41 protein-coding genes and 3 pseudogenes (1 of these 44 only partly in view) are annotated in these 42913 nt (G+C 60.5%); 28 read left to right on the top strand and 16 right to left on the bottom strand.

Features of this window, described 5'->3' with window-relative positions; all coding sequences use genetic code 11:
• Positions 1–113: 113 nt before the first annotated feature.
• On the bottom strand, positions 114–1256 hold the full coding sequence (locus AC13QO_RS16935) for a helix-turn-helix domain-containing protein (RefSeq protein ID WP_285195158.1): 1143 nt from the start codon (positions 1254–1256) through the stop codon (positions 114–116).
• 598 nt (positions 1257–1854) lie between these two features.
• On the opposite strand from AC13QO_RS16935, the gene AC13QO_RS16930 reads away from it, so the two are divergent.
• The 3 genes from AC13QO_RS16930 to AC13QO_RS16920 all read left to right on the top strand — a co-directional run bounded on the left by AC13QO_RS16930 (position 1855) and on the right by AC13QO_RS16920 (position 5683).
• Positions 1855–2055 carry a hypothetical protein gene (locus AC13QO_RS16930; protein ID WP_221156573.1) on the top strand — a complete coding sequence of 67 codons (201 nt, stop codon included), beginning with the start codon at positions 1855–1857 and terminating at the stop codon, positions 2053–2055.
• Between the two features lie 419 nt (positions 2056–2474).
• Complete coding sequence (locus AC13QO_RS16925) at positions 2475–3707, top strand: HlyD family secretion protein (protein WP_285195156.1); 1233 nt, start codon at positions 2475–2477, stop codon at positions 3705–3707.
• On the top strand, positions 3689–5683 hold the full coding sequence (locus tag AC13QO_RS16920) for a glycosyltransferase family 2 protein (RefSeq protein ID WP_488541306.1): 1995 nt from the start codon (positions 3689–3691) through the stop codon (positions 5681–5683). Before AC13QO_RS16925 ends, AC13QO_RS16920 begins: the two co-directional genes overlap by 19 nt.
• Before the next feature lie 75 nt (positions 5684–5758).
• On the opposite strand, the gene AC13QO_RS16915 is transcribed toward AC13QO_RS16920, so the two are convergent.
• Complete coding sequence (locus tag AC13QO_RS16915; protein WP_064695708.1) at positions 5759–5983, bottom strand: hypothetical protein; 225 nt, start codon at positions 5981–5983, stop codon at positions 5759–5761.
• Between the two features lie 254 nt (positions 5984–6237).
• Complete coding sequence (locus AC13QO_RS16910; protein WP_488541305.1) at positions 6238–7047, bottom strand: pirin family protein; 810 nt, start codon at positions 7045–7047, stop codon at positions 6238–6240.
• Positions 7048–7163: 116 nt separating this feature from the next.
• Between AC13QO_RS16910 and AC13QO_RS16905 the strand changes: the two genes are divergently transcribed.
• Complete coding sequence (locus AC13QO_RS16905; protein WP_488541304.1) at positions 7164–7649, top strand: DMT family transporter; 486 nt, start codon at positions 7164–7166, stop codon at positions 7647–7649.
• Positions 7646–8086 carry a DMT family transporter gene (locus tag AC13QO_RS16900; protein ID WP_097601390.1) on the top strand — a complete coding sequence of 147 codons (441 nt, stop codon included), beginning with the start codon at positions 7646–7648 and terminating at the stop codon, positions 8084–8086. Before AC13QO_RS16905 ends, AC13QO_RS16900 begins: the two co-directional genes overlap by 4 nt.
• A 57-nt stretch (positions 8087–8143) precedes the next feature.
• Here the strand turns inward: AC13QO_RS16900 and yghX are convergent, their stop codons facing one another.
• A complete protein-coding gene (gene yghX, locus AC13QO_RS16895) occupies positions 8144–9031 on the bottom strand; it encodes a YghX family hydrolase (RefSeq protein WP_488541303.1) in 888 nt (295 codons plus the stop codon).
• A gap of 304 nt (positions 9032–9335) precedes the next feature.
• Between yghX and AC13QO_RS16890 the strand changes: the two genes are divergently transcribed.
• The 6 genes and pseudogenes from AC13QO_RS16890 to AC13QO_RS16865 form a co-directional block, all read left to right on the top strand.
• The gene (locus tag AC13QO_RS16890; RefSeq protein ID WP_085781163.1) at positions 9336–10493 is read left to right on the top strand and encodes a Gfo/Idh/MocA family protein; all 1158 of its coding nucleotides are present in this window, start codon (positions 9336–9338) and stop codon (positions 10491–10493) included.
• Positions 10494–10506: 13 nt separating this feature from the next.
• Entirely contained in the window at positions 10507–11391 is an 885-nt protein-coding gene (locus AC13QO_RS16885) for a carbohydrate ABC transporter permease (protein WP_011428222.1), read from the top strand.
• Positions 11388–12245, top strand: coding sequence for a carbohydrate ABC transporter permease (locus AC13QO_RS16880; RefSeq protein WP_488541302.1), 858 nt, complete (start codon positions 11388–11390; stop codon positions 12243–12245). The genes AC13QO_RS16885 and AC13QO_RS16880 overlap by 4 nt, the downstream gene beginning before the upstream one ends.
• A 74-nt stretch (positions 12246–12319) precedes the next feature.
• Positions 12320–13525, top strand: a complete 1206-nt coding sequence (locus AC13QO_RS16875; protein WP_221145228.1) for an ABC transporter substrate-binding protein — start codon at positions 12320–12322, stop codon at positions 13523–13525.
• Positions 13526–13620: 95 nt separating this feature from the next.
• The gene (locus AC13QO_RS16870; protein WP_085781166.1) at positions 13621–14754 is read left to right on the top strand and encodes an ABC transporter ATP-binding protein; all 1134 of its coding nucleotides are present in this window, start codon (positions 13621–13623) and stop codon (positions 14752–14754) included.
• Positions 14755–14844: 90 nt separating this feature from the next.
• Positions 14845–15172 (top strand): annotated as a pseudogene (locus tag AC13QO_RS16865) (aminoglycoside phosphotransferase); the annotation flags it as partial.
• Positions 15173–15181: 9 nt separating this feature from the next.
• On the opposite strand, the gene AC13QO_RS16860 reads toward AC13QO_RS16865, so the two are convergent.
• Positions 15182–15766 carry a helix-turn-helix domain-containing protein gene (locus AC13QO_RS16860; protein WP_488541301.1) on the bottom strand — a complete coding sequence of 195 codons (585 nt, stop codon included), beginning with the start codon at positions 15764–15766 and terminating at the stop codon, positions 15182–15184.
• A 159-nt stretch (positions 15767–15925) separates the two neighbouring features.
• On the opposite strand from AC13QO_RS16860, the gene AC13QO_RS16855 reads away from it, so the two are divergent.
• The 6 genes and pseudogenes from AC13QO_RS16855 to AC13QO_RS16830 all read left to right on the top strand — a co-directional run bounded on the left by AC13QO_RS16855 (position 15926) and on the right by AC13QO_RS16830 (position 18048).
• Positions 15926–16411 carry a fasciclin domain-containing protein gene (locus AC13QO_RS16855; RefSeq protein WP_488541300.1) on the top strand — a complete coding sequence of 162 codons (486 nt, stop codon included), beginning with the start codon at positions 15926–15928 and terminating at the stop codon, positions 16409–16411.
• A 27-nt stretch (positions 16412–16438) separates the two neighbouring features.
• Positions 16439–16663: a DUF378 domain-containing protein gene (locus AC13QO_RS16850; RefSeq protein WP_488541299.1), complete on the top strand. Its 225-nt coding sequence runs from the start codon at positions 16439–16441 to the stop codon at positions 16661–16663.
• A 60-nt stretch (positions 16664–16723) separates the two neighbouring features.
• Positions 16724–17212, top strand: a complete 489-nt coding sequence (locus AC13QO_RS16845; protein ID WP_488541307.1) for a TspO/MBR family protein — start codon at positions 16724–16726, stop codon at positions 17210–17212.
• Positions 17209–17718, top strand: a complete 510-nt coding sequence (locus AC13QO_RS16840; protein ID WP_085781170.1) for a hypothetical protein — start codon at positions 17209–17211, stop codon at positions 17716–17718. The genes AC13QO_RS16845 and AC13QO_RS16840 overlap by 4 nt, the downstream gene beginning before the upstream one ends.
• Positions 17719–17731: 13 nt before the next feature.
• A pseudogene (locus AC13QO_RS16835) lies at positions 17732–17851 on the top strand (ABC transporter ATP-binding protein); the annotation flags it as partial.
• Positions 17852–17859: 8 nt separating this feature from the next.
• Positions 17860–18048, top strand: a complete 189-nt coding sequence (locus tag AC13QO_RS16830) for a hypothetical protein (RefSeq protein WP_488541298.1) — start codon at positions 17860–17862, stop codon at positions 18046–18048.
• 349 nt (positions 18049–18397) lie between these two features.
• On the opposite strand, the gene AC13QO_RS16825 is transcribed toward AC13QO_RS16830, so the two are convergent.
• From AC13QO_RS16825 to AC13QO_RS16815, 3 genes are read right to left on the bottom strand one after another with little or no spacing between them, the layout of a single operon-like run.
• Complete coding sequence (locus AC13QO_RS16825) at positions 18398–19498, bottom strand: D-TA family PLP-dependent enzyme (RefSeq protein WP_488541297.1); 1101 nt, start codon at positions 19496–19498, stop codon at positions 18398–18400.
• Complete coding sequence (locus tag AC13QO_RS16820; RefSeq protein ID WP_488541296.1) at positions 19499–20974, bottom strand: M81 family metallopeptidase; 1476 nt, start codon at positions 20972–20974, stop codon at positions 19499–19501.
• Positions 20975–21003: 29 nt separating this feature from the next.
• Positions 21004–21486 (bottom strand): hypothetical protein, encoded by a 483-nt coding sequence (locus tag AC13QO_RS16815; RefSeq protein WP_488541295.1) that lies wholly within the window; start codon positions 21484–21486, stop codon positions 21004–21006.
• Between the two features lie 111 nt (positions 21487–21597).
• On the opposite strand from AC13QO_RS16815, the gene AC13QO_RS16810 reads away from it, so the two are divergent.
• From AC13QO_RS16810 to AC13QO_RS16790, 5 genes are all read left to right on the top strand, one after another.
• Positions 21598–21987, top strand: coding sequence for a RidA family protein (locus AC13QO_RS16810; protein WP_085781174.1), 390 nt, complete (start codon positions 21598–21600; stop codon positions 21985–21987).
• A 23-nt stretch (positions 21988–22010) separates the two neighbouring features.
• On the top strand, positions 22011–22874 hold the full coding sequence (locus tag AC13QO_RS16805; RefSeq protein WP_085781175.1) for a MurR/RpiR family transcriptional regulator: 864 nt from the start codon (positions 22011–22013) through the stop codon (positions 22872–22874).
• 25 nt (positions 22875–22899) lie between these two features.
• Complete coding sequence (locus AC13QO_RS16800; protein ID WP_085781176.1) at positions 22900–23676, top strand: SDR family oxidoreductase; 777 nt, start codon at positions 22900–22902, stop codon at positions 23674–23676.
• Between the two features lie 100 nt (positions 23677–23776).
• A complete protein-coding gene (locus tag AC13QO_RS16795; protein ID WP_488541294.1) occupies positions 23777–25000 on the top strand; it encodes an MFS transporter in 1224 nt (407 codons plus the stop codon).
• Between the two features lie 74 nt (positions 25001–25074).
• A complete protein-coding gene (locus AC13QO_RS16790) occupies positions 25075–26277 on the top strand; it encodes an ROK family protein (protein WP_488541293.1) in 1203 nt (400 codons plus the stop codon).
• Positions 26278–26282: 5 nt separating this feature from the next.
• Here AC13QO_RS16790 and AC13QO_RS16785 read toward each other — a convergent pair whose 3' ends face one another.
• Positions 26283–27197, bottom strand: coding sequence for a DMT family transporter (locus tag AC13QO_RS16785; protein WP_488541292.1), 915 nt, complete (start codon positions 27195–27197; stop codon positions 26283–26285).
• Between the two features lie 152 nt (positions 27198–27349).
• Here AC13QO_RS16785 and AC13QO_RS16780 point away from each other — a divergent pair, with 152 nt between their 5' ends.
• Complete coding sequence (locus AC13QO_RS16780) at positions 27350–28213, top strand: helix-turn-helix domain-containing protein (protein WP_488541291.1); 864 nt, start codon at positions 27350–27352, stop codon at positions 28211–28213.
• A 9-nt stretch (positions 28214–28222) separates the two neighbouring features.
• On the opposite strand, the gene AC13QO_RS16775 is transcribed toward AC13QO_RS16780, so the two are convergent.
• On the bottom strand, positions 28223–30244 hold the full coding sequence (locus AC13QO_RS16775) for a beta-N-acetylhexosaminidase (protein ID WP_488541290.1): 2022 nt from the start codon (positions 30242–30244) through the stop codon (positions 28223–28225).
• Between the two features lie 381 nt (positions 30245–30625).
• On the opposite strand from AC13QO_RS16775, the gene AC13QO_RS16770 reads away from it, so the two are divergent.
• Together AC13QO_RS16770 and AC13QO_RS16765 are read left to right on the top strand one after the other, a co-directional pair.
• Positions 30626–31534: a flagellin N-terminal helical domain-containing protein gene (locus AC13QO_RS16770; RefSeq protein ID WP_488541289.1), complete on the top strand. Its 909-nt coding sequence runs from the start codon at positions 30626–30628 to the stop codon at positions 31532–31534.
• A gap of 236 nt (positions 31535–31770) precedes the next feature.
• Positions 31771–33311, top strand: a pseudogene (locus AC13QO_RS16765) (DHA2 family efflux MFS transporter permease subunit).
• A gap of 14 nt (positions 33312–33325) precedes the next feature.
• On the opposite strand, the gene AC13QO_RS16760 reads toward AC13QO_RS16765, so the two are convergent.
• Positions 33326–33736, bottom strand: coding sequence for a hypothetical protein (locus AC13QO_RS16760; protein ID WP_085781181.1), 411 nt, complete (start codon positions 33734–33736; stop codon positions 33326–33328).
• 357 nt (positions 33737–34093) lie between these two features.
• Here AC13QO_RS16760 and AC13QO_RS16755 point away from each other — a divergent pair, with 357 nt between their 5' ends.
• Positions 34094–34582, top strand: coding sequence for a cupin (locus AC13QO_RS16755; RefSeq protein WP_488541288.1), 489 nt, complete (start codon positions 34094–34096; stop codon positions 34580–34582).
• 200 nt (positions 34583–34782) lie between these two features.
• Positions 34783–38064, top strand: coding sequence for a GH36-type glycosyl hydrolase domain-containing protein (locus tag AC13QO_RS16750; protein ID WP_488541287.1), 3282 nt, complete (start codon positions 34783–34785; stop codon positions 38062–38064).
• A 4-nt stretch (positions 38065–38068) separates the two neighbouring features.
• Here the strand turns inward: AC13QO_RS16750 and AC13QO_RS16745 are convergent, their stop codons facing one another.
• The 5 genes from AC13QO_RS16745 to AC13QO_RS16725 all read right to left on the bottom strand — a co-directional run bounded on the left by AC13QO_RS16745 (position 38069) and on the right by AC13QO_RS16725 (position 42365).
• Entirely contained in the window at positions 38069–38815 is a 747-nt protein-coding gene (locus AC13QO_RS16745) for a FadR/GntR family transcriptional regulator (RefSeq protein WP_488541286.1), read from the bottom strand.
• A gap of 126 nt (positions 38816–38941) precedes the next feature.
• Complete coding sequence (gene kduD / locus AC13QO_RS16740) at positions 38942–39706, bottom strand: 2-dehydro-3-deoxy-D-gluconate 5-dehydrogenase KduD (RefSeq protein ID WP_281064616.1); 765 nt, start codon at positions 39704–39706, stop codon at positions 38942–38944.
• Positions 39703–40539: a 5-dehydro-4-deoxy-D-glucuronate isomerase gene (gene kduI / locus AC13QO_RS16735; protein WP_085781185.1), complete on the bottom strand. Its 837-nt coding sequence runs from the start codon at positions 40537–40539 to the stop codon at positions 39703–39705. The genes kduD and kduI overlap by 4 nt, the downstream gene beginning before the upstream one ends.
• Positions 40540–41080: 541 nt before the next feature.
• The gene (locus AC13QO_RS16730; protein WP_085781186.1) at positions 41081–41227 is read right to left on the bottom strand and encodes a DUF1127 domain-containing protein; all 147 of its coding nucleotides are present in this window, start codon (positions 41225–41227) and stop codon (positions 41081–41083) included.
• Positions 41228–41390: 163 nt separating this feature from the next.
• Positions 41391–42365 (bottom strand): 3'-5' exonuclease, encoded by a 975-nt coding sequence (locus AC13QO_RS16725; RefSeq protein WP_085781187.1) that lies wholly within the window; start codon positions 42363–42365, stop codon positions 41391–41393.
• A gap of 137 nt (positions 42366–42502) precedes the next feature.
• On the opposite strand from AC13QO_RS16725, the gene AC13QO_RS16720 reads away from it, so the two are divergent.
• A protein-coding gene (locus AC13QO_RS16720; protein WP_488541285.1) for a flavin monoamine oxidase family protein crosses the window boundary here: on the top strand, positions 42503–42913 show its beginning. 858 nt of this gene lie beyond the right edge of the window; 411 of the gene's 1269 nt are visible here — the first part of the coding sequence; its start codon is at positions 42503–42505; its stop codon lies beyond the right edge, outside the window.

Here is a 42913-nt window from a genome sequence, read left to right as displayed (position 1 = left end):
CATTCCAACTCGAATCTGGCGTAATCGATCTTATGGAACTTGAAAGCGTTGAGTAAAGGCCGCTGCGTAATTGCTTGAAAAGTAGCAGCAATGCGGCTTTTATTTCTTCCACATCAACGTGCGAGCGTCAGCCAGTCGCCGATCGTTGTCCCGACACGTCGCATGGAACGTGTTGCTGGGATGGCCGGGTGCTCGGTTGCTATGGTCTTTCGGACTTCACGCGGGCTGAGCCCGAATTCATGGCTGAACGCGCGCGTGAAATTGGCTGCAACGTCGAAGCCGGCGGCCTCGGCAATCTCCGAGATCGGTCTGTTGTCGGTCGGATTGGTAAGATCCGCATAGGCCTGCAGCAAGCGACGTTTGCGAATGTAAGTGAAGACGCCCCCGCTCGTTTCGAACAATCGGTAGAGCCGGGTCCGCGAGATCCCCAGCGCTCGGCACATGACCTCAGGCGTCAAGCTATCTGAATGAAGATTGAGGTGAATATAGCGATGCGCCCGCTCCATCAGCCCCATATTGGTCTGTTCCTGGCCGCGGTCCGAACTTGTGGAGGATGCAGCGCATGCAACGACCATATCGCCGATCGTCCGTATGATCCGCGGCACCTCCTCCACCGTCAAGCTGCTCAGGTTCTTTTCCAGGCCGTTAATATAGCTGACCAGCAATTCAGCCAGGCTACCGGAGAAGGCGGTGTTGTTGGCGCTCTGCAGAAGAGTCGCATCACCGGTCAACAGTTCATAGGGCAGGAAGACGAGCACAGCGACTGAATCGGTCATCCGCCCGCGGTACGGATAACCAAGAGACCTGAAAAATATCTCACCCGGGCCCGTTTCGGTTACATGCCGATCGGCTTCGGTCCAGGCCCGGCCGCTGCGCAGTATGCCGACGTTCCAGTGATCGATCGGGCTCGATCGCAGCATCGCCTGATCGCGAATATAGCTGCACGCCTGCGCGCGCTGCTGAACGATGAGGATATCGCCGAGGTGCCAACCGGTCTGTTCCGCGAGGAAACCATCACCCTCTGATTTTCCATCCGGCAGATGTACATCCATAAGGGGCGCCACATGTGATCGCCAAGCCTGGAACTGTTCTTTCTGTGGCAGTTCGTGCGTCGAAAATCGCAGGGGCACCAAGGCCGATGGAATGTCCACCCGATGTTCTTTCTGGGAAGAAGGTTCGCGCGGCCAGCGCCGCCGCTCCAGGTGCGCCGGCCATTCCCGTCCCGCAGCCGGGTCATCTCCAGACTCCGCAACCATCCAATTCCTCCAGCGCATTAGCCGATCCGGGCTGTTGAAACTGAAGCAAACAACCGCCATCCGAGATCCGAATTGGCTAAAGCTCTACGTGCATAAGCTACTTATCATATTCCTCTGCGAGCAGAAATGGACGGACCGATAATTTTCTGGATGCTGCGATAACGACAATTGTGTCGCGTTCATATATCTAAATAAGCAATGGTTAATTCCGAAGGAAGTTCGGAAATTCCAAATACTTAGCTGCCGGTGCGATAGCCCCGACAACACAAAACGACACTTGTTCAAAACAAAAAACGCAAACATGGGAGGATAAGTCGTGAACTATCGAAGAAGTAGTCGTGCTCGCCTTGCGCAAGCAATGGCTTTCAACAGGAATCAATCCAAGGGTGAGCCAGGAAAATTGTATTGCCAGTCGTTCAGACTAATACGAGGCGCTCCTGAGGCCGATATTGGCCAATAGTGGCGCGCGAGGGGTTGCGCGCAGCCGAGGCCATACATGTCGATGCGTAATGGCTCGAGGTCTGTACGCAACCCCTATCATATCCAACCACTGTCGAATTTTTTTGACGCTGCCCTTCATGTGGCAGAGGAGGCTAAGATGACTACCGCATGTGATGAGAACGTTATCCAATTGAAGCCAATTTCGACCTGCAGACGAGAAGTCGAAGTCGCAATGGTGGAAATGCTCGTCAGTTTGCAGAAACGTGGATGGTCGGCCGCGGAATTGGCATTGACGCTCGCCGATGCCTCGGAAGATCTCGTCATGCTGATCGCGACCAAAGAACTTCGGCCGCATTAGAGCCGTTCCGGGCAAGGTGAGAAGCGGTTTCCCCAATAAAGCGCGAAGCGCTTTTGCCGGGAACTGCGTAGATAAAAAAGTTGGAGCGGTTCTGCGCTTTCGTGAAAAGCCAAACCGCTCCGCTATTTCTGTCTCAATGAGATGGCGGCCTCACCAGGCGCGGTAATTTCCATCATCCCCTATCCCTACGTTCTACCCATTACCCCCCAGTTCAGTCGCCGCGCCGGGCTTGACCACAGGCCGGCGCCACGCCTGCGTCGGTGGCATTTCGTTCAGAGCCGAACTGTTTCTGTCGCAGGTTTACGACCATCACTTGTCTATAAATTTCCATGCGCTAAAGTATGCAAGAATGAGTTGCATCCATCCGTGTCAGCGCGAGAGCGACGAATGGCTGCAGAGCGATACCTTCGGATGCCAACATGATCTGGAACCATCGCATCACACGCATCGTCGTCGGCCTATTGCTGCTGGCACTGGTGACCGTCGTCTCATTGCCGACGATTACCGGCTTTACCAGCCTTGATGGCACGGTCAATGCCCGGTTTGCTGTCGTTAATGCCCCAATCGACGGCACGATTGCGGAAGAACCCCTCAAGGTCGGCAGCCCGGTCAAAGCGGGACAATCCCTCGCAGAAATCAGAAATACACGCGTCAATCGCGCAATTCTCGCCTCGCTCGAGGCAGATCGGAACACGGCGCTCGACCGCGTCGCGGCACTTAAAAAGGAACGGGAGGAGCTCTCCGCCCTTCGCGAGGAATTGTCTGCAAGATTGGAGGTCTACAGGCAGACAACTATTGCCAATCTCGAACGCGAAGTCGAAATCCTGCGGAAAAAGGTCGAAGTGTCGCAGGCCCAGGATCTTGTCGCACAGGTCGACCTGAACCGCCGGATGGAGCTCGAGTCAAAAGGTATTCTTACGCAGAAGCTGGTCGAAGTCGCGCGAGCCGCCGGAGCTGCGACCGGCGGCGAGGTCGAAATCAGCAATCTGACTGTCGATCAACTGGAACAAAGGCTCAATGCGGTCCGCCAGGGTATCTTTGTTTTCGGCGACGGGCAGAATGACGTGCCTTATTCGCGGCAGCGCGAGGACGAGGTTGTCGTTCGCATCAACGACTTGAATTCGCGCATAGCGGAGAATGAGACACGAGCGACAGAAGTTCAAAAACAGCTCGTCAAAGAGGCAAACCGCGTTAGCAGCCTTGAATCCGCAACGGCAATAGCGCCTTTCGATGGCGTTGTTTGGACCAGAAGTATCGTCAACGGTTCCAACGTCGTGCTGAACGACGAGCTGATGCGCCTTCTCGACTGTCGGGAGCTGTTTGTGGATATTCTTGTTCCCGAGGTCAACTATGACGAAATCTATCCCGGACTTGTCGCTCAGGTGCGCTTGTTCGGCCGCAGCGATGTCTTCAATGGTACGGTCATCTCCGTCAGAGGCAGTTCGGCTTCGGTTGAGGCCGATTCCTTTGCCGCCAGCTTGCCGCCGTCGACACAGCGCAATGCCCGCATTCGGGTTCGCCTCGATCCATCCTTCATGAACGATGACTTTGCGAACTCCTGCCAGGTGGGGCGCACAGTCCAGGTACGGTTTTCCAAGCACGGCATCGACCTGTCCAACTGGGTAAAAAGCCTGTGGTTCAGTATCTTGTAGCGCTGGTTCCGACCTTTTTTGTTTTGGCCTTCTTTTTCCTCGGGCCGTTCAATTGGTCGCGGCATCACACCTGGACACGAGCGGTGACCTGCGCGTTTGTCGCAGCATTCGCATTGCGATACATGTTCTGGCGCTTGACCGAGACGGTGCTTCCCTATCCCAGCGACGGTGCGAGTTTCTACTGGGTGTGGATCCTCTTCTTCGTCGAGATTCTGGCGTGCGTCGAAGTTATCCTTTTTCTTGTATTGATGAGCCGCTATGTCGACCGGAGCGCGGAAGCGGACAGGCTGGGTCGTGTTTTCTTCGCGCGCGATAAGCGTGAGCTGCCTACTGTCGACGTTTTCATTCCGACCTATAACGAGCCGCTCGACGTGCTCGAGCGAACCATCATCGGCGCCCGCGCGCTGGATTATCCTGCCGACAAATTGACGGTTTATGTGCTTGACGATCAACGCCGGGATTGGCTGAAGGCCTATTGCGAGGAGAAGAACGTCATCCACGTCACGCGCGGCGACAACGCGCACGCCAAAGCCGGCAATATGAACAATGGGCTGAAGGTCAGCTCGGGCGAATTCATTGCGATCTTCGACGCCGATTTTGTTCCCTATCGACATTTCCTTCGTCGGACGCTGCCGTTCTTTTCCGATGAAAGCATCGGCATCGTCCAGACACCCCAACATTTCTTCAATGTCGATCCGGTCCAATCGAACTTGGGCCTGGAGAATATCTGGCCGGACGAGCAGCGCTTGTTTTTCGACGAGATCGCGCCCAGCCGAGACGCCTGGGACGTCAGTTTCTGCTGCGGGTCATGCTCGATTGCCCGCCGCAAGGCCGTCGACGCAATAGGCGGTTTTCCGACGGAGTCGATCACAGAAGACCTGCTGACCACTCTTTCGATGCTCAACAAAGGCTACAAGACCCGCTACCTGAACGAGCGGCTGTCGATGGGACTGGCCGCCGAGAACCTGACCGGTTATTTTGTCCAGCGCGAACGCTGGTGTCAGGGGGGTATTCAAACCCTTTACCTGTATAATGGCCCGCTGCGCGGCCCGGGATTGACGCTCTTTCAACGGATCATGTTCCTGCCGGCGTCATGGCTGGTGCAGTATCTGGTCCGCTTCACGATATTGCTCGTCCCCATCGTCTATCTCTGGTTTGGCCTGGTCCCGCTCTATTTCACTGATATAGCCGCGTATGTGTCTCATCAGGTGCCGCTGCTGGCGGCTTATTTTCTGCTCATGCTGTGGATCACGCCGACGCGCTATCTGCCTGTGGTTTCCAGCGCCGTCGGGACCTTTGCGACATTCCGCATGCTGCCGACCGTGGTCTCCAGCCTGGTGAGACCATTCGGCAAGCCTTTCAGGGTGACGCCAAAGGGCAGTGGCAACGAGGCGAACCAGTTCGACCGCTACAGCTTCGCCTGGATCGCAAGCATGATCACGATCACCGTGGTTGGCCTGCTGGTCAACGTCGTACCAGAAACATCGCATGTACAAGGCCAGTTTTCGCCGGTCGCGGCCTGGTGGTCAGGGATCAATATCGTCGTCCTGCTCATCGCGTCACTTATCTGCTTTGAGAAACCTCGGCGCCTGTTCCATGCGTTTAAGCTCGATGAACCCGCTATCGTCGACGATGTCCCCGGTCAAGTCGTCAGTCTGGCACTGGACAAGGCGGTCGTTGCAGTCCCCACCATGGCCCGGTTGCAGTCCAAGTCGGTGATGCTGAAACTCTCCGGCTTCGCCCCGATCAAAGCCGAGCTCGGTCAGGTCACTCAACGGCGAAGAAGCGTAAGTCGCGGCGGCGACAAGCAAGCCTATTACCTGCACCTTTATTTCGAACTCAGCGGCTCTGCCCGCGACAGCATGATTGTAAAACTCTACACCGGCCGATATTCGCGGGACATTCGCGACATCGACAAGGTTGCCGTCTCTCTTAATCTGTTGTTGCGCTCATTCGGGCGGACGCGCACGTTGTAGCCCGGCTCGGAAGCGAAGTTGTCGCGTCTTCGACGAAGTTGTCCCGCCATGGCCGGAGTCGTCACTCTTCGCCAACTACTGGCCAGATCGTTCGTCGAGGATGGACAGCGCGTCCTGCAGTCTGAGCGCCGCCAGCGCTTCCGTTGCCTCGTCCGGAGACCATCCTGCTTCGAGCGCCGCAGAGAGAACCAGCGATTCCGTTTGCAGTTCGAGCTTCTCATACAGCGGCTCGATGGCTTCGCGTGCGGTGACGACGTGCTGATCGGGCGGAGTAATGGGCGTCGCGGCAACCGTAGGCATGATGCTCCTCCTTTTAAACGCTAAGGTTCGAAACCCAATTGCAGGCATGCTTGTTCCGTTCACAATCGCATTTTTAGCCGGATCACGGCTGACGGAAACTATCCGCAGCTCTGGACGATCTTAATTTCGCCCGTCCTCGGCATCTCTGGGCTCTCAGCGAAATCTTCGCTGGATGTGAACGAACGGACAGGCTACCGCACAATTGCCGAAAGCGGAAGCGACTTGCGGTAATCACTATTGCCGCAGAAGCGCGCCTAGTGAAGTCGCCACCTCTGCCGAAATTTCCTCCATTTCAGAAGCGCCCTGATGACAAGGGCCGACGGTATGTCCTTATGGTCGCCGACGGTCCCCTGCTTGGCGACCGGTGCGTTTGCATAGATGAGAAACGCGATCAGCGTGGCTGGATCCTTGGCTTCAAGGTCGAGCCAGTCATCGGACAGATGCAGCCCCTGCTCGCCCTGCCTGAAGGTTTGACCATCAACGGCGATTGAGCCACGGAAGACATAGAAGTAGAGATCCCGGCCATGTTTCCGCGGGAATTCCGCCCGCGCGCCCGCTTCCAGTCGGATGTCGAAGATGTCGACGGCGCTACGGACATAAAACGGCGTGCCTTCCCCTTCCGGGCCGACGAGGTGTCGCCAGACATTCGCCGCGACCATAGGGATCGCGCCGTATTGAATTTTCGGCACCAGATCGGCCGCACGCGGACGAATGACGATCTGTAGCATTCGCAGCGGCGGATCGGTCACCATCGTCTCCTCCGAGTGCCAGAAGCCTTTCCCGGCATTCATCACCATCAGATGATGGCGGTCGATCAGCAGCCAGCCTGTGGCCCGATCCTGGTGACGCATCACGCCGTCAGGCACCCAGGAGACGATCTCGTCGTTTCTGTGCTCGTGCATCGCGATCAGCCGGCCAGGGACCAGGATGGATTCGACGATCATAGCGAGAGGGCCGTGGCCATGGTCCGTCGGCTTCGGCTTCAACCATCCCGGCATATTGATGTGCGCGACAAAACCGCCAGCATCCCGCACCAGAAATGTCCGTTCGCCTTTGAGCAGCATCGCGTCCTCCATGCCTGTCAGGCTATGACGACACGTCTTGCTGAGGATGCCGATGAATGGCCTTAGTGGCAATTTGAAAAACATCCGCCGCAATCGATTCGCTGACGGGATCTCCAATGACCATCGAAGCCGCACGAAATCCGCATCCGATCTACTTTGCTGGCGCTTTCGCCACGGGTGGGCTCCTGACTTTCATGGTGCACCTCAATGGCGAGCTGGCACGGTACGGAAATCCGCTGTTTTCTTCCTGGACCGCTCACGGCACAGGCATCATCGCCGCGGTCATTCTTCTCCTGCTCATCCACGGGCGACGCAGGCCAAAGCCGGAACAGAGCTTGCGCGCGCCTCTATGGGCTTATTTCGGCGGTATCTCCGGCGCGGCAACGGTCATGCTGACCTCGACCGCGGTCAGCTCACCGCTCGGGCTCTCCGGCACCCTGGCTCTGGGCCTGGCAGGCCAGGTCGTCTTCAGCGTCGCGGCGGACAGTTGGGGACTGTTCGGCATGCGCAAGCGGTATCCCGACGCACGAGGCATCACTGCGCTCGGCCTCGTCGTTGCGGGGGCGGCGCTCATCATATTGTTCGGGCGAGGTGCGGCGTGACGCTCTTCATTCTGCTTGCTTGTCTCGGCGGCGTGCTCGTCGGCCTCAGCCGTCAGCTCAATGGGCGGTTGAGCATCTCGACGACGCCGCTGATCGCATCCTTTTGGAATCACGCCGTCGGATTTGCCGTCCTCACCTGCCTCGGGCTCTTCGTCGGGGGCCTGCTTCCCGCGGGCGCCGCCGAGGCGCCCTGGTACGCCTATCTAGGCGGTCCGATCGGCGTTGTCTTCGTGGCGGCCGGCAGTTGGGCGATTGCGCGGATCGGCGCCGTCAATTCGGCTCTGCTGATCATCGGCGGGCAGATGGTAACGGGGGTGGCATTTGATTATGTCAGCGGGGTCCCGGGATCATTCTGGGCGAACGCCGGCGGGATTGTTCTCATCGTCGGCGGAATGATGCTCAGTCGGGGACGGCGCAAGGTCGACCGTTCGCAATAGCGGGACACGAGGCCATGCGGCGGGGATGGCTCCCCGCAGCCTCACGCCACTGCATTTTCAGGCAAGGTATTTCGTGAACCAGTCGACCGTTCGCTGCCAGGCGAGCTTGGCTGCCGCCTCGTCGTAGCGCGGCGTGGTGTCATTATGAAAGCCGTGATTGACGTCGGGGTAGATATAGGCCTCGTAGGTTTTTCCCGCCGCTTTCAGCGCGGCTTCGTAGGCCGGCCAGCCTTCGTTGATCCCCTTGTCCAGCCCGGCATAGTGGAGAAGCAATGGCGCCTTGATCTTCGGCACGTCCTCGGCGCTCGGCTGCCGGCCATAGAAGGGCACGGCTGCGGCCAGTTCGGGATAGGCGACCGCCGCAGCGTTGGCGACGCCGCCGCCATAGCAGAAGCCTGTTATGCCGACCTTTCCGCTGGTGAGATCACCCTTCATCAGGAATTCGACCGCCGCGAAAAAGTCGTTCATCAGCTTTTCCGGATCGACTTTCTGCTGGAGCTCCCGCCCCTTCTCGTCATTGCCGGGATAACCGCCGACCGATGTCAGCCCATCCGGCGCCAGGGCAATGAAGCCGGCCTTTGCCACGCGCCGCGCCACATCCTCGATATAGGGGTTCAGGCCTCTATTCTCGTGAACGACGACCACGCCCGCAACCTTGCCGTCGGCCTTTGCGGGTCGCACGAGATAGCCGCGGACATCGCCGTTTCCTTTGGGAGAGGGATAGGTGATGTATTCGGCCGATATATCGGGATCGGTAGACTCGACCTGGGTCGCCAGCGCGTAGTTCGGGCTGAGCGACGCAAGAATGGCGGCTGCCGTCACCCCACCGACCGCAAACTTGGCGGCCCGGTCGAGAAACTCGCGCTTGGTGATTTTTCCATGCGCATAATAATCGTAAAGTTCGAGCAGTTCCTGCGGAAAGTCCTTGGCTGTCATGCGGGTCATGATGGCTCCTCCTTCGGGGTATCGCCCATCCTACACACCCGGGCTAGCTACTCTTTTCAACATTTCGCGATTTTTGCGTGAGCTTGCCGGGTCCGCAACAATGACGTCAGCATTCCTGCTTTGAAGATGGCTCTTCCACCGGTTGCCTCCGCATTTTGGCGGTGGCAGCGCTTTAACGATCCTCGCCCGCGAATTATGAAAATCAATTTCATACTCGCGTCTTGCGCCCCGTTTTCTATTGACGCCCTTTGTTTTTTGTCCCAACTTAAAGAAAATAAATTACTTAATCGGGAACTTGATCGGCATGAAAGTGGGCATCATCGGGCTCGGATTCCGGCTCGGCTATCTCGGCTACGTCTTCAAAGCGATCGATAGCAGTTTCGATATCGTCGGCTATGTCGACCCCGATCCTGCCGGCCTTCCCGGTTTGACGGAAAAGGGCATTTCCGCCGGCAAGGCCTACGGCTCGCCGGAGGAGCTCCTCGCCTCCGAAAAGCTTGATCTCTTGATGATCGGTTCCCCCAATCACATGCATCTCGACCATATCAAACTCGGGCTGCAAGCCGGTCTCAAGGTCTTCTGCGAAAAGCCGATCGTCACGACCATCGCAGAAAGCATCGAGCTTGCCCATCTGATGGCGAAGTTCGGCCATGAGCGGCTGATGGTCGGTCTGGTGCTGCGTTACTCCCCTCTCTACAAGGATCTGCGCGCCATTCAGGCCGAGGGCAAACTCGGTCAGATCGTGTCGATCGAGGCCTCCGAACATATAGAGCCCTATCACGGCGCCTTCTTCATGCGCGACTGGCGCCGCTACGAGCGCTATTCCGGCAGCTTTATGCTGGAGAAATGCTGCCACGACCTCGACCTCTACAATGGTGTCGTCGGCGCGCGGCCGGAGCGCGTCGCCAGTTTCGGCGGCCGCAAGAGCTTCATTCCGGCCAACGACCCGGCGCGCGAAGGCATCAACGATCTCGAGCTTTTCCACCGCAAGCCGAGCGGCTGGATGGGATCGGACAAGGTTTTCGACAGCGACGCCGATATCATCGACTATCAGGTGGCGATCGTCGAATATGCCAATGGCGTCGGCATGAACTTCCATACCAATCTGAACGTACCCGACCAGTTCCGCCGCTTCGCCATCATGGGCTCGCGCGGCATGGCCGAGGGCGATTTCGTTCGCGGCTATCTCAACGTGCACGAACAGCTGACCGGCAACAAGGTGGTCGCAAACGCTTATGCTGCAACCGAACTGTCCCAGCATTACGGCGCCGACGAACAGATGGCGAGCGACCTGCTGGAAAGCGTGCGCACAGGGCTCGAACTTCCCGTCTCCACGCTGAATGCGCTCGAAGCCGGCATTCTGGCCCTTGCCATGGACGAAGCGAGAATGAAGAAATCAGTCGTCGACCTGCGTCCCGTCTGGGACCGCTTCGACGAGGCCCTTCACGCCAGAGCGGCTTGAGGAAGGCGGCAAGATGAGTGTTCAAAGAAGCGCCTTCATCTTCGCCTGGATCCTCCTTCTTCCGGCCGTTCTCTATGTTCTCGCCATCGTCGCCTATCCCCTCGTCGATACGTTCATTCTCTCCTTCACCGATGCGTCGCTGAAGAAGACCACCAATTGGGTCGGCTGGATCAACTACGAGAAGATCTTCAACGCCACATTCGCGGAGGTCATCCTCCGCACCTTCGTCTGGACCTTCTTCTCCGTCGCCTTGAAAATGGTGATCGGCACCTTCGGCGCTTGCATGCTGAATGCCGCCGTTCCCGGACGCTCCCTGTTCCGGCTTTTAACCATGCCGCCATGGATCGTGCCGATGGCGATCGGCATCTTCATGTGGGGCTGGATGTATAATGGCCAGTTCGGGATGATCTCGGGTCTGTTGCAGCGCTTCGGCCTCGTCGACGGCCCGGTCGCCTTCCTCGCCTATGGAAGCACCGCCTTCTGGGCGACCATCGTCACCGACGTGTGGATCGGCGTGCCGCTGGTGACGATCTATTTCCTGGCGGCGATCCAGTCGATCCCGAAGGATCTCTACGAAGCCGCCTGGACCGACGGCGCCGGCCGCTGGTACCGTTTCCGCCGCATCACCCTGCCGCTGATGGTGCCCGCCATCATCACCATGTCGATGCTGTCGCTGATCGCCACCTTCAACTCGTTCGACATCATCTGGATCCTGACGCAGGGCGGCCCGAGCGGCGAGACGACGACGATGATCATCGATACCTATCAGACCGCAATCGGTTCGAAGAAATACGGTGAAGGTGCGGCGCGCGCCGTGCTGATCTGCATCTTCCTGTCGCTCTTCTGCTTTGCCTATTTCCGTGTCACCCGCCGCCTCAATCCGGAGAAGCGCGCATGAGCAGCCCGGCCATGATCGACCGCTACCGCTGGTGGGAAATCGTCCTGATCTATTGCGGCATCGCGGTGTTTCTGTTCTTCGTGCTGGCGCCCTTCGTCGAGGGCTTCCTGGTGTCTCTGAAGCCGCTTGCCCAGCTTTTCTCCTCGCCCTACCGCTTCTGGCCGGAGCACGGCTCGTTCGACGCCTACCGGACGATGTGGATCAGCGTGCCGGGCTTCGGGCGCTATATCTTCAACTCCTTCTTCATCTCGATCATCGTCACGCTGATCGTGCTCTGCCTCGTCATTCCGGCCTCCTACGCCTTCGCGAAGTTCGAATTCAAGGGCATGGGCATCCTGCTCGGCGCCTTCCTGACGGTGAACATGTTCTCCGGCGCCGTGCTGTTGATCCCGCTCTTCCGGCTGATGCGCAGCATGGGCGTGCTCAACACCTATCTCGCCATGATCGTGCCGGGCGTCGCCTTCCTGATCCCGTCGGCGATCTGGCTGCTGCGCACCTATATGATCCGGATTCCCCAGGAACTCAACGAAGCCGCCTTCATGGATGGCGCCAGCCATTTCTACACGCTTCGCCGCGTCATCCTGCCCATTGCGATGCCGGGCATTATCGTCGTCGCCATCACCACCTTCATCGGCGCTTACGCCCAGCAATTCATCTTCGCGCTGACGTTCAACTCGAAGACCGAATACATGCCCTTGCCGGTGGGGCTCTTTGCTTACTTCGGCAAGCAGGAGGTCATCTGGAACGAACTGATGGCGGCTTCCTTCGTCGGCATTGCGCCGGCGATGGTCGTCATCTTCTTCCTTCAGCGTTACCTCGTCGGCGGTCTGACCGCCGGTGCGGTGAAACAATAAGACTAAAAAACGAGTGAACAGCTAACAACCACGATGGGAGTCACGACGTGAGCATTACAATCAAGACAGGCCTTATGGCGCTTGCTTTGCTCGGTTCGACGGCATTGACTGCGGTCACTGCCCATGCGGCCGACAAGGAAATCAGCTGGATCTATTGCGGCGACACGATCGACCCGGTCCACACCAAATACATCAAGCAGTGGGAAGAAAAGAACGCGGGCTGGAAGGTCACGCCAGAAGTCGTCGGCTGGGCGCAGTGCCAGGACAAGGCAACAACGCTCGCCGCTGCCGGCACGCCTGTTGCCATGGCCTATGTCGGCTCGCGCACGCTGAAGGAATTCGCCCAGAACGACCTCATCGTCCCGGTGCCAATGACCGACGACGAAAAGAAAGCCTATTACCCCCATATCGTCGACACGGTGACCTTCGAGGGCAATCAGTGGGGCGTCCCGATCGCCTTCTCCACCAAGGCGCTCTACTGGAACAAGGACCTGTTCAAGCAGGCCGGCCTCGATCCCGAGAAGCCGCCGAAGACCTGGGCTGAAGAAATCGAGATGGCCAAGACCATCAAGGAAAAGACCGGCATTCCGGGCTTCGGTCTTTCCGCCAAGACCTTCGACAACACCATGCACCAGTTCATGCATTGGGTTTACACCAACAACGGCGCGGTGACCGATGCCGAAGGCAAGATCACGCTCGACAGCCCGCAGATTCTCGCCGCGCTGAAGGCCTATAAGGATATCGTCCCCTACTCCGAAGAAGGCCCGACGGCCTATGAGCAGAACGAAGTCCGCGCCATCTTCCTCGACGGCAAGGTTGCCATGATCCAGGCAGGCTCGGGCGCTGCCTCCCGCCTGAAGGAGACGAAGATCAACTGGGGTATCACGACGCTGCCGCTCGGTCCCGATGCCAAAGGCCCCGGCACGCTGCTGATCACCGACAGCCTGGCGATCTTCAAGGGTTCCGGCGTCGAGGACAAGGCGACCGAATTCGCCAAGTTCATCACCTCGCCGGATGTCCAGTCGGAATACGAGCTGCAGGGCGGCGCCGGCCTCACCCCGCTGCGGCCCTCGAAGAAGGTCGACGAGTTCGTCGCCAAGGACCCCTACTGGAAGCCGCTCATCGAAGGCATCGACTATGGTGGTCCCGAGCCGCTCTTCACCGACTATAAGGGCTTCCAGAACTCAATGATCGAGATGATCCAGTCCGTCGTCACGGGCAAGGCCGAACCGGAAGCCGCGCTCAAGAAGGCGGCTGGCGAAATCGAAGCCTTCAAGTAAGCTTGCTTCAATGCCTTGGGATCGCGGAGGTAACAGTCCGCGATCCCTCCCCTTATGATGAATATGGCACGAAGACCGCCGGCGGAGACAGATTTTTGGGTCAGCTTCTTCTCAACAAAGTCCAGAAGTTCTATGGCGACTACGAGGTTCTGAAGGGCGTGCAGCTCGAGGTTCGCAATGGTGAGTTCGTCGTCTTCGTCGGTCCGTCCGGCTGCGGCAAGTCCACGCTCTTGCGCATGATCGCCGGTCTTGACGCGACGACCGCGGGCGACATCGTCATCGACGGCGTCAGGGTCAATGACCTGCCGCCCGTCAAGCGCGGCATCGCCATGGTGTTCCAGTCCTACGCGCTCTACCCGCATATGTCGGTCTTCGAGAACATCGCCTTCCCGCTTCGCGTCGAAAAGATGGAAGAGTCAAAACTCAAGGCCAAGGTCGAGAATGCCGCGCGCATCCTGCATCTCGATCAGCGGCTGCAGCAGAAACCCGGCATGTTGTCCGGCGGCCAGCGCCAGCGCGTCGCGATCGGCCGCGCCATCGTGCGCGAACCGAAGATATTCCTGTTCGACGAGCCGCTATCCAACCTCGACGCGGCGCTGCGCGCAGACATGCGCATCGAGCTTGCCAAGCTGCACCGGGCGTTGAAGGCGACGATGATCTATGTAACGCACGACCAGGTCGAAGCCATGACCATGGCCGACCGCATCGTCGTCCTCGACGCCGGCAACATTTCCCAGACGGGCGCGCCGCTGGAGCTCTATCACAAACCCGCCAACCAGTTCGTCGCCGGCTTCATCGGCAATCCCAAAATGAATTTCCTGCCGGTGACCTGCAAAAGCGTCAGCGCCGCTGGCGTCGAAGTCGATTATCAAGGCCAGACCGCCGTTCTGCCGGTGACCCCGCGCGATGGCATGGCCGGCAAGACGCTGACGCTCGGCATCCGGCCGGAGCACATCCAGCTGAACGGCGGCGATATCGTCTTCACCGTGACCCCGACGGTCATCGAACGCCTCGGCGCCAATACGGTCGCTTATGCCTCACTCAACGGCGAGGCCGAAAATTTCTGCGCCATGCTCCCCGGCAGCGTCGGCATCCGCCCCGACGCACCTGTGACAACGGGCATCAATGCCGTTGACTGCCACCTCTTCGACGAAGCGGGCATTGCATTCGAGCGTCGCGTGGAACTGACCGAAATCGATACGAACGTGATCAATCCGACGGCGGCTTGAGCCGACGGGCTTGGTTCGTTCCACCAGGAGTCCCGTCGGGGGCGAGATGACACCCTCTTCCGTCAATCATCGCCGCCAAGAGTATCGCCAATGGGATGGGAAGCGCTCGGACAATGGGGTGAAGACGCGGTCCGCATCAACGGCTGACGGGCGGAGTTGCCAATGACGTGTGGAGCGTTCGCATCCACGGACAGGTCGCGGTCGGTCGTCTCGGCTACAGAACCGACGCCGGTCTCGCATGGGAAACCGAGCTCATCCCAGTAAAAGGCATGCACGTTTCAGCGCTGATCCCGATGACCGACGGCCGGCTGTTCGCGAACGGTCGGGTGGTGATGAAATACATGGAGCCGCCCGAGACAGAGTCCGACTGGTGTCGTGTGGCCGACACGCTCCGCGAATGCATTGGTTGACACAGGGCAGCGGCCGCCTAGGGAGAAATCACAACAAGAGCCGTCGAGATTCCCTCGCCTTCCCGGCGGTAACTGTGCGGAACGCTTGAGTCAAAATACATAGCGTCGCCCGCATCCAGCGCTGTCTCCTTGCCGTCCACAATGACGACAAGCCGACCGTTGAGCACGTAGATGAATTCGGCGCTGCCATGTTGATGCGGCTCCGAGGGCGGCGAATCGAGCGGGAACTCGGCGTAATACGCCTCCATGCGGCGGTCGGGAGCGGGATAATCGAGGCTTTCGAAGAGGAAGGCTGGGTTCTTTTCGCCCGGCGGGCTGGGAAGTTTGAGACGCTCGTGCTTTCGGACGACCGCGATGAGCGGCTCCTCCTTGTCGGATTTGAAGAAGTGATCGAGGCCGACCCCGAAAACCATGGCGATCCGAAGCAGCGTGGGCAGCGTCGGAAACATCTGCCCGCGCTCGATCTTCGAAAGCATCGCAGGCGAGATCCCTGTATGCCCCGCCAACTGCACCAGCCCCAGCTTCTTTCTCAGTCGCAGTGTCTTGATACGCGGGCCGATCGCGTAGCGCTGAAGCTCATTGGACAGCGTGTCGGAGAGCACTCGTAAACTCCTTTTCGTTTCGGGAAACTATCACAACGACAATTTTCTGTACAAGAAAATTCTGTTTCCACTCACGAAAATTTGAGTGGTAATAAAATCAATGTTCTCCAAATGAAAGGTCGAGGTGCATGGCGCACCTGTCATCGAGAGGAGAATGACATGAAGTTGAGAAGCCTTTTAGTCGCTGCAGCAATCACGCTCGGCAGCAGTTTCAGCGGGGTCGCCGCGGAGAAGGATGTCGTCGACACTGCCGTGGAGGCGGGTAAATTCAAGACGCTGGTGACCGCGCTCGAAGCGGCGGGCCTGATCGCCACTCTCAAGGGAACGGGTCCGTTCACGGTCTTTGCTCCGACCGATGAAGCCTTCGCCAAGTTGCCGGCCGGCACCGTCGAAAACCTTCTGAAGCCGGAAAACAATCAAAAGCTCACCGCGATCCTCACCTACCATGTGGTCGCGGGCAAGGTCATGGCTAAGGACGTGGTGGGTATCGATGAGGCGAAGTCGATCAATGGCAAAATGATCGACGTCAACGTCGAGGGCTCCACCGTCACGGTCAACGACGCCGCCGTCACTGCCGCCGACATTGCTGCCTCCAATGGTGTCATCCATGTCATCGACAAGGTGATCATACCGCCGGAAGGCTGACCCCCGTCCCTCAACTGGAGAAGAACCGTGAAATTTATCAACGTACTAACGCTCATCCTCGTTATCGTAGGCGGGCTGAACTGGGGGTTGGTCGGGCTATTCGGCTTTGACCTCGTGGCCGCCATATTCGGGGCCGGCTCGGGGCTCGCCCGGATCGTTTACGTCCTAGTGGGGCTGTCGGCCGCCTGGCAGGTCATCCCGCTGTTCTCTGCAATGAGTTCCGGCGAGTTCGCTGCTCGCCAGAACCAATAGGGCCTTTGGAGGGACCCGCTTGCCGTGTCGGCGGCTCCCTCCACTTTTTGTCGGATGGACATGCATTCCCTTCTTGTGCTGGTCGCCTTTCAGGCCGCGAGCTTTGCTGCGGCGGCTACCGGCGTGATTTTTCGGCCAGGCGACTGGTACAAGCAGCTCGACAAGCCAGGATGGCGCCCGCCCGATTGGCTGTTCGCCCCGGTCTGGACGGTACTCTATGCCTCGATCGGACTGTCGGGCTGGCTCCTGTGGCTGCAGGCAGGCATTGCCGGCGCAGCATTCCCGCTCAGTGTCTATGCAGTCCAGCTTTTGCTCAATGCTGCGTGGTCGCCGATCTTTTTTGCACTTCACCGACCCGGGCTGGCCGCGGTGGAGATCATGCTGCTTTGGACTGCGATCCTGGCGACGATCATCCTGTTTTATCCCGCGAATTCGGCTGCTGCCCTGCTCCTTGTTCCTTACCTCGCGTGGGTGAGTTTCGCGGCGGCCCTCAACGTGTCCATCTGGCGACGCAACCGCCCGAAACCGCTGTCGGAGGGCGCCCGATGAAAGCCCGGTGGATCGTCGTGAATGATCGGATGCAGCAAGGCTACCGATACGTTCTCGCTGCACCAAGTGGCCGCAACTTCCATCCCGACTTCCGGCCAGAGCTGACCCCCGCCGAGATGCTTGCGCGCGGCGTGTTCGGTGGCAAATACATGACAGATTGTCGTGGCGAATTCCCGGAAAGCTGGTTTGCAGAGGCCCGTCTGTCGCCGCTGCGAAAGGATCCGTCACTGAATTGCTTCGGTGTCGACGCCAGCCAACCCCTTAGCGTCTGGCGAGCCAAGGGATGGATACATCCCGACGATCCGCGTGGCTGGTTCCAGTGGTACTGCCGTTATTATCAAGGTCGCCGCATGCCCGGCGAGGACGAGCGACAGATCGCCCGCTGGAAAGCCATTCGCCGCCATGTCGCTCAGCTGCGCCGAGCCTGCGAGCCCGGAGATTGCTGGTGCCGGCCCCGCCAACGCCAGGCTCTGTTGCATTGGGCATATGACGGCCGTTCGATCTAATTCCCGCTGCTTCGCCGATGTGCGTATCGAGCTTGCCAAGCTGTGCAGGGCGTCGAAGGAAACGATGATCTATGTAACGCACGACCAGGTCGAGGCCATGACGATGGCAGACTGCATCGTCGTGCTCGACGCCGAAAGTACATGAAGAAGGCAGTCGACATCTACTACGACGCGGCGGTCGATACGTATGATCGAGATGAGCATGGTTCATTCAAGAGCGCGCTTCTGTCAACAAAGTTCCTTCAAAATGGATGGGAAAATCAGGTCGTTAAAATCAACGCCAAGTCGTCTCCCGATCTGGTCGCCGTAGGCAAGTCTATCAAGGTCTGAACCGGATAGGCACGCTCGGGAGTGTCTGCTGCCGCGGACCAATGGCACGGGTCCGGGCGACCTATATATGGGCAAAGGAGGTTACTGGTGTGATCCTGTCTAGTTAAGCCATTATTTCAGCAAACGCGGAACGACCTGCAGCTTTGACAATCGATTGTGTAACAGTCGCTGGTTCGCTGTCGACCCAAGTCGAGAATCGCGCTTAGAGCCTATGTTCGCAATTGGTGCGACGAAGTCATCCTCCGCGCGCACGCTTGCAACAACCAGCGACTGCTGTCTTGCTGATACGCAGATTGCGAGCACCCCATCAATAGCCCAGGCCCGGGCCATTTCTCCGCGAAACCGGCTCCTACCAGACAAGCCCGCGAGCCGCGACCTCTTCGACGCGGGTGACGACGCCGCCGCGGTGGAAGACCATCGTGTCGAACAGGTTGGAGACCACACAGGCGTGGTTCGGGATGATGAAGAGTTTCTCGCCGATGTGCGGCCGGGGGCCGGTGCAGTTCGAAAGATCGATCACGCCGTGTTCTTCCGACAGGCTGGTGATGCGCGCCTGGGGATAGCCGACGATCAGGCCGTAGTCGCTGAAGCCCTGGAGATCCGAGGTCAGCGCCTTTGAGCCGGAATCGATGACGGCGCGGTCGGCGGTGGGGCGGGAGACGACAGTCGCCAGCACATGCATGGCGCAATCGTCTTCGGTGCAATGGCCCATGCGCACCATCTGGCGGTCGTTATAGATATAGGTGCCGGCGCGGTGTTCCGTGGCCGACGTGACGAGATGCGCCTCGAAAAGGCTTGGCGTTCCGCCATTGCTGACGATGGCGCAGCCTATGCCTTCGGACTGCAGGCGGCTTACCGCCTCAGTGATGAAGGCTTCCACGGCGGCGGCCGATTGCGGTTTCGGATAGGTCACGATGCCGCCGAAGGTGAGGCCGTCGGCTGCGGCGATGCGCTTGGCGAGCGAGGCCGCCTCCTCCGGCGTCTGCACGCCACAGCGGCCGGCGCCGGTGTCGCATTCCACAAGCACCGTCAGCGGCTTATGGCCGGAAAAATGTGCGGCGAGCCCATCGACCGTCACTTCGCTGTCGGCGACGACTTTCAGGGCTGGAATTTTCTCGTTCAGCCTGGCCAGGCGCTCGAGCTTCTGCTGTCCGAGAATGTTGAAGGTGATCAGAATGTCGCCGAAGCCGGCTTCGGCAAAGACCTCGGCTTCCGTGACCTTCTGGCAGTTGATGCCCTTGGCGCCGGCGGCGACCTGTGCGACGGCGAGTGCCGGAATCTTGTGCGTCTTGATATGCGGGCGGAAGTTCAGCCCATGCTGATCCATATAGGATTGAACGCGGGCGATGTTTGCAGCCAGCCGGTCTTCGTCGATGACAGGACGCGGCGTCGAGAGATCGGCGATCCGGTCACCGGCCTTGGCAACGACGGCAAACCGATTGTCATGCATTCAGGCGGCTCCGCGTTCTGTCCCATGTGGATCGGCCACGATCGGCCAGATGGTCTTTGGCGCCCGCCGGTATGGCGTCGTCGCCGGATTATTGGGATAAGGCGTTCCGGCGGAGCAGTAAAGGATTTCCGCCGCAATCTTCGAGAATGACGCGAAGAAGTGGTTGGTGGATTTGATCACCAGGATCTTCTGCTTCTTGGGATCGATGCCCATGACCGAAAACAGGCTGGGGTCGAAGCTCTGGGCGCGGGTCGAATTGAGAATGATGTCGATGCCGTTGAGGACGATATGGGCGGCATCGCCGAAGGGTGCCAGGCTCTCACCAAACTGCATCTCGGCATTCCTCACCAGCTTGACGACCCTGACGGTGCCGTCGATGGGATTGCCAGTGCCGGGGGCTGACTTGGCGCCGAAGCGCAGCGGAATTTCCGCCCCCTCGCCCGCGGCAAAACAAATCTGCACGGCCACCGGATCCCAGATGGTGCCGATGGCGGCGCTCGTGACGCCGCGGGCCATAAGCTCCGCGAGAATGACAGTCGCATCGCCTGCCGTGCCGCCGCCCGGATTGTCCCAGACGTCGGCGATGACGACGGGCCATGCGGTCGCGGCCATTGCGCGCGCGACGGCCTGCTTCTCGTCGATCTGCGGGACCATGAAGGTGCCGCGCTTGGAAAAGAGTTCAAGGCCGAGTTCGCGCGCCAGCGCCGCGCCTTTTTCCGGCTTGTTGTCGGTCACGACAAGCAGTTTCGTTCCCATTTCGGGGACGTCGCCGACCATGAAACCGTGGATCACCGAGATCGAGAGAATCTCGGGGTCGTCCTTTTCGATCTGCATGATCTTGTCGACGAAGGAGCGCATGGGGTCACGCGATGTCGGGAAGACATCGATCATGCGGCAGTCGAACACCGACATGACTGGCTTAACCCGGCCTTCGAGCGTTTCCACGGCGATGCGCCAGAGATCTTCGGCGCGGTCGACGAAGTCGGTGTGCGGAAATTCCTTGAAATAGACGGCGAAATCGAGCGCGGCGACGCGCTTTGCGGTCAAATGGCTGTGCGGATCGAGTTCGGCCGAGATGAGCACGTCGGGCCCGACGATTTCGCGCATGCGCTGGAGAAGATCGCCTTCCGTATCCTCATATCCGGACGCCACCATGGCGCCATGCAGGCCCATGACGATGGCATCAACAGGCATAGCAGCCCTGAGCTGCCCGAGGATTTCGTCGCGCAGCGCCTCGTAGGTGGCCCGGTTGACGAGGCCGGCGGGGTCGGCCCAGGTGGCGGTTCCCTCGATCAGCTCCCATCCCTTCTCTTTGGCGACGCGCCTGCCGACGGTGATCGGCGCGGTGCAGAGCGTCGGCGTTTCGGGATGCTGGCCGGGCGGGGCATAGAGTGAGGCTTCGAAGGCGCGGCGATCCACGCAGATCGGGGAGAAGGTGTTGGTCTCGGTCGCCAGTGCTGCCGTGAAAATGCGCAAGAAAGTGGCCTTCTTCTATCGGCTCCGCTTCAACCCATCGGGTTCGGCAGGTAGCCGGTGAAACCTGAGATCTTCCAGCGTCCCTGGTGAAGCCGGCAGTAATAAAGCGTCTGCCATTGCAGGACATCGCGGGTGCCGTCCGCCTTGGTAATGCCGCCGTCGAATTTCTTGCGAACCAGCGCCGTGTCGCCTTCGATCTCGATATCTTCGAGCGTCGTCGTGGTGAAGATCGCTGTGCGCGCATCTTCAGCGAAGCTCTGTTTGGCGAAATCCTCCGCCTGCCTCAGCCACTCGTCGCGGTAGGCTTTGAGCGTCGGGAAAGCGAGCCGCCATTTGTCGGGGTTTGTCTCCTTGCGGCCATCGATGCCGATGAAGCCATCTTCCACGAAGTCATGCTCCACCATCGACCAATCGGCGGCCAGAAAGGCATCGATATCGCGGGGAACGAGCATCTCCCAGATCGCGTGGCGGGCGCTATCGGATGGGAAAGGATTCTGGAATGGATCGCGCATGGCTGCCCCGGATTGAAATTCTTTTCATAAAAGGCGTTTTTCACTGGTCAAATTCTGCTTTCTATGGTCACTTGTCAACTTATCAAGAAAATAATTTGCAAGGACGTGAGAATGCCTATCAAGCGCTATGGCACTGTTCAAACCGGCGCCGGCGGCAAGGCGCTGCCCTTCGCGCGCGCCGTCGAAGCTGACGGATGGCTCTATGTTTCCGGCCAGGTTGCGATGGAAGATGGCGAGATCATCGACGGCAACATCATCGCCCAGACCCATAAGACGATCGCCAATGTTCTTGAGATCCTGGAGGAAGCTGGTTACGGCGTCGAGCATGTCGTGCGCGTCGGCGTCTGGCTCGACGATCCGCGCGACTTCTGGACCTTCAACAAGATCTATCAGGAGTATTTCGGCGAGCATCCGCCGGCGCGTGCCTGTGTGCAATCGTCGATGATGGTCGATTGCAAGGTTGAGATCGACTGCGTGGCCTATAAGAAGAAGGGTGATTAGCGGATACCATCGGGGGAGCGGGTTTGGATATCTTTTCGACATTGCAGGAAGACAAGGGCCGGCTCTCTCCCTCCGAAAGCCGCATCGCCGAGATCATCGTCAACGACTTCGAATTCGCCGTAAACGCCTCGATCATCGAGCTCGCGGAGCGGGCCGAGGTGTCGCCGCCGACCGTCACGCGCTTTTGCCGGCGGCTGGGCTGCGAGAGCTTTTCCGATTTCAAGGTGCAGCTTGCCCGCACCGCTCATATCGGCGTGCGCTATCTGAAGCCGGAATCGAAAAGCACCGATCCGGCCGATGTCGCCCAGGATATCATCACCAAGGCCCAGAACGCCCTCTTTCTCCTGCATCGGTCGCTCGATCTGGCCGCTATCGAAGCCGCCGTTTCCCATATCGCCAAGGCGGACATGATCTACGCCTTCGGCTCGGGCGGCAATTCGTCGATGATCGCCGATGAGCTGCAGAACCGCCTCTTCCGTCTCGGCCTTCGCATCACGGCGAGTTCCGACCACAGCATGCAGCTGATGATGGCGGCCGCGGCGAAACCTGGCGACGTGCTGATCGGCTCGTCCTTCTCGGGGCGCAATATGGAGCTGGTGCGGGCCTTCGAGCTTGCCCGCGACACCAAGGTGAAAACGATCGCTTTGACCCAGACGGAAAGCCCGGTTGCCAAGGCCGCCGAAATCGTCGTACCGATCGATCTTCCCGAAGGCAACAATATCTACCGCCCGACCTCGACGCGCATCGCCTACATCGCGATGGTCGATATCCTGTCGAGCCTCATCGCCTACGCCATTCAGCCGAAGGCGACGGTGACGCTGCGGCGCATCAAGCAGCAGCTCGTCCTTCACCGCGACGGCGACGACCGGCAATTGCTTGGAGATTGAAGCATATGAACGGGAGCGACAATCAATGACCCAATCGATCGCCGTCGTGACCGGCGCTGCAGGCGATATCGGCGCGGCGATTGCCGCGAGGCTCGCCGATGACCATGATGTCGTACTGCTTGCCGATATCGATGCGGCTGCCGCTGCCGCCGCGGCTTCGAAACTCGGACCGGAGGAGCGTTTCGTCGCCGTCGGATGTGACGTGACCAGCGAGGCGAGCATTGCCGGATTGGCAGAACGTGCTGCCGGCAGCGGCGTCGTGCGAACCCTCGTCAACAATGCCGGGGCCGCCCGCGCCACCAGCCTGCACGATACAACGCCAGAGATCTGGCGGGCCGATAATGCGCTCAATCTCGAAGCGGCGTTTTTATGCTTCCGCGCCTTCGAGCCGATGTTGAAGGCCTCGAAGGGCTCCGTCGTCAACATCGCCTCGGTCAACGGCATGAACGTTTTCGGGCATCCGGCCTATAGCGCCGCCAAGGCGGGCCTCTTGCATTTCACCCGGCTGGTCGCCGTGGAATACGGCAAGTTCGGCATTCGCTCCAATGCCGTCGCACCCGGCACGGTGAAGACGCAGGCCTGGGAAGCGCGCGCGAGGGCCAATCCAAACGTGTTCGAGGAGGCGCGCCGCTGGTATCCGCTGCAGCGCGTCGTCGATCCGAAGGATGTTGCCAATGCCGTGGCCTTCCTTGCCGGGCCGCTCGCCGCAGCGATCACGGGCATCTGCCTGCCGGTCGATTGCGGCCTTACGGCCGGCCAGGCCGAGCTGGCGAGAACCTTTTCCCAATCCGAACATTACTGACTGTCAGGGCTTCGTTTTTTAGAGACGCGATGCATGACATGACCTTCGGGACTGCCCGCCGCGGCTGCGCCTGCCGATTTCCCTGACGATTGATGATTTCATGAGCCGCCTCTTTCCCGACGTCTTCCGCAATCCGGCGATCCGCGCCAGCATGATCGCCATTTTCACCTTCGGCATGGCGGGAGCGATGACCGCGCCCTATCGTTCGATCGTCGGCATCCGCGAATTGGGCTTGAGCGACGGTCTCTATTCCTTCCTGGCCTTTGCTTCGGCGGCGGTGAATGTGATCATCAGCGTTCTGCTCGGCAATCTCGCCGACCGGCTCGGCGAATACCGTTCAGCGATGATCGGCGCCTGCATCTTCGGCATTGCCGGCTACGGCATGGTCTATGCCTTTCCGAGCGTGCCCGTCTTCGTCATCAGCGCGCTGCTGCCGCTCCCGATCTATGGGGCGCTGAATTCACTGCTGTTTGCCAATGCGCGCGCGGCGATGCAGGGCATGAGCCGGGACGACATGGTGACGGCCAACTCAGGCGTGCGCGCCATGATCTCGCTCTCCTGGGTGCTGATTCCCGGCATTACGGGCCTTCTGCTTTCGGGCGCATCGAGTATGCTGCCGGCCTATCTCTTTGCCGCCATCTCCTGTCTCTTATGCCATAGCATCATCCTCTTCGCCCTGCCGAAGCGGGCGGCAACGGAGATCGCCACCATTGATCATCTTTCCTATCTCGGCGCCCTGCGGCAGGTGATTTCACCGCGGATTTCGGCGCATATCATCGGGGTGGCGCTGATCACCAGTACGCTGCATCTCAACGACGCCCTGCTGCCGTTGATCGCCACCGGCGCGGCCCATGGCGCGCTCAGCGACGTCGGCATTCTGGTCGGGATCGTCGCCTTGCTCGAGATCGTCTTCATCATCGTCTGGTCGCGGATCGCGCGGGATGCGGGTCACATGACCGCGCTTGCCGCCGGCACCATCGTCTATGCCGCATTCCTCGGCCTCCTCGGTTTTGCCTCCCAGCCGTGGCATCTCTACGCGCTCACCTTGCTCGCTGGCATCGGCGCGGCGGCGATCATCAGCATCCCGATCACCTATCTGCAGGATCTCATCGCCGACCGGCCGGGGCTCGGCAGCGCACTGATCTCCGTCAACGTTTTTGCCAGCGCGGGCATCGGGGCGCTGGTCTTTGCCGCCGGCACTTATGTGACCGGTTATTCCGGGACCGCCATGCTGAGCGCCGTCACCGGATTGTCGGGGATCACGATCCTCGCCCTGCTGCAGAGACGAAATGCCGTTGCGCCTGCCGACGCCGAGCTTCGATAATCAGTCAAAGAATGTGGCTTTCATCGCCATCCGTCTTGTGACAAGGGTGGTGCTTCACTTGCTTCGAAAGCGACATGAAGGCGATCTCCGGCACCAATCTCGAGCAGGCCAAGTCTCACAACCGGCGCGTGGTGATCGAGGCTGTGCGCACCCACGGTCCGCTGTCGCGGGCCGCCATCGCCCGGATGACGGCGCTGACGCCTCAAACCGTCTCGAACATCGTCGAGGAACTGGAGAGCTCGCACCTTCTCGTTGCGGCCGAGGCGCAGAAGCTGGCGCGAGGCCAGCCGATCATTCCCTACACCATCAATCCGCACGGCGCCTATTCGATCGGTCTGGAGCTTGGCCGCCGGCGCGCAAGCGGTGTTCTGACGGACCTCTCGGGCGCCGTCTGCGCCCGCATCGAGCACCTGGTCGAACAGCCCGATCCGCAAAGGGCCATGCCGGCGCTGCAAACAATCGTCGAGGATCTTCAAGAGGCTTTTGCATTCGACAGGAACAGGCTGCTTGGTATCGGCATCGCCCTGCCCGGCCGCTACGCCGATGGCGGCACCACATCTCTCAGCCCGCACAGCCTGCCGGGCTGGCAGGATTTTCCGGTCGGGCATGCACTGGAACAACGGGTCGGAGTGCCGGTTCTGGTCGAGAACGACGCGACGGCGGCGGCGATCGGCGAGCGCCTTCACGGTGTTGCCCGGGGGCTCGGCAGTTTCGTCTATCTGTTTCTGGCCGGCGGCGGCGGTATCGGCGCCGGAATGTTTCTCGACGGCCACCTCTACAAGGGCAGCCGCAACAATGCCGGCGAGATCGGCCATATTATCGTCGAGCCGCATGGCAGGCTCTGCAGCTGCGGCAAGCGCGGCTGCCTCGATCGCTACATCTCGCCCTCAGTCGCTTACGAATTCATGGGCATTGCCAATGCCGGCGAGCTTTCCCCCGACAATCTCGACGCGCTGATCGCCGAAGGCGGCGAAGGCGTTGATGCCTGGCTCGATCAGGCCATTGAGCCCCTGCGGCAGACACTAGATTTTCTGGAACTCGCCTTCGATCCGCAGACCATCGTGCTCGGCGGCAGCGTATCGACATCGCTGATGCGGCGGCTTGCCGAGCGGCTCGAGCCGCTGCACGATCCGATCGATCCAGACCGAAAGCGGACGATACCCCGCGTTATGATCGGCATGACCGGCAAGGATACGGCGATCCTCGGCGCTGCCGCCCTGCCAATTTTTTCGGAAACCAATCCGCGCTTCGACGTCCTGCAAAAGCCGGTCGGCTAACACCCTCACCCGCCTGCCGGCAGCCGCGCATCTGCTTGGCGCACGCGACGGGGCAGAGGTCGTGCAAATATGACGACATTCCCGAGAAGCGTCAGCCCCAGGCCGACCAGGCCGAGACCGCTCCAGTGGTAGCCCTCGAAGACTGTCGACAATGACAGGGCGACGATCGGGAACAGGACGGTGGCATAGGCAGCGCGCGAGGAGCCGATTCGGGAGACCAGCATGAGATAGGTGGTGAAGCCGATCACCGAGCCGATTGCCGCGAGATAAAGCAGGGCAGTGAGATAGCTGATGTCGGGCGGCGCCACGATCGGTGTTTGCGTCACGGCAATCAGCAAGAGGAGGACGATCGCGCCGTAAGTCATGCCCCAGCCATTGGCGGTCAGCGGTGAGATTCCGGCCGCGCTGTTTCGGCGCGATGCCATGTTGCCGAGCGAGAAGAGCAGCGTGCCCAGCGCTGCGAGCCCGATCCCTTTCAATGTGCCCATATCGAAATCGACGACCACCTCCTCTCCGAACAGCAAGAGAAGGCCGGTGGCTCCGAGCGCCGCTGCGAGAAGCGTGCGGCCAGTGATGCGGTCGCCGAAGAACAGGCGCGCATTAACGGCATTGTAGATCGTTGCCAGCGAGAAGATGACGGAGATCAGTCCTGAGGGAATGAAGCCGGCTGCATTGTAGAAACAGATGAAATTGAGGCTGAAGAGGCAGAGCGCTTGCGCCAGGATGAATGGTTGATCGCGCAAGGCAGGGAGGTTGAGCCGCCGCATGAAAGCCAGGATGGCGACGAGGATCACGGCTGCGAGCGCAAATCTGTAAAAGACCGAGACCAGGACCGGCACGGGACCGACCTGCATCGCAATGGCGATCCAAGTCGTTCCCCATATGAGGACGGTCGCGATGAAGAGAGCGGCATTTGCCATGGAGTGATCCTCGTTTTCTCCATGAATAGGCGAACGGTGAGCCGGTCTCTTGCAGATTCTTGCTATTAAATTTCTCGCCCCGGAGTTCCCGCTCGCCACGTCGGCCGTCCACCGGTATTGTTCGCAAGACGTCACATGTGTGGGAAGATTTGGTGAAAGATAGCCGCCTCTCGGTTTTCAGGTTTTTGTCTGCATCGCCCTCGGCGCGGATGTCGCAGTCGATCGATCTGGGGTTCGGGCGATCGGCGGCCCTCTGGAGCAATGGCAGCGACAGGATGAGCTATGAACGGCCGGACGGACATACGTTCAGCCTTTATCTCAACGGGGGCGCCGGAACGCGCCGCCTGGATGGCAGCCCCGCCGCGCGAGGCCGGCCCGGCGCCTTGTGCGTCATGCCACAGGGGCACTCGTCCGAATGGGAAATCACCGATCCCTTCGACTTCGTTCATCTCTATGTTCCGGACGATCAGATGCGCCGGATGTTTGCCGAGACGTTCGACCGTGATTCCAGGCTTATGGCTGTCTCCGAAGTGACCTTCGCCGATGCACCCGCCTTGGCGCGCACGCTTCGGCAGCTGAGGCAAGCGATGTCAGCGGGTGAGCATCTGCTGGCTGAAGAAGCGATGACTGAGACGATCAACGATTTCTTCGTTGATCCGCGTTATGGAGGGACGCGCCCCTGCGCGATCAGCGGCGGGCTCGCTCCCCATATCATGCGCCGCTGCCTGGATTATATCGAGGCTCATCTCGGTGAGACCATCCGCTTGCAGGATCTGGCGGCGATTGGGCAGCTCAGCGCCTTTCACTTTCAGCGGATGTTCCGGGCAAGCTACGGCGTGTCCCCGCATGGCTGGGTGGCCCATCGGCGCGTCGAGCGCGCGAAATCAATGTTGCGCGGCGCGGACCCGATCGCGCAGATCGCCTCGGCTTGCGGCTTCAGCAGCCAGAGCCACATGACCCGCGCATTTAAGGCCGGCACAGGCGTCACGCCCTCTGCCTACCGACCGCGACAGTGAAGCCGGGCGCTATGACTCCTGCAATCCATAGAGCAGCGGCATCAGCCCTGCGAGCGCCTTGAAGCGGTCCCATGACTTGGACGAGGGTTTCGTCCAGCCGGTCTCGGCAAGTGCCGAAAGGCGTGGAAAGACGAGACGGTCGAAGACGGCGCGGTCCGTCATCGGTTCGGACCAGATGCAGGCCTGGATGCCGAGCAGCTGCTGTTTCTGGCTCGCTGTCCAGCCGCCGACCGGATCGAAATTGTAGAGCTTTTCCGCGTCCGAATTTCCTGCCCAGCTGGCGCCGGGCTCATCCCAGTCCGGCCTCAGCGCCATGTCGAGATAATAGACCTGGCCGGGGCAGACGACCATTTGATAGCCGCGTTCGGCGAGTTCGGCCGAAACCTCAACATTGCGCCAGCTGCAGAGATAGCTCTTCGATTTGTCGATGACATCGCCGTGGGCCGCTTCCTCCCAGCCGCCGGTGATGCAGCCTTTGCTTGCCAGGAAGCGCTGGACGCGCTCGAGGAATTCTGCTTGCAGGATGGCGGCGCCCGAGCCGTGAATGTCGTCGGCGCCATGGGTGTTGGTGACGACGTTCAACCGCTTGGCATGCGCATCGGCAACCTCGTCGCCGGCGATGGCGCGCAGGCGGTCGAGCGCTGCCGGCGAGCCGGACCATGCGCCCAGGGGAACTTCATCGGCGCCGAGGTGGATCGTCTTGAACGGGAAAAGCTCGATCAGTTCCGAGAGAATGGTCTCGACGATCTCATAGGTCTGCTCGCGCGCTGGATTGATGCAGTTGTCGGGAAAACCCTGAACCGAGTAATAGCTGCCCTTCTCGTCCGGATCGCGCAGCTCAGGTATCGCCTGCTGCATGGCATAACAATGTCCGGGCATATCGATCTCCGGCACGATTTCGATGCCGAAGTTCTTTGCGAGGGCGACGATCTCGCGGATGACAGGCTTTGTATAGTAGCCGCCCGTCCGGGCCGGGCTTGAACCCAGAAGCGGCGGCACGGCGAGACCGTGACCGCGCCAGGCGCCGATCTTTGTCAGGGCCGGGTAGGCATCGATCTCCACCCGCCAGGCTTCGTCATCGGAAAGGTGCCAGTGGAAGCGGTTGAGTTTGTTCCAGGCCAGCACCGCGATCAGCTTCTTGACTTCGGCTGCGCCGTAGAACTGGCGGGCTACATCGAGATGCAGCCCGCGCCAGCCCATCGACGGCTCGTCGATGATCTCGCCGGATGCCGGAAACTGGAAGGTCCCAGGATGCAGCCTGGCGCCGCGCCAGATCTGGCCGAGCGTGATGAGGCCGTAAAGGAAGCCGGTCCGGCTGCTTGCCTCGATCGTGATCGCCTCTTCTTCGAAGCTCAGCCGGTAGGCCTCCGGCCCGAAGGCGGCGGCGTGCTTCAGGCCGACACGAACCGCGCCTTCGGCGTCGGTGCGTACGATTCCCTCGACGGCGAAGAGATGCTCCACCAGTGCCGCGAAGCTTTTCGCCGCCGCCTCCCCTTCAGGGCTCTGCGCCCGCGGCGCAAAACCGGCCGGCAGCGGGCGGCGCGAGGCGACCGCCACATGGTTCGGCCAGGGAATGATCGACACCGCAACGGGCGCGTTGACGGGAACCGGATAGATCTCGGCGCCCCGCTTCAGCGGCGCATTGCTGACGGAAGAGCGTGTCGGCTCGACAGCGAGCACGATGGTGTTGCCGTCGGACAGTGCGAGATAGGCGCTCGTCGCGCCGTCCGTCCAGTGGCGGAACTGCCAGCTGAGCGCATAGACGGAGATCGTCCAGGTTTCGCCTGCGCCGAGGACGAAGTTGGCCGGCGGCTGGAATTCGGTGAAATTCGAAAGCCGTCGCGACACCGTTGCGCCTTCGACGCGTCCGGCGGGGTCGACGCGGCCCGGACCGCTGACGCAGAGGGAAAAATTCGAAAGCGGTTCGCTGCCGAGGTTCTTGAGGCGCAGGACATAGGAGAATTCCTTGCCCTCGGCAGGCGGGTTCCAGAGGGTTTCAAGCCGCAGGGCGTTCGGTCGTGGTGTCGACATTGGTCACTCTTCCTTTGAGGAAAACCAGGCTTTTGGACGTTCCGGGACGGCCACCGGGATCGGAGTGGCGGTTGAAGTCAATCAAATTGATTTAATAGTGATAGCCAGTTTCCCGCCGGGCCGTCAATCAGCCATTGGGAATTTCTGCTGTCCGGCATCAGGACAAATTCTCCAGATGACATCGCCGGGGTGTTGCAATTTGGGAAAAAATCTCGGCTCGCCAATCGCGTTAACGATTAAGGTACCTTTAAGTACCATAATCGCTTCAACAGTGGCAAATTGACCACCCCGAAGAGGGGTCGATAAGCATGAGGCTGCTCGCCACGGCCCGGATGTCCCCGGGATGCAACACATCCAACTTCCGAATCAGGCGACATTTCCATGACCAGCATCAATACCAACAATTCCGCGATGGCAGCCCTTCAGACGCTGCGCAGCGTCAATTCCAGTCTCGAATCGACGCAGAACCGTGTTTCCACCGGCTACCGGGTCGACACCGCATCCGACAACGCCGCCTATTGGTCGATCGCGACCACGATGCGGTCCGATAACAAAGCGCTGTCAGCCGTGTCCGACGCCCTCGGCCTCGGTGCGGCAAAGGTCGATACGGCTTACACGGCAATGGACAGCGCGATCGACGTCGTCGACGAGATCAAAGCCAAGCTCGTGGCCGCGACCGAAGACGGTGTCGACAAGTCCAAGGTCCAGGAAGAAATCAGCCAGCTGCAGGAGCAGCTGATGAGCATCGCTCAGTCGGCTTCCTTCTCCGGCGAAAACTGGGTCGCCGGCGCTGATGGAACCGTGAGCGTCGTATCGTCCTTCGTCCGCGACGGCTCCGGCGCCGTTTCGGTGAAAATGACGGATTATGCTCTGGATACCGCTTCGATGGGCAATGTGCTGTTCGGCATGAGCGGCGGCTCGATCGAAACCTCCACCGGCATTCTCGGCACGTCGTCCGGCGCGACCGGCTCGGTCTACTCGATGGATATCACCAACTTCACACTCGGCCAGATCCAGTCGGCGCTGACAACCGTCGAATCGGCGCTCTCGGCGATGACGTCGGCAGGTGCACAGCTGGGTTCGATCTCGACCCGCATCGAACTCCAGGAAGACTTCGTCGGTGCACTCTCGGATTCGATCGACTCGGGTGTCGGCCGGCTGGTCGATGCCGATATGGAGGAGGAGTCGAGCAGGCTTTCTGCCCTGCAAACCCAGCAGCAGCTGGCGATCCAGTCGCTGTCGATCGCGAATTCGTCGTCCCAGAACATCCTGTCGCTCTTCCGCGGCTAGTCCTGGCCGACGCAAAGGGAGCCGGGCGCATAGAACGTCCGGCCCAAATTCGCCGATCGAACACCGAGCCTGGCCTTCCCGCTCAGGCTCGGTCGCGTTTCGGCATGAGCGACTAACGCCCGGCTGGTGACGATCTCCTCGCTCTGTCGGTTGACATGGCGCTCGTTTCGATCGCAATCATGAAGGCTCTAGATTTCTCACCGATGCAGACATTGCCGCGCTGGCGGGATCCTCGCATGTCGGAACGACTTGAAGCTGCTCGTCCTGATGGAAGGCCCGCCATCGTCTGGCTCGGCTTCCTGGCCATGTGCGTCGGCATGTTCATGGCGATCCTCGACGTTCAGGTGGTGGCGACATCGCTGCCGACCATCCAGTCGGCGTTGGGCATCGATCCGGATCAGATGAGCTGGATACAGACGGCCTATCTGATTGCCGAAGTGATCGCCATCCGCTCACCGGCCTGCTGACGCGGCTTCTGACCATGCGGTGGCTGTTCGTCGTCGCCATAACCCTGTTCGTGACTGCGTCCGCCGGCTGTGCGGCCAGCAGCAGCTTCGGCGCGCTGGTCGCCTGGCGAGTGCTTCAGGGCTTTTCCGGCGGGACGCTGATCCCCTCGGTCTTTTCAGCCGTGTTCATCCTGTTTCCAGATATGCGGCAAGCGCTTGCGACGACGATTGCCGGCGTGCTTGCGGTGCTTGCGCCCACCGTCGGCCCGATCGTCGGCGGATGGCTGACCGAAACCTATTCCTGGCACTGGCTGTTCCTGATCAACATTCTTCCGGGGCTTGCTTCGGCAGTTTTGGCGGCGCGCTTCCTTCCCAAGCAGGCAGCCGATCCATCCGAACTCAGGCATCTCGACGGTTTGTCGCTCCTCTTGATGGCGGCAGCGCTGACAGCGCTGGAACTCAGTCTCAAAGAGGCTCCGACCAGCGGCTGGACCTCGGCCTATGTGCTGAGCCTGCTGGCCGTATGCCTTCTTTCGGGGAGCGCGTTCATCACGCGAACACTGCGCCGAGGCCGGCCGATCGTCGATCTTAGCAATTTCGGCGATCGGAATTTTCTAGTCGGCTCGGTTCTGAGCTTCATACTCGGCATCGGCCTGTTCGGCTCGGTCTATCTCATGCCGGTCTTTCTCGCTTTCATCAGGGGACACGACGCGCTCGAGATCGGCGTGACCATGCTGGTCACCGGTATCGCACAGCTTATCACCGCGCCGATCGCCGTCGCGCTGGAAAAGCGCATGGATGCGCGACTGTTGTCGGCAGCCGGTTTCTCCCTGTTCGCGATCGGCGTCGGTATGAGCGCGTTTCAGGATCCGCGCTCGGATTACGACGCAATGTTCTGGCCGCAGGTGGTGCGCGGCATCGCCATCATGTTCTGCCTGCTGCCGCCGACGCGGCTGGCGCTCGGCACGCTTCCGGCCGATCGCGTTCCCGATGCGAGCGGGCTTTTCAATCTGATGCGCAATCTCGGCGGCGCCATCGGCATCGCGCTGATCGACACCATCATCTACACACGCTCGGAGCCGCTGGGACAAAACCTCTGGGCACGCCTCCAGGCCGGCGACATCGAGGCGGCCACGTTTGTCGGCGCACCTGCCGAGATCATATCACGACATAGCGGCAGCTTCGATGCGGATACCATGGCGGCGCTCGATCCGCTGGTCCAGACAGCGGCCAGCGTTCAGGCGATCAACGAAGCCTGGATGGTCGTCGCCGTTCTGACCGGCTGCGCCCTGCTCTCAGTCCCCTTCGCCAGGCGGCCGTTTCCGGTATGAGACCTGGGGAAATATCAATCGGATACTGAAACGTCGATCCATCGACCGGTTCCTTGGTTACCGTAGATATCAACGTCAATCCATACATTGCCACGTAGGATCATATCGGCGGCCTCTCGCGTCATCGTTCCGTTCCGAAGCATCTGCTCCAGAGCTTGGCGATTTGCCGGATCGGCAAAGAATGAGTCTGATTGATCGTCATGATCGCGCACATGATACTGATGGAAATTCGCCCTGTCTTGTCGGATGATCTGCCAGGGCTGGGTAAGTCTCGCCCCATTTGAATTATAAAGATCAGCGTCGCCGATATACGCGCGATAGCTCTCGATCAGGCGGTCGCTGTGGGTGGCCTGGACTCTCGCTTGGGCGTGCGCGGTTCCCGCCACGATGACTGAGCTGAATAGAATCGATAATAATTTTTGCATGTTGCCCTCTTTCAAAAAGAGGGGTCTTACCTAGCGTTAAGCCAATTCGCCAAGCAAAAAGTTCGAAGGGCTGTGGGCTTCAATCTTCGCCAACACGGCAAGCTTCAAATACCCATGCATACACAGCGGTGCATACGCAATGAACCGTTTCTTGGAACAAGACGAGCGACAGTCACCGCTTCGCGTACCGAGGCTCCAGCGTGTGAAGGAACCGCCGGCGGCCGCCAAAGTTTAGCCTTTTGAAGCCATCATCGGAGATGAGTTCAATGGGGGAAACGCATCGAACTCGCTCACCAGCACCGATGGCTCGCAGACTATCGTATTGAGGCCATCATCGCCTACCGTGGGGAATTCAGCATGAACACTGAGTCGATTATTTTCGAGCAAAGCGACTGGGTTCCGAACAACTCGCGCCTTCCTGTGTTGCTTTACCGGAATGTTTTTGCCGATGGTGGACCTCGTGATTTCAAAAGTCGCTTCGCGACAAACGGTTGGACCGGCATCTGGACGAACGGTGTCTTCGATTATCAGCACTACCATTCCGGTGCTCATGAAGTGCTGGGCATTGCACGTGGCAGCGCCACACTGCTGATCGGCGGTCCCGGCGGTCAAACTCTCGACGTCGCGGCGGGTGACTGTCTGGTGCTTCCAGCCGGAACCGGACACAAAAACCTCGGCTGCACGGCAGACTTCGAGGTCATCGGCGCTTATCCCAAGGGGCAGCATGCCGATATTCAGACTTCGGCTGCTTCAAGCGAAATGTTGGCGAAAATCTCGTCAGTACCCCTACCCCATACGGATCCCGTTCAAGGACGGTCGGGATTTCTCCTCGAGAAGTGGCGGTAGCAATTTGCACTGCCGTTATATTTTTCGTTTTCTAATCCGCTCTGCCTGACTCTGTTCCGCTTTAGGCGAGTTTCGGTAGCACTTTGATGTGAGTTTATCAGCCGCGGCAACTTGTCGGTTTTCCCATCACCGGTAAGATTTCTCTCAATCTTTTTACGCCATCCTTTAATTCCCCTCTGATATCAATCGACGAGATCTCAATGGCCCTGAACCTCAAGCGCAGTTTGCAAATGCCACGACGCGAAGAGCTGGGTCTCCTTGCGATCAGCAACGGTTCCGGCCTGTCGATCTCGGCGCTGCCGAACGGCACGCTGTTTGCGATCGAATATGCCGACGACAAGGGAGCGGTGCAGATCAATCAGATCCAGGGTTCGCCGCTCTACGGCGGCGTCAGTCGCCTTTATCTGCGCATCGGCGGGGCCAAGCCTGATGTCGTCGAGATCGTCGGCCCGCGTGCCGATGGCCGCTTTGGGCACGACGCGACGAGCTTTTCCTGGAGCGGCATGGCCGCCGATATCAGCTACACCGTCCGGCTCGAGCTTCATGCTTCCGAAACGGCCTGGTTCTGGCGCATCTCGCTCAAGCATCCGAAGAAGGGAACGCTGCCGGTGGATCTGGTGCTCGTCCAGGACGTCGGTCTCGGCGATCGCGGCTTCCTGATGAACAGCGAGGCCTATGCTTCGCAATATGTCGATCACCATATTGCCGATCACGAGACATTCGGCCCGGTCGTCATGAACCGGCAAAATCTCAAGCAGTCGGGCGCCCGCAATCCCTGGCTCGTCCAGGGATGCTTCGATGGCGCGGCCGCCTACGCCACGGATGCGATCCAGCTGGTGCAGGCGAAGCACCGGCAGGGCGACCATCTGGTCGGGCCCTTCGGCAGCAGCCTTCCGGGCGAACGGCGGCAGCAGGAGACGGCATGTCCCGCCATTCAGTCGAGGCCGCTTTCCGTGTCAGCAGACGGGGCGACAGCCACCTTCGTTGCCCTGTTCGCCGCTGATCATCCCGAGGCCTCGAGCGATGCCGACCTTTCGCGGCTTGACGGTATCGCGGCACCGGAGAGTGCAACCGCCGATCCGGAGGGGGCCGCGGCCGTTCGAAGCCTGCTCCAGGATGCGCCCCTGCTGGAGGCCGAGGCGTTGGACCTAAAGGCGATCCGACAGCTCTACGCGGAGCGGAGCCTCGAAGAGCGCGCGCACGGAAAGCTTCTTTCATTTTTCATGCCCGATGGCGTCCTCAACCGCCACGTCGTCCTGCGTGACAAGGAACTCGTCGTCGCGCGGCGCCATGGCGCCATCGTGCGGAGCGGCCAAAACATGCTGCTCGACGATACCACCCTTGCCGCCAGCTGCTGGATGCAAGGAATTTTCGCCGCGCAGTTGACGATCGGCAATACGTCCTTCCACAAGCTCTTTTCGGTGTCGCGCGATCCCTACAATCTGACGCGCGCCAGCGGACTGCGCATCATGGCCGATCTCGGCGCGGGCTGGCAGCTTCTGGCGGTGCCGTCGGCTTTCGAAATGGGACTGAGCGACTGCCGCTGGATCTATCAGTGCCCGGAGCGCAGGATCATCGTCACGGCGGTCGCTTCCGGCGAGGATGCGGCAATGCAGTGGAGCGTTTCCGTGGAGGGCAAGCCGTGCCGCTTCCTGGTGTTTGGCCATATCGTGCTCGGGGAGCGCGAGTATGACGCTGGCGGGCAGATCGAATTCGATTCCGCGCGCAAACGCATCTCTTTCCGGCCGGACCCTGCCTGGCTCTGGGGCGAGCGTTATCCCGATGCCGTCTACTGGCTGGTGAGTCCGACACCCGACGCCATCGAGGAGATCGGCGGCGACGAACTGCTCTATGTCGATGGCGTTGGACGCAACGGTGCTTTCGTCGCGCTGAAGTCCCGGTCGACGCGGGCGCTCTCCTTTGCCGTCGTCGGATCGATGACCGATGCCGAAGAGGCCGAACGGCTGGCGCAGCGTTACGAGGGCGGCGTCACCGACGAGACTATGCTTGCGCCGGCATCGGCATTCTGGCGCAACGCCGTGCGCGGCATGAGGATCGACAGCCCTTCGCCCGACCTCGCTGCCCAGGCGACCCTCCTGCCCTGGCTCGCGCATGACGCCATCGTGCATCTGAGCGTGCCGCACGGCCTGGAGCAATACACCGGTGCTGCCTGGGGCACGCGCGACGCCTGCCAGGGACCGATCGAATTCCTGCTCGCCTATGAGCACGACCGCGAAGCCAGGGAGGTGGTGAAGACCGTCTTTAGCGAACAATATCTGGAAAAAGGCGACTGGCCGCAATGGTTCATGCTGGAGCCCTATGCCAACATCCGGGCGAGCGACAGTCACGGCGACGTCATCGTGTGGCCGTTGAAAGCGCTTTGCGACTATATCGAAGCGACCGGCGATCTCGCCATCCTCGACGAGAAGGTCTCCTGGCGCGACGAAAAGACCATGCAGAAGGCGCCCGTGGCCGATGCCATCGCCACCCATGTCGAGAAGCTGCTCGAGACCGTCCGCACACAGTTCATCCCGGGAACGCATCTGATCCGCTATGGCGAGGGAGACTGGAACGATTCACTGCAGCCGGCCGATCCGCATCTGCGCGATTGGATGGTCAGCAGCTGGACAGTTGCTCTGCTTTATGAGCAGATCGTCCGGTATTCCGCCATTCTGCGCCGCCTCGGCCTTGATGATAAGGCCAGGGCGCTAAGGAAGATCGCAACCGCAATGCGACGGGATTTCAACAGGCATCTCATGCGTGACGGCGTCGTCGCCGGCTACGGCATCTTCGATCCGGCCCATGACGGCGTCGAATTGCTGCTGCATCCGAGTGACAAACGCACCGGCCTTTCCTTCTCGCTGATCTCGATGACGCAGGCCATGCTCGGCAAGCTATTCACGCCGGCGCAGAGGCGGCATCACATGCGGCTGATCGAAGAGCACCTGCTCTTCCCCGATGGCGTGCGGCTGATGGAGAGGCCGGCGACCTATTCCGGCGGGCCCGAAACGCTGTTTCGCCGGGCCGAATCCTCGTCCTTCTTCGGCCGCGAGATCGGGCTGATGTATGTGCATGCGCATCTGCGCTATTGCGAAACGCTGGCGCTGGAGACTTCCGCCGAGGAGCTGTGGAAGGCGATATCAGTCGTCAATCCGATCGCCGTCACGACGGCCTTGCCGCATGCTTCACTGCGCCAGCGCAATACCTATTTCAGCAGCAGCGACGCGGCTTTCCCCGACCGTTATCAGGCGGCGGCGCAATGGGCGCGCGCCAAGACCGGAAAGATTGCCATCGACGGCGGTTGGCGCATCTATTCGAGCGGACCTGGCCTCTACACCAGGAGTTTCGTCGAAAATATCCTCGGCTTCAAGCGGCGCTTCGGCCGGCGCAGGCGCACGCCGCTTCTGCCTGCGGCGCATGCCGCCGTTGCCCTGCAGACCGATCACGCCGCCTGGCGGCGACTGATGACGCCGAAGGTGTAACCGTTCAGGACGAAGTGCTGGCGTCGCGCAGTTCCTCGAAGCGGGCGGCACTTTTCGACAGATGGCTGCGGATGGCGCGCCGCGCGGCAGGTTCGTTGCCGTCGCGGATCGCCGAGAAAATGGCGTGGTGTTCCCTGCGCATGCGAGCGGCATGGCGCTTGCGCTCCGCAGCCGTCATCTTGTCCAAACGCGCCCATTGCCGCGGCACCATGATATTGCCGAACGTGTCGAAGAGGCGGCCGTAGTAGGAATTCTGCGTCGCGACCAGGATCGACCGGTGGAAGGCGTAATCTTCCTCTGCGCCGTATCCACCCTCGTCCAGCGCCCTGTCCAGAGCACCGAGCCGGTCCTGCATGCGGTCAATATCTTCCGGCGTGCGCCGCAGCGCGGCAAGACCGGCCGCCTCATATTCGACCCCCATGCGCAGCTCCAGCACCCGCAGGACCTCATCGATCGACTGCAGGTCATTAAGAATGATGGAGAAGGATCTCGGTGTCGGATCGTCCGAGACGAAAGCCCCGAGGCCCTGATGCGTTGTGATCAGTCCTTTGGCGCGCAGGGTGGCGAGTGCCTCGCGCACGATCGTGCGGCTGACGCCAGTCGCCGCCATGATCGCCTGTTCGGTGGGAAGGCGCTGGCCGGGCTTGAGGTCGCCGGACTCGATCTGCGCCGTCAGCGTATCGGCAAGGTTGCTGCGCAGGTTCGACGGCTGGCGAATGGTGCTGAAAAGCGCGTTGTCCTTGTCCGTCATCCCTTGTCAAATCCTGCCTTTCGGGGCGGCTGCGCCGGCCGTTATGCTTTTGCTAGCGCATGCCGGCCGGAAAGGCAAAAGACGACGTCAGTCACTACAGCTGTGAACCGTGAGATGGCGAAGCGATCACCGCGCCAGCCAGCCACCGTCGACGGGCAGCACCGTCCCGTGCACGTAATCGGATGCGGGCGACGCCAGGAACACGGCGGCACCGGCAAGTTCGGACGGCGTTCCCCAGCGCCCGGCCGGAATACGGGCCAGGATGGCGGCGTTGCGATCGGGATCCTCACGCAGCGCCGTCGTGTTGTTGGTGACGAAATAACCGGGCGCGATGGCATTGACGTTGACGCCTTTGCCGGCCCATTCGCAGGCGAGCAGCTTTGTCAGCCCGGCAAGGCCGCTTTTGGAGGCGGTATAGGAGGGGATGCGAATGCCGCCCTGGAAGGAGAGCAGCGAGGCGATGTTGATGATCTTGCCCCTGCCCTTCTCGACCATGTGGCGGCCGGCCGCCTGCGACAGGAAGAAGGCCGTCTTCAGGTTGACGTCGATCACTGCGTCCCAATCTTCCTCGGTGAAGTCGAGCGCATCGGCACGGCGGATGATGCCGGCATTGTTGACGAGAATGTCGAGGCCGCCGAATGTCTGGGTCGTCTCGGCGACGATCCCCTTGACCGGTTCGATCGTGCCGAGATCGGCCTTGATGACATGGAAACGGCTTCCTGCCTGCTTCACCAGTGCCTCGGTTTCCTCCATCGAGGAGCGGCCGACCGCGACGATCGCCGCACCAGCCTCGGCCAGGGCGGCCGCGATGGCCTGGCCGATCCCGGTATTGGCGCCGGTGACCACGGCGGTTCTTCCGGAGAGGTCGAAGAGGTTTGCCACGGTGCTCACCTCAGATCCGCAATGGCGATATGATCCATGTCGGTAAAGCTCTTATTGTCGCCGGCCATCGCCCAGATGAAGCTGTAATTCTTGGTGCCGGCCCCCGAATGGATCGACCACGGCGGCGAGATGACGGCCTGTTCGTTGGCGACCAACATGTGCCGGGTCTGCTGCGGCTCGCCCATGAAATGGAAGACGCGTTGGTCGGCTTCGAGATCGAAATAGAGATAGGCTTCCATGCGCCGGTCATGCGTATGCGCCGGCATGGTGTTCCAGACGCTGCCCGGCTCAATCATGGTGAGGCCCAGGGTGAGCTGGCAGGACTGGCAGACCTCCGGGTGGATGAACTGATAGATCGACCGCTTGTTGGCCGTCGCGGCTTCGCCCGGCGTCAGGTGGCGCGCCTTCTCGCGGGTGAGCAGCACGGTCGGGTGCGCTTGGTGCGCCGGCGTCGAGACCAGATAGAACTTCGCCGGATTGGCAGCATCGGCACTCTCGAACTTGATGTCCTTGGAGCCCTTGCCGGCATAGAGGCAGTCATACTTGGCCAGGTCGTAGCTCGTGCCGTCGACGGTGATGCGGCCGGCGCCGCCGATGTTCAGGGCGCCGAGTTCACGCTCGGCGAGGAAGGTTTCCTGTCCGATCGCCGTCGGCGCCGTCAGCGTCAGCGCGGGGCCAAGCGGCGTGGCGCCGCCGATCACCATCCGGTCGTAATGGGAATATGTCAGCCGGATCTCGCCGCCTGCGAAAACGGTCTCCACCAGAAAGTGACGCCGCAGCGTTTCGGTGTCGTATTCGCGCACGGCCTCGGGGTGGGAGGCGTGCCTCACATCGATCTGCATGTCAATTTTCCTTCAGCTTCGTTGTCGTCACGCATCGTCGCTATTGCGCAAGCCCATCCGTCAGGCGTCTTCCGCTGCGGCGGTATCCGTTTGGTTACATAGTTGTACGACAAGTTTGGTGTCAACAGGTTTGTCCGGGACTTGGCTGAGCAGACGTAAAGCAATCGCCAGCGGCCGCTTTCGGCGCGGCCGGACACTCCTCGGCCGAAACGAAAAAAGCCTGCCGCGGGAGGAGGTGCGGCAGGCTTTCGATAAAAACCGAACGACAGCTGGGAGGAGGAGTGCTGCCGTTCCCGCAAGCGACCCTGGGAGGAGGATGGGGCGCCTGCATGTTCGAAGGGATGCGGGAGGAGGTGCATCGCTTCGATGAAATAATCATACTTATTTCCTGCTCAGATGATAGGCATTTCTTTGCAGGGCAGCTATGCGTTATGCGAAAAGCGGGGATCTCGCCATTTAACCGCCAAACGCCAAAAGCAAAGCGCCCGCTCGGGAGCAAGCAGGCGCTGGGCAAGTCTAGAAAATGGTGTCTATCTGGTCGTTAGCGGGCGATCGCTGCGCGCGCAACGTTGCGGATGTCGCCGCGGCCGATGCCAAGGTCGTCCAGTTCGCGGTTGGACATACGGCCCAGTTCAGCGACCGTCTGACGGTACTTGCGCCAATTGTTGAAAGAGCGTGCTACGTTCATGATGATCCCCTTTCCGTGGGCTTTCGAAGCCTAGCTGCCAGTCCTTGGCGCTTCGTTTGCTTCGATGCGCTGTATATAAAACGGGACCCTCGGTTGTTGCAGCGCCAATGCATCACTGCACCTATGCGAAAACTGCATGGGTTCTAAAGCGCAGCGGTCGACGTCAGGCTTTGAAGCGGTCGAAGGCCGTCAGCCGGACGAGCGGCGGATCGGCCTCCCACCGGTAGATTTCCGACCGCAGAAAGGAAAGCTCGTCACCGAGATCGTCTTCGCCGACTTCGATCCACCAGGATTTCAGGCGGCCATCGCTTCCGTCGGACCAGCGGTAGCCCCTTGCCTTCAGATGATCCTTCATCTCGAATGGGCTGTGTTCGGCAAAGATGCGGATGCGGCAGCGCTGGCTGGCGCGGTACAGCTCGGCGAAGGGGCTTTCACCGTTGCCTTGCTGTCGATCGAGAATCTCCAGGAGCGCGTGGCAATCGTCCACCGCTCGGTGGCCTTCGTGGAAATAACCGGCCTGGCCGACGAGATAACCGAGCTTCGTGCCCTCGAAGCCGCGGGCGCTCCAGTCGATCTCCGAAACCGAGCACGCCCAGGCCTTGCCGGCGAAAATGGGTGAGAAGGCCTCGCAGAACGGCCGGTCGAACCCGGCATTGTGGGCAATGATGAGGTCCGCCGGTTCGATCAGGGCACCCAGTGAGGCAATGTCGATAACCTGTCCTTCGACCATGGCGTCGGTAATCCCGGTCAGCCTGGTAATGTCGGGCGGGATCGGCCTGGAGGGCTGCTGCAGGCCGCCATAGATGCCGACCACATCGCCGACCGCGCCGTCATCGTTGAAGGTGAAGGCGACGGCGCCGATTTCGATGATCTCGTCGCTGCGGTGATTGAGGCCCGTTGTCTCGGTATCGAGGATGACGCCGAGCCGCGAAAATCCAGGCTGTCTCGCCGCCGCGACCGGCCGGGGGGCGAGTTTCCTCAGGATCCGGTAATTGCCGCTCTCCTCGAGTGCGCGCGCCATGTCTTCAGCGGAGGGGGCCGGCGGTGACGGCCGCCGGCGCGATGGGCCGCGTGCTTCGGCCATTGCGGGCGATGCCTTGGCAAACATGTCGAGTTGCGAATCTCTGTGCACGCTCATCGAACCTGTATGTCACGGAGGCGCGGGCGAATCCATCGCCCGCGGCGCGCCATATCCAGCCCTTGCCTTTCATGGACAGGAAAGTTTAGCTGAACGCCAGCGGCTGAAGCTGAACGCCAGCGGCTGAAGGAGAAACCATGCCCCGTGACGACATCATGGAGGCCGACGAAGACGTCGTCATCATCGGCGCCGGCGCTGCCGGTATTGCCGCTGCCCGACGCCTGCTGGCAATCCGGCCCGGTCTTACTGTCCTCCTGCTCGAAGCCGCTGACCGCCTCGGTGGCCGGGCCTGGACGGTCGGGCTGCCCGGAACCGGCGATGTGGGTTTCGATCTCGGTTGCGGATGGCTGCACGGGGCGCGGACCAACGCCTGGACGGAGATTGCAGGTGAGATCGGTCTGACGGTCGACCGCTCTCCGGCACCCTGGAACGGCGGGCGGCGGCTCCAGCGGGACGATGCGGAGATCCAGGCGGCGCAGCAGGCGATCGGCGCTTATTTCGAACGCCTCGAAAGCCATGAAGGCATGGATAGCGACCTGGCAGCAGAG

This window comes from Rhizobium sp. CNPSo 3670, from assembly GCF_057784555.1.
Note: the sequence above shows the minus strand (reverse complement) of the source record. Positions and strands in the feature narration are given on the sequence as shown.

What these genes read in the sequence shown, in the direction of transcription:
- AC13QO_RS16810 (WP_085781174.1), top strand. Translation starts at nt 21,598, where the DNA reads ATGCCTATCAAGCGCTATGGCACTGTTCAAACCGGCGCCGGCGGCAAG.
- AC13QO_RS16785 (WP_488541292.1), bottom strand. Translation starts at nt 27,197, where the DNA reads ATGGCAAATGCCGCTCTCTTCATCGCGACCGTCCTCATATGGGGAACG.
- kduI (WP_085781185.1), bottom strand. Translation starts at nt 40,539, where the DNA reads ATGCAGATCGATGTGAGGCACGCCTCCCACCCCGAGGCCGTGCGCGAA.
- AC13QO_RS16775 (WP_488541290.1), bottom strand. Translation starts at nt 30,244, where the DNA reads ATGTCGACACCACGACCGAACGCCCTGCGGCTTGAAACCCTCTGGAAC.
- AC13QO_RS16875 (WP_221145228.1), top strand. Translation starts at nt 12,320, where the DNA reads ATGGCGCTTGCTTTGCTCGGTTCGACGGCATTGACTGCGGTCACTGCC.
- AC13QO_RS16855 (WP_488541300.1), top strand. Translation starts at nt 15,926, where the DNA reads ATGAAGTTGAGAAGCCTTTTAGTCGCTGCAGCAATCACGCTCGGCAGC.
- AC13QO_RS16885 (WP_011428222.1), top strand. Translation starts at nt 10,507, where the DNA reads ATGAGTGTTCAAAGAAGCGCCTTCATCTTCGCCTGGATCCTCCTTCTT.
- AC13QO_RS16905 (WP_488541304.1), top strand. Translation starts at nt 7,164, where the DNA reads ATGACCATCGAAGCCGCACGAAATCCGCATCCGATCTACTTTGCTGGC.
- AC13QO_RS16815 (WP_488541295.1), bottom strand. Translation starts at nt 21,486, where the DNA reads ATGCGCGATCCATTCCAGAATCCTTTCCCATCCGATAGCGCCCGCCAC.
- AC13QO_RS16730 (WP_085781186.1), bottom strand. Translation starts at nt 41,227, where the DNA reads ATGAACGTAGCACGCTCTTTCAACAATTGGCGCAAGTACCGTCAGACG.
- AC13QO_RS16845 (WP_488541307.1), top strand. Translation starts at nt 16,724, where the DNA reads ATGCATTCCCTTCTTGTGCTGGTCGCCTTTCAGGCCGCGAGCTTTGCT.
- AC13QO_RS16890 (WP_085781163.1), top strand. Translation starts at nt 9,336, where the DNA reads ATGAAAGTGGGCATCATCGGGCTCGGATTCCGGCTCGGCTATCTCGGC.
- AC13QO_RS16770 (WP_488541289.1), top strand. Translation starts at nt 30,626, where the DNA reads ATGACCAGCATCAATACCAACAATTCCGCGATGGCAGCCCTTCAGACG.
- AC13QO_RS16935 (WP_285195158.1), bottom strand. Translation starts at nt 1,256, where the DNA reads ATGGTTGCGGAGTCTGGAGATGACCCGGCTGCGGGACGGGAATGGCCG.
- AC13QO_RS16925 (WP_285195156.1), top strand. Translation starts at nt 2,475, where the DNA reads ATGATCTGGAACCATCGCATCACACGCATCGTCGTCGGCCTATTGCTG.
- AC13QO_RS16910 (WP_488541305.1), bottom strand. Translation starts at nt 7,047, where the DNA reads ATGCTGCTCAAAGGCGAACGGACATTTCTGGTGCGGGATGCTGGCGGT.
- AC13QO_RS16825 (WP_488541297.1), bottom strand. Translation starts at nt 19,498, where the DNA reads ATGCATGACAATCGGTTTGCCGTCGTTGCCAAGGCCGGTGACCGGATC.
- AC13QO_RS16840 (WP_085781170.1), top strand. Translation starts at nt 17,209, where the DNA reads ATGAAAGCCCGGTGGATCGTCGTGAATGATCGGATGCAGCAAGGCTAC.
- AC13QO_RS16790 (WP_488541293.1), top strand. Translation starts at nt 25,075, where the DNA reads ATGAAGGCGATCTCCGGCACCAATCTCGAGCAGGCCAAGTCTCACAAC.
- AC13QO_RS16800 (WP_085781176.1), top strand. Translation starts at nt 22,900, where the DNA reads ATGACCCAATCGATCGCCGTCGTGACCGGCGCTGCAGGCGATATCGGC.
- AC13QO_RS16880 (WP_488541302.1), top strand. Translation starts at nt 11,388, where the DNA reads ATGAGCAGCCCGGCCATGATCGACCGCTACCGCTGGTGGGAAATCGTC.
- AC13QO_RS16830 (WP_488541298.1), top strand. Translation starts at nt 17,860, where the DNA reads ATGAAGAAGGCAGTCGACATCTACTACGACGCGGCGGTCGATACGTAT.
- AC13QO_RS16760 (WP_085781181.1), bottom strand. Translation starts at nt 33,736, where the DNA reads ATGCAAAAATTATTATCGATTCTATTCAGCTCAGTCATCGTGGCGGGA.
- AC13QO_RS16755 (WP_488541288.1), top strand. Translation starts at nt 34,094, where the DNA reads ATGAACACTGAGTCGATTATTTTCGAGCAAAGCGACTGGGTTCCGAAC.
- AC13QO_RS16725 (WP_085781187.1), bottom strand. Translation starts at nt 42,365, where the DNA reads ATGAGCGTGCACAGAGATTCGCAACTCGACATGTTTGCCAAGGCATCG.
- AC13QO_RS16745 (WP_488541286.1), bottom strand. Translation starts at nt 38,815, where the DNA reads ATGACGGACAAGGACAACGCGCTTTTCAGCACCATTCGCCAGCCGTCG.
- yghX (WP_488541303.1), bottom strand. Translation starts at nt 9,031, where the DNA reads ATGACCCGCATGACAGCCAAGGACTTTCCGCAGGAACTGCTCGAACTT.
- AC13QO_RS16795 (WP_488541294.1), top strand. Translation starts at nt 23,777, where the DNA reads ATGAGCCGCCTCTTTCCCGACGTCTTCCGCAATCCGGCGATCCGCGCC.
- AC13QO_RS16750 (WP_488541287.1), top strand. Translation starts at nt 34,783, where the DNA reads ATGGCCCTGAACCTCAAGCGCAGTTTGCAAATGCCACGACGCGAAGAG.
- AC13QO_RS16930 (WP_221156573.1), top strand. Translation starts at nt 1,855, where the DNA reads ATGACTACCGCATGTGATGAGAACGTTATCCAATTGAAGCCAATTTCG.
- AC13QO_RS16915 (WP_064695708.1), bottom strand. Translation starts at nt 5,983, where the DNA reads ATGCCTACGGTTGCCGCGACGCCCATTACTCCGCCCGATCAGCACGTC.